The 53783-nt window shown below is 71.7% G+C and carries 58 protein-coding genes and 1 tRNA gene (2 of these 59 running past the window's edge); 23 read left to right on the top strand and 36 right to left on the bottom strand.

What is annotated here, in order from left to right:
* From J5Y10_RS04495 to J5Y10_RS04465, 7 genes are all read left to right on the top strand, one after another.
* Positions 1-1698 carry the 3' end of a choice-of-anchor I family protein gene (locus tag J5Y10_RS04495; RefSeq protein ID WP_209371117.1) on the top strand. Its footprint begins 2610 nt before the window's first position, so 1698 of the gene's 4308 nt are visible here — the last part of the coding sequence; the start codon falls outside the window, past its left edge; its stop codon occupies positions 1696-1698.
* 227 nt (positions 1699-1925) lie between these two features.
* Positions 1926-2219: an acyl carrier protein gene (locus tag J5Y10_RS04490; protein ID WP_209371115.1), complete on the top strand. Its 294-nt coding sequence runs from the start codon at positions 1926-1928 to the stop codon at positions 2217-2219.
* A 7-nt stretch (positions 2220-2226) separates the two neighbouring features.
* Positions 2227-2685, top strand: a complete 459-nt coding sequence (locus J5Y10_RS04485; protein ID WP_209371113.1) for a 3-hydroxyacyl-ACP dehydratase FabZ family protein — start codon at positions 2227-2229, stop codon at positions 2683-2685.
* A complete protein-coding gene (locus J5Y10_RS04480) occupies positions 2682-3863 on the top strand; it encodes a beta-ketoacyl-ACP synthase (protein WP_209371110.1) in 1182 nt (393 codons plus the stop codon). The genes J5Y10_RS04485 and J5Y10_RS04480 overlap by 4 nt, the downstream gene beginning before the upstream one ends.
* A complete protein-coding gene (locus J5Y10_RS04475; protein WP_209371109.1) occupies positions 3863-5110 on the top strand; it encodes a beta-ketoacyl-ACP synthase in 1248 nt (415 codons plus the stop codon). The genes J5Y10_RS04480 and J5Y10_RS04475 overlap by 1 nt, the downstream gene beginning before the upstream one ends.
* A complete protein-coding gene (locus J5Y10_RS04470) occupies positions 5110-6132 on the top strand; it encodes a zinc-binding dehydrogenase (protein ID WP_209371108.1) in 1023 nt (340 codons plus the stop codon). Before J5Y10_RS04475 ends, J5Y10_RS04470 begins: the two co-directional genes overlap by 1 nt.
* Positions 6133-6134: 2 nt before the next feature.
* On the top strand, positions 6135-7034 hold the full coding sequence (locus tag J5Y10_RS04465) for a lipid A biosynthesis lauroyl acyltransferase (RefSeq protein ID WP_209371107.1): 900 nt from the start codon (positions 6135-6137) through the stop codon (positions 7032-7034).
* 7 nt (positions 7035-7041) lie between these two features.
* On the opposite strand, the gene J5Y10_RS04460 is transcribed toward J5Y10_RS04465, so the two are convergent.
* From J5Y10_RS04460 to J5Y10_RS04450, 3 genes are all read right to left on the bottom strand, one after another.
* Positions 7042-8874 (bottom strand): SLC13 family permease, encoded by a 1833-nt coding sequence (locus tag J5Y10_RS04460; protein WP_209371106.1) that lies wholly within the window; start codon positions 8872-8874, stop codon positions 7042-7044.
* A gap of 178 nt (positions 8875-9052) precedes the next feature.
* The gene (gene mmsB / locus J5Y10_RS04455) at positions 9053-9952 is read right to left on the bottom strand and encodes a 3-hydroxyisobutyrate dehydrogenase (RefSeq protein WP_245214290.1); all 900 of its coding nucleotides are present in this window, start codon (positions 9950-9952) and stop codon (positions 9053-9055) included.
* 44 nt (positions 9953-9996) lie between these two features.
* Positions 9997-10605, bottom strand: coding sequence for an NAD(P)-dependent oxidoreductase (locus J5Y10_RS04450; protein WP_209371105.1), 609 nt, complete (start codon positions 10603-10605; stop codon positions 9997-9999).
* A 118-nt stretch (positions 10606-10723) separates the two neighbouring features.
* On the opposite strand from J5Y10_RS04450, the gene J5Y10_RS04445 reads away from it, so the two are divergent.
* Positions 10724-11095, top strand: a complete 372-nt coding sequence (locus tag J5Y10_RS04445; RefSeq protein WP_209371104.1) for a winged helix-turn-helix transcriptional regulator — start codon at positions 10724-10726, stop codon at positions 11093-11095.
* On the opposite strand, the gene J5Y10_RS04440 is transcribed toward J5Y10_RS04445, so the two are convergent.
* Positions 11092-11565, bottom strand: a complete 474-nt coding sequence (locus J5Y10_RS04440; protein WP_342452839.1) for an Lrp/AsnC family transcriptional regulator — start codon at positions 11563-11565, stop codon at positions 11092-11094. The genes J5Y10_RS04445 and J5Y10_RS04440 overlap by 4 nt on opposite strands.
* Positions 11566-11686: 121 nt before the next feature.
* On the opposite strand from J5Y10_RS04440, the gene phhA reads away from it, so the two are divergent.
* Positions 11687-12562 (top strand): phenylalanine 4-monooxygenase, encoded by an 876-nt coding sequence (phhA, locus tag J5Y10_RS04435; protein WP_209371101.1) that lies wholly within the window; start codon positions 11687-11689, stop codon positions 12560-12562.
* 67 nt (positions 12563-12629) lie between these two features.
* On the opposite strand, the gene J5Y10_RS04430 is transcribed toward phhA, so the two are convergent.
* Together J5Y10_RS04430 and J5Y10_RS04425 are read right to left on the bottom strand one after the other, a co-directional pair.
* Positions 12630-13034, bottom strand: coding sequence for a hypothetical protein (locus J5Y10_RS04430; protein ID WP_209371099.1), 405 nt, complete (start codon positions 13032-13034; stop codon positions 12630-12632).
* Positions 13031-14410 carry a FliI/YscN family ATPase gene (locus J5Y10_RS04425; protein ID WP_408901570.1) on the bottom strand — a complete coding sequence of 460 codons (1380 nt, stop codon included), beginning with the start codon at positions 14408-14410 and terminating at the stop codon, positions 13031-13033. Before J5Y10_RS04425 ends, J5Y10_RS04430 begins: the two co-directional genes overlap by 4 nt.
* 95 nt (positions 14411-14505) lie before the next feature.
* Between J5Y10_RS04425 and ctrA the strand changes: the two genes are divergently transcribed.
* Complete coding sequence (gene ctrA / locus J5Y10_RS04420; RefSeq protein WP_209371095.1) at positions 14506-15246, top strand: response regulator transcription factor CtrA; 741 nt, start codon at positions 14506-14508, stop codon at positions 15244-15246.
* Between the two features lie 94 nt (positions 15247-15340).
* On the opposite strand, the gene J5Y10_RS04415 is transcribed toward ctrA, so the two are convergent.
* From J5Y10_RS04415 to J5Y10_RS04390, 6 genes are all read right to left on the bottom strand, one after another.
* Complete coding sequence (locus J5Y10_RS04415; RefSeq protein ID WP_342452838.1) at positions 15341-16156, bottom strand: CheR family methyltransferase; 816 nt, start codon at positions 16154-16156, stop codon at positions 15341-15343.
* Positions 16153-17262, bottom strand: a complete 1110-nt coding sequence (gene cheB, locus J5Y10_RS04410) for a chemotaxis-specific protein-glutamate methyltransferase CheB (RefSeq protein ID WP_342452837.1) — start codon at positions 17260-17262, stop codon at positions 16153-16155. Before cheB ends, J5Y10_RS04415 begins: the two co-directional genes overlap by 4 nt.
* A complete protein-coding gene (locus J5Y10_RS04405) occupies positions 17259-17639 on the bottom strand; it encodes a response regulator (protein ID WP_209371094.1) in 381 nt (126 codons plus the stop codon). The genes cheB and J5Y10_RS04405 overlap by 4 nt, the downstream gene beginning before the upstream one ends.
* A gap of 11 nt (positions 17640-17650) precedes the next feature.
* The gene (locus J5Y10_RS04400; RefSeq protein WP_209371092.1) at positions 17651-18157 is read right to left on the bottom strand and encodes a chemotaxis protein CheW; all 507 of its coding nucleotides are present in this window, start codon (positions 18155-18157) and stop codon (positions 17651-17653) included.
* Positions 18158-18172: 15 nt separating this feature from the next.
* Entirely contained in the window at positions 18173-20845 is a 2673-nt protein-coding gene (locus tag J5Y10_RS04395) for a hybrid sensor histidine kinase/response regulator (protein ID WP_209371090.1), read from the bottom strand.
* 89 nt (positions 20846-20934) lie between these two features.
* Positions 20935-21543: a histidine phosphotransferase family protein gene (locus tag J5Y10_RS04390; RefSeq protein WP_209371088.1), complete on the bottom strand. Its 609-nt coding sequence runs from the start codon at positions 21541-21543 to the stop codon at positions 20935-20937.
* Between the two features lie 119 nt (positions 21544-21662).
* Here J5Y10_RS04390 and J5Y10_RS04385 point away from each other — a divergent pair, with 119 nt between their 5' ends.
* The 3 genes from J5Y10_RS04385 to J5Y10_RS04375 all read left to right on the top strand — a co-directional run bounded on the left by J5Y10_RS04385 (position 21663) and on the right by J5Y10_RS04375 (position 23392).
* Positions 21663-21839 (top strand): DUF3553 domain-containing protein, encoded by a 177-nt coding sequence (locus tag J5Y10_RS04385; protein ID WP_209371086.1) that lies wholly within the window; start codon positions 21663-21665, stop codon positions 21837-21839.
* Between the two features lie 95 nt (positions 21840-21934).
* The gene (gene moaA, locus J5Y10_RS04380; RefSeq protein WP_209371084.1) at positions 21935-22924 is read left to right on the top strand and encodes a GTP 3',8-cyclase MoaA; all 990 of its coding nucleotides are present in this window, start codon (positions 21935-21937) and stop codon (positions 22922-22924) included.
* A gap of 54 nt (positions 22925-22978) precedes the next feature.
* Positions 22979-23392 carry a hypothetical protein gene (locus J5Y10_RS04375; protein WP_209371082.1) on the top strand — a complete coding sequence of 138 codons (414 nt, stop codon included), beginning with the start codon at positions 22979-22981 and terminating at the stop codon, positions 23390-23392.
* Here the strand turns inward: J5Y10_RS04375 and J5Y10_RS04370 are convergent.
* Both J5Y10_RS04370 and J5Y10_RS04365 read right to left on the bottom strand, forming a co-directional pair.
* Positions 23389-23943 (bottom strand): P-loop NTPase family protein, encoded by a 555-nt coding sequence (locus J5Y10_RS04370; protein WP_209371079.1) that lies wholly within the window; start codon positions 23941-23943, stop codon positions 23389-23391. The two genes, J5Y10_RS04375 and J5Y10_RS04370, sit on opposite strands and share 4 nt — an antisense overlap.
* A gap of 4 nt (positions 23944-23947) precedes the next feature.
* Positions 23948-24295 (bottom strand): ArsC/Spx/MgsR family protein, encoded by a 348-nt coding sequence (locus J5Y10_RS04365; protein WP_209371078.1) that lies wholly within the window; start codon positions 24293-24295, stop codon positions 23948-23950.
* A 103-nt stretch (positions 24296-24398) separates the two neighbouring features.
* Between J5Y10_RS04365 and J5Y10_RS04360 the strand changes: the two genes are divergently transcribed.
* Positions 24399-25772 (top strand): replication-associated recombination protein A, encoded by a 1374-nt coding sequence (locus J5Y10_RS04360; RefSeq protein WP_209371075.1) that lies wholly within the window; start codon positions 24399-24401, stop codon positions 25770-25772.
* Between the two features lie 33 nt (positions 25773-25805).
* Here the strand turns inward: J5Y10_RS04360 and J5Y10_RS04355 are convergent, their stop codons facing one another.
* Positions 25806-26246: a GFA family protein gene (locus J5Y10_RS04355; protein WP_245214289.1), complete on the bottom strand. Its 441-nt coding sequence runs from the start codon at positions 26244-26246 to the stop codon at positions 25806-25808.
* Between the two features lie 80 nt (positions 26247-26326).
* On the opposite strand from J5Y10_RS04355, the gene J5Y10_RS04350 reads away from it, so the two are divergent.
* The gene (locus J5Y10_RS04350) at positions 26327-26506 is read left to right on the top strand and encodes a hypothetical protein (RefSeq protein WP_209371071.1); all 180 of its coding nucleotides are present in this window, start codon (positions 26327-26329) and stop codon (positions 26504-26506) included.
* Here J5Y10_RS04350 and J5Y10_RS04345 read toward each other — a convergent pair.
* The 3 genes from J5Y10_RS04345 to ppa all read right to left on the bottom strand — a co-directional run bounded on the left by J5Y10_RS04345 (position 26503) and on the right by ppa (position 27891).
* Positions 26503-26964, bottom strand: coding sequence for a cupin domain-containing protein (locus J5Y10_RS04345; RefSeq protein WP_209371068.1), 462 nt, complete (start codon positions 26962-26964; stop codon positions 26503-26505). The two genes, J5Y10_RS04350 and J5Y10_RS04345, sit on opposite strands and share 4 nt — an antisense overlap.
* Before the next feature lie 68 nt (positions 26965-27032).
* Positions 27033-27365 (bottom strand): hypothetical protein, encoded by a 333-nt coding sequence (locus tag J5Y10_RS04340; protein ID WP_209371067.1) that lies wholly within the window; start codon positions 27363-27365, stop codon positions 27033-27035.
* Position 27366: 1 nt separating this feature from the next.
* Positions 27367-27891: an inorganic diphosphatase gene (gene ppa, locus J5Y10_RS04335; protein ID WP_209371066.1), complete on the bottom strand. Its 525-nt coding sequence runs from the start codon at positions 27889-27891 to the stop codon at positions 27367-27369.
* A gap of 155 nt (positions 27892-28046) precedes the next feature.
* Here ppa and J5Y10_RS04330 point away from each other — a divergent pair, with 155 nt between their 5' ends.
* Both J5Y10_RS04330 and J5Y10_RS04325 read left to right on the top strand, forming a co-directional pair.
* A complete protein-coding gene (locus J5Y10_RS04330) occupies positions 28047-29315 on the top strand; it encodes an E22 family MetX-like putative esterase (RefSeq protein WP_245214288.1) in 1269 nt (422 codons plus the stop codon).
* Between the two features lie 25 nt (positions 29316-29340).
* Positions 29341-29413, top strand: a tRNA-Ile gene (locus tag J5Y10_RS04325).
* A 25-nt stretch (positions 29414-29438) separates the two neighbouring features.
* Here the strand turns inward: J5Y10_RS04325 and J5Y10_RS04320 are convergent.
* The 3 genes from J5Y10_RS04320 to J5Y10_RS04310 all read right to left on the bottom strand — a co-directional run bounded on the left by J5Y10_RS04320 (position 29439) and on the right by J5Y10_RS04310 (position 33772).
* Entirely contained in the window at positions 29439-32000 is a 2562-nt protein-coding gene (locus J5Y10_RS04320) for an AsmA family protein (protein WP_209371063.1), read from the bottom strand.
* A 19-nt stretch (positions 32001-32019) separates the two neighbouring features.
* On the bottom strand, positions 32020-32994 hold the full coding sequence (locus J5Y10_RS04315; protein ID WP_209371054.1) for an RluA family pseudouridine synthase: 975 nt from the start codon (positions 32992-32994) through the stop codon (positions 32020-32022).
* Positions 32995-33076: 82 nt separating this feature from the next.
* On the bottom strand, positions 33077-33772 hold the full coding sequence (locus tag J5Y10_RS04310) for a TIGR02466 family protein (protein WP_209371052.1): 696 nt from the start codon (positions 33770-33772) through the stop codon (positions 33077-33079).
* 121 nt (positions 33773-33893) lie between these two features.
* Here J5Y10_RS04310 and J5Y10_RS04305 point away from each other — a divergent pair, with 121 nt between their 5' ends.
* Entirely contained in the window at positions 33894-34361 is a 468-nt protein-coding gene (locus J5Y10_RS04305) for a YybH family protein (protein WP_209371051.1), read from the top strand.
* Here the strand turns inward: J5Y10_RS04305 and J5Y10_RS04300 are convergent.
* From J5Y10_RS04300 to J5Y10_RS04265, 8 genes are all read right to left on the bottom strand, one after another.
* Positions 34358-35692 (bottom strand): MATE family efflux transporter, encoded by a 1335-nt coding sequence (locus J5Y10_RS04300; protein ID WP_209371049.1) that lies wholly within the window; start codon positions 35690-35692, stop codon positions 34358-34360. The genes J5Y10_RS04305 and J5Y10_RS04300 overlap by 4 nt on opposite strands.
* Positions 35685-36167, bottom strand: coding sequence for a winged helix-turn-helix transcriptional regulator (locus tag J5Y10_RS04295; protein WP_209371047.1), 483 nt, complete (start codon positions 36165-36167; stop codon positions 35685-35687). Before J5Y10_RS04295 ends, J5Y10_RS04300 begins: the two co-directional genes overlap by 8 nt.
* 136 nt (positions 36168-36303) lie before the next feature.
* Positions 36304-37020 carry a calcium-binding protein gene (locus tag J5Y10_RS04290; protein WP_209371039.1) on the bottom strand — a complete coding sequence of 239 codons (717 nt, stop codon included), beginning with the start codon at positions 37018-37020 and terminating at the stop codon, positions 36304-36306.
* A 143-nt stretch (positions 37021-37163) separates the two neighbouring features.
* Positions 37164-37466, bottom strand: a complete 303-nt coding sequence (locus J5Y10_RS04285) for a PGPGW domain-containing protein (protein WP_209371038.1) — start codon at positions 37464-37466, stop codon at positions 37164-37166.
* Positions 37467-37532: 66 nt separating this feature from the next.
* Positions 37533-38924: a dihydrolipoyl dehydrogenase gene (gene lpdA, locus J5Y10_RS04280; protein WP_209371030.1), complete on the bottom strand. Its 1392-nt coding sequence runs from the start codon at positions 38922-38924 to the stop codon at positions 37533-37535.
* A gap of 232 nt (positions 38925-39156) precedes the next feature.
* Entirely contained in the window at positions 39157-39552 is a 396-nt protein-coding gene (locus tag J5Y10_RS04275; RefSeq protein WP_209371028.1) for a GFA family protein, read from the bottom strand.
* A gap of 108 nt (positions 39553-39660) precedes the next feature.
* A complete protein-coding gene (gene odhB / locus J5Y10_RS04270; RefSeq protein ID WP_209371026.1) occupies positions 39661-40911 on the bottom strand; it encodes a 2-oxoglutarate dehydrogenase complex dihydrolipoyllysine-residue succinyltransferase in 1251 nt (416 codons plus the stop codon).
* Positions 40912-40920: 9 nt separating this feature from the next.
* Positions 40921-43818 carry a 2-oxoglutarate dehydrogenase E1 component gene (locus J5Y10_RS04265; RefSeq protein WP_209371024.1) on the bottom strand — a complete coding sequence of 966 codons (2898 nt, stop codon included), beginning with the start codon at positions 43816-43818 and terminating at the stop codon, positions 40921-40923.
* A gap of 350 nt (positions 43819-44168) precedes the next feature.
* On the opposite strand from J5Y10_RS04265, the gene J5Y10_RS04260 reads away from it, so the two are divergent.
* The 5 genes from J5Y10_RS04260 (at position 44169) to J5Y10_RS04240 (ending at position 48144) form a co-directional block, all read left to right on the top strand.
* Positions 44169-44756, top strand: a complete 588-nt coding sequence (locus tag J5Y10_RS04260) for a MarR family winged helix-turn-helix transcriptional regulator (RefSeq protein WP_209371023.1) — start codon at positions 44169-44171, stop codon at positions 44754-44756.
* Positions 44753-45445 carry a response regulator gene (locus J5Y10_RS04255; protein ID WP_209371022.1) on the top strand — a complete coding sequence of 231 codons (693 nt, stop codon included), beginning with the start codon at positions 44753-44755 and terminating at the stop codon, positions 45443-45445. The genes J5Y10_RS04260 and J5Y10_RS04255 overlap by 4 nt, the downstream gene beginning before the upstream one ends.
* A 38-nt stretch (positions 45446-45483) precedes the next feature.
* Positions 45484-46923 carry an ATP-binding protein gene (locus tag J5Y10_RS04250; protein WP_209371021.1) on the top strand — a complete coding sequence of 480 codons (1440 nt, stop codon included), beginning with the start codon at positions 45484-45486 and terminating at the stop codon, positions 46921-46923.
* Between the two features lie 91 nt (positions 46924-47014).
* Positions 47015-47854 carry a serine O-acetyltransferase gene (gene cysE / locus J5Y10_RS04245; protein WP_209371020.1) on the top strand — a complete coding sequence of 280 codons (840 nt, stop codon included), beginning with the start codon at positions 47015-47017 and terminating at the stop codon, positions 47852-47854.
* 95 nt (positions 47855-47949) lie between these two features.
* Entirely contained in the window at positions 47950-48144 is a 195-nt protein-coding gene (locus tag J5Y10_RS04240; RefSeq protein WP_209371019.1) for a hypothetical protein, read from the top strand.
* 67 nt (positions 48145-48211) lie between these two features.
* Here the strand turns inward: J5Y10_RS04240 and ychF are convergent, their stop codons facing one another.
* The 7 genes from ychF to J5Y10_RS04205 form a co-directional block, all read right to left on the bottom strand.
* A complete protein-coding gene (gene ychF, locus J5Y10_RS04235; RefSeq protein ID WP_209371018.1) occupies positions 48212-49306 on the bottom strand; it encodes a redox-regulated ATPase YchF in 1095 nt (364 codons plus the stop codon).
* A 53-nt stretch (positions 49307-49359) separates the two neighbouring features.
* Entirely contained in the window at positions 49360-49935 is a 576-nt protein-coding gene (gene pth, locus J5Y10_RS04230; RefSeq protein ID WP_209371016.1) for an aminoacyl-tRNA hydrolase, read from the bottom strand.
* 100 nt (positions 49936-50035) lie between these two features.
* A complete protein-coding gene (locus tag J5Y10_RS04225; RefSeq protein WP_209371014.1) occupies positions 50036-50710 on the bottom strand; it encodes a 50S ribosomal protein L25/general stress protein Ctc in 675 nt (224 codons plus the stop codon).
* Positions 50711-50857: 147 nt separating this feature from the next.
* Positions 50858-51271 carry a hypothetical protein gene (locus J5Y10_RS04220; RefSeq protein WP_209371013.1) on the bottom strand — a complete coding sequence of 138 codons (414 nt, stop codon included), beginning with the start codon at positions 51269-51271 and terminating at the stop codon, positions 50858-50860.
* The gene (locus J5Y10_RS04215; RefSeq protein ID WP_245214287.1) at positions 51268-52407 is read right to left on the bottom strand and encodes an MFS transporter; all 1140 of its coding nucleotides are present in this window, start codon (positions 52405-52407) and stop codon (positions 51268-51270) included. The genes J5Y10_RS04220 and J5Y10_RS04215 overlap by 4 nt, the downstream gene beginning before the upstream one ends.
* A 61-nt stretch (positions 52408-52468) precedes the next feature.
* A complete protein-coding gene (locus J5Y10_RS04210; protein WP_209371009.1) occupies positions 52469-53029 on the bottom strand; it encodes a PRC-barrel domain-containing protein in 561 nt (186 codons plus the stop codon).
* Positions 53030-53148: 119 nt separating this feature from the next.
* On the bottom strand, positions 53149-53783 hold the 3' portion of the coding sequence (locus J5Y10_RS04205; RefSeq protein WP_209371007.1) for a branched-chain amino acid aminotransferase. 454 nt of this gene lie beyond the right edge of the window; 635 of the gene's 1089 nt are visible here — the last part of the coding sequence; its start codon lies beyond the right edge, outside the window; the stop codon is at positions 53149-53151.

Raw genomic sequence — 53783 nt, 5'->3', positions numbered from 1 at the left:
GGCGGCGAGGTGAAGGCCGTCACCGACGCCATCGCCGACGTGATCGCGGCCAAGGACGGCAACGTCCTCGGCTACACGGACGTGTACCTGGAGGGCCGCCGCGGCGAGGTCCGCACCGAGGAGACGAACCTCGGCAACCTCTCCGCCGACGCCAACCTCTTCGTCGCCAAGCAGGTGGATGCGGGCGTGACCGTCTCCATCAAGAACGGCGGTGGCATCCGGGCGGAGATCGGCTCCTACGGCCTCGGCGCCGACGCCCCCGAGCTGCCCCCGCAGGGCAACCCGGATGCCGGCAAGCCGGTGGGCGGCGTCAGCCAGCTCGATATCGAGAACTCGCTGCGCTTCAACAACGCCCTCTCCATCGTCACCCTGACAGCGGCGGAGCTGGAGCGGGTCTTCGAGCACGCGGTGGCCGCGACGGGCCCGAACGCCACACCCGGCCAGTTCGGCCAGTTCGGCGGCGTCTCCTTCAGCTTCGACGCCTCGCTCCAGGCCCAGCGCCTGGATGCGACCGGCGCGGTGCTGCAGGAAGGCGAGCGCGTCCGCAACCTCGTCATCCTCGATGATGCCGGGCACGTGCTGGACACGATCGTGCGGAACGGCGAGCTGGTGGGCGATGCCGGCCGGGCCATCAAGGTTGTGACGCTGAGCTTCCTGGCGGACGTCCCGGGCGGCGACAGCTATCCCATCGGCCTCTATGCCGACAGCCGGGTGGACCTGCTGAACAATGCCGCCCTGACGGACGGCGCGGCCACCTTCGCCGCCAAGGGCAGTGAGCAGGACGCCTTCGCCGAGTACCTGAAGGCGGTGCACGGCACGACCGCAACGGCCTTCGACGAGGCCGATACCACCCCCGCGGGCGACGAGCGCATCCAAAACCTCGCGGCCCGCGCGGACACCGTCCTCGGCACCCTGGTGGACGGCACGGGGGTTGACCGGGTGTTCGGCGGCGACGGCCGGGACAACATCCAGGGCGGCAACGGCAACAACACCCTGATCGGCAACGCGGGCGACGACCAGATCTTCGGCGGCGCCGGCGACAACCGCCTCATCGGCGGCCTCGGCGACGACTACATGGCCGGCGGCGCGGGCGATGACGGCTACGAGGTGTTCAGCGCGGGCGACCGGATCTTCGAGAAGGCCGATGAGGGCTCCGACCGCGTCACCGCCTGGATCGACTACACGCTGGGCAACAACGTCGAGAAGCTCATCATGGCCGGCGACGCGGTCTCCGGCACGGGCAACGCCCTGGCCAACCGCATACTCGGCACGGACGGGGACAACATCCTCTCCGGCCTGGGCGGGGACGACACGCTGATCGCCAATGGCGGCAACGATACGCTGATGGGCGGCGCCGGCTCCAACCGCCTCACCGGCGGCGAGGGGGCGGACACCTTCCGCTTCGACGCCCCGGCCGGCCCCGGCAACCTGACCCGCCTGATGGATTTCGCTTCCGGCGAGGACCGGATCGAGCTGGACGGGGATGCCTTCGCGGCCCTGACGGCCAGGGGCGCGATCGACCTCGCCGCCTTCGGGACGGGCCGGGTCGCCGCCACGGCGGAGCAGCACGTCCTCTTCGACGCCGCGACCAGCGCCCTCTACTACGACGCGGACGGCGCCGGCGGTGCGGACGCCATTCGCTTCGGCACGGTCCAGGCCGGGGCGGCCGTCACCGCCGCCGATATCTGGGTGGTCTGAGCCGACCCGGGAAACACCGGCCGGGGTCCGCCCCGGCCGGCACGGAACGCCCGCCCCACCCCGGGGCGGGCGTTCGCTTTTTCAGCCCTTTCAAGGGATAAGGGCACAGGCCCCCGCGGCCCCTGGACTTTCCACCCCATTCCGGTCCATGACCCGCGCCGATCATCCAGACCCCGCCCCTGCCCGGCCCCGCGGCCGCGCCCGGCGCGTGACGCAGGAACCGCCAGATGGCTGCCGAGACTTCTCCCACCTTCGACAAGGTGGCCGACATCATCGCCGAGAACAGCGAGGTCTCCCGCGACAGCATCACGCCGGAGAGCCACGTGACCGAGGACCTGGGCATCGATAGCCTGGACTTCCTCGACATCGTCTTCGCGATCGACAAGGCCTTCGGCATCAAGGTGCCGGTGGAGAAGTGGACGCAGGAGGTGAACGCCGGGGAGAAGCCCGCCGAGCACTACTTCGTCATGAAGAACCTCGCGGCCCGCATCGACGAGCTGGTCGCCGCCAAGAGCGCCTGAGGCGCCGATGCGCCTCGAATACTTCCAGATGATCGACCGCGTGGTGTCGCTGGAAGGCGACGCCATCGTGGTGGAGAGCCGCGTTCCGGAAGCCAGCCCCGTCTTCGAGGGCCATTTCCCCGGCCATCCCCTGGTGCCCGGCGTGCTGCTGGTGGAGACGATGGCCCAGGCCAGCGGCTGGCTCATCCTCGGCCGCAACGGCTTCGCCCAGATGCCCTTCCTGATGTCGGTGAAGGAGGCGAAGTTCCGCAACTTCGTCGGGCCGGACGCCCCGCTGGATGTCACCGCCAAGGTCACCCATGACGGCTCCGGCTACACGGTAACGGAGGCGCGCGTGACCAGCGCGGGCAAGCGCATCGCGGACGCGGAGATCCTGCTGCGCTCCATGCCCTTCCCCCACCCGGACCTGGAGGCCGCCATGCGCGCCAACGCCGTGCGGATCGGCCTGCCCGGGCACGCCGCATGACCCGGCACGAGGTGGTGATCACCGGCATCGGCCTGGTGACGGCGCTCGGCGAGGGGCCGGACGCCCACTGGAACGCCCTCTCCGCCGGCACCGCCCCGGTGGTGGACGAGGCGACCTACGCCCCCTGGCCGGTTCACCCCCTGCCCGCCCTGAACCTCGACGCCCAGATCCCCAAGAAGGGCGACCAGCGCCAGATGGAGCCCTGGCAGCGCCTGGGCACCTACGCCGCTGGTCTCGCCATCGACGACGCGGGCGCGCGCGGGCTGGTGGAGGACATGCACCTCATCGTCGCTGCCGGCGGTGGCGAGCGCGACCTAGCGCTGGACGAGCAGGTGAACACGGAACTCGCGGACCACAGCGACGGCGGCGGCGACCGGCTGAACGAGCTGCTGGCCACCGGCCTGCGCCCCACCCTCTTCCTTGCCCAGCTCTCAAACCTGCTGGCGGGCAACATCTCCATCGTCCACGGCGTCACCGGCTCCTCCCGCACCTTCATGGGCGAGGAGAGCGCGGCGGCCGACGCGGTGCGCATCGCCCATGCCCGGCTGGCGGAAGGCCGTGGCGGCATCGCCCTCGTCGGCGGCGCCATGACGGCCCAGCGCTGGGACCTGCTGCTGCTCTACCGGGGTGGCGAGGGCATGTACCAGGGCGCCTTCAAGCCGCTCTCGGCGCGCCAGGGCATGGTCCTCGGCAGCACCGCCGGCTTCCTCGTGCTGGAGACGGCGGAGCACGCCGCCGCCCGCGGCGCCCGCGTGCTGGCACGGCTGGATGCGGTGGCCAGCGACACCAGCCGCCGCGTCACCCCCGGCGAGTCCGCTGCTGCGGCCCGCGCCCTGCTGCCCCGCGTGGCGCCGGATGGCGTGGATGCCGTGATCTCCGGCAACTCGGGTTCCCCCGCCGCCTCGGCGGAGGAGGACGCCTTCCTCCGCGAGCTGAACCTTCCGGTCCGCCGCCCCGCCAGCCTCATCGGCCACGGGGTGGAGGGCGCCTTCCCCGCCCATGTCGCCCTGGCCGCCCTCGCCCTCTCCCGCGGCGGCTTCTACGCCCCCATGGACCCGGCCGACGCTGGCGAGGCCGCCTCCCCCAACCGCGTCCTCGTCACCGCCTTCGGCCAGTGGCGCGGCGAGGCCCTGGCCACCCTGTCTCGCCCCTCTGCAACCAAGGCGGGGAACACCTGATGCGCGACCATCTCGGCCGCCCCCTCGTTGCCGTCACGGGGATCGGCGCCGTCACCGCCCTCGGCTTCGGGGTAAAGGACAATTGGTCCCGGCTGCTCGCCGGCCAGTCCGGCATCCGCCGGATCACGCGCTTCCCGACCGAGCACCTGAAGACCACCATCGCCGGCACCGTGGACCTGCCCGGCGACGAGGGCTTCACCAGTCCCGTGCGCGTGGAGCGGATGGCCGCGATGGCGATCGAGGAAGCGGTCGCCGAGTCCGCGATCGGCACGAAGGGCGCCTTCCCCGGCCCCCTCTTCCTCGGCATGCCGCCGGTTGAGGTGGAGTGGCCCCACCGCTTCTCCCTCGCCCGCGCCGGCGACCCTACCTATCCCGGGATGACCGCGGCCGCAGCCGGCCGCGCGGACATCTACGAGACCTGCCTCTACGGCGGCGTGGGCGAGCGCCTGGCGGCCCGCTTCGGCACCCGCGGCGCGCCGATCACCACCACCACGGCCTGCGCCACGGGCGCCACCGCCATCCAGCTGGGGGTGGAGGCGATCCAGCGGGGCGAGACGGATGCCTGCATCGCCCTCGGCGCGGACGGCACGGTGCAGCCGGAGGCGCTGATCCGCTTCTCCCTCCTCTCCGCTCTCTCCCAGCGGAACGACGACCCCACCAAGGCTTCCCGCCCCTTCGAGAAGAACCGCGCAGGCTTCGTGATGAGCGAGGGCGCGGCCGCCCTGGTGCTGGAGAGCTACGAGGCGGCGAAGGCGCGCGGCGCCACCATCATCGGCCTCGTCGCCGGCGCGGGGGAGCGGGCGGACAATTTCCACCGCACACGCTCCAACCCCGATGGCCGCGCCATCGTCGGCGCCATGCGGAACGCCCTGGCCGATGCGGGTCTGGAGCCGGGCGACATCTCCTACGTGAACGGCCATGGCACCGGCACGCCGGAGAACGACAAGATGGAGAATTTCGGCATGCGCGCCGTGTTCGGCGAGAGCGCGCCGCCGATCTCCTCTAACAAGAGCATGATCGGCCACACCCTCTCCGCCGCCGGCGCGCTGGAGGCGGTGTTCTCCCTGCTGACCATCCGCGACGGCCGCCTGCCCCCGACCATCAACCACGACGAGCCCGACCCGAGCATCACGCTGGACGTGGTGCCCAACGTGGCGCGGGACGCGACGGTGAAGCACGTGCTCTCCAACTCCTTCGGCTTCGGCGGGCAGAATGTCTGCCTCGTCCTCTCGGGGGAGCCGCGCTGATGCGTGCCCTTCGCCTACATGGCGACCGCGACCTGCGGCTTGAGGACATCCCCGAGCCCCCGCCCCCCGCCCCCGGCGAGGTCCGGCTGCGGATGCGCGGCATCGCCCTGAATCACATCGATGTCTGGGGCTGGCGCGGCATGGCCTTCGCCCAACGCAAGCTGCCGATCTGCGTCGGCGCGGAGGCGGTGGGCGAGATCGACGCGCTCGGCGAGGGCGTGGAGGGCTGGAAGGTCGGCGACCGCGTGGCCCCCTACGGCGCCCAGACCTGCGGCCACTGCCACGCCTGCCTGGAAGGCCGCGACAACCTCTGCGAGAACGTCGCGGGGGTGAAGGGCTTCCACCTCGACGGCTTCGCGGCGGAATACGTGAACCAGCAGGCCCGCCTGCTGGTGCGCGTGCCGGATGCGGTGGAGACGAACGACGCCGCCTGCGCCGCCATCACCTTCTCCACCGTCGAGCACATGCTGTTCGACAACGCCCGCCTGCAGCCCGGCGAGACGATCCTGGTCCACGCCGCCGGCTCCGGCATCGGCACCGTGGCGATCAAGGAAGCCAAGGCGCTCGGCTGCACCATCATCGCCACCGCCGGCGACGACGAGAAGTGCCAGAAGGCGCTGGCGCTCGGCGCCGACCACGTCGTGAACTACAGCGAGAAGAACTTCTCCTCCGTCGCCCGCCGGGTCACCAACAAGCGCGGCGTGGACGTGGTGTTCGAGCATGTGGGTGCCAGCACCTGGGCCGCCTCCCTCCTCTCGCTCAAGATGGGCGGCCGCCTCGTCACCTGCGGCTCCACCTCCGGCGTCTCGGCCGAGACGAACCTGATGATGATTTTCCAGCGCCAGCTGAGGATCTTCGGCAGCTTCGGCGCCTCCATGCGCAACGTCGCGGACGGGCTGGGCAAGATGGCCGGCGGCATGTCCCCCGTGCTGGACCGCGTGATCCCGCTGGAGAACTTCGCGGAAGGCCTGGACCGGCTGGAGAGCCGCCGGGTCTTCGGCAAGATCGTGGTGACGATCTAACCATGGCGAAGAAGGGCGGAGGGGCCGCGGACGCCGCGCTGTCCGCCCTGACGAGTCTGGGCTTTGCCGTGCCGCGCGCGCTGGGCCCCGTTCTCGGCCCGCGCGTCGGCTCCGCGCTGGCCCGCCGCCTGGGGCCGCTGACCAAGGCCCACCGCATCGCCATGGAGAACATCGCCGCCGCCTTCCCGGAGAAGGACGCGGCCTGGCACCGGCGGATCGCGGACGAGGCCTGGGACAATCTCGGCCGCGTCTCCGCCGAGTACGTCCACATCAACACGATCTGGGATCTGACCGAGGCGCGCGACCCGGAGGCCCGCATCCAGATCGACGACGCCACCTTTGCCCGCTTCGGCGAAATCCGGGCGAATGGCGGCCCCTGTCTCGTCTTCGCCGCCCATCTGGCGAACTGGGAACTTCCGGCAGTGGCCGCCGCCAAGCACGGGCTGGACGCCGCCGTCCTCTACCGCACCCCCAACAGCAAGCCCGTGGCGGACGCCATCCTGAAGCTCCGCAAGGGGATGATGGGCGAGTTGATCCCAGCCGGCCTCACCGCCCCGACCAAGCTCGCCAAAGCCCTGCAGCGCGGCGCCGTGGTCGGCATGGTGGTGGACCAGCGCTTCGGCCGCGGCCCGGTGGTGGATTTCCTCGGCCGCCCCGCCCATGCCAACCCGCTGTTGGCCAACCTGGCTCGCCGCTTCGACTGCCCCGTGCGCGGCGCCCGGGCCATCCGGCTGGAAGGCAGCCGCTTCCGCCTGGAGCTGACCGACCCCATCCCCATGCCCCGCGACGCCGAGGGCCTGATCGACGTCGCCGCCGCCACCCAGGCGGTGAACGACGTGATCGCCGGCTGGGTGCGCGAGCACCCGGGCCAGTGGCTCTGGATGCACCGCCGCTGGCGGTGATCCCGCCTCAGTGCGGGACCAGCGGCCAGAAGAAGGCGATCAGCGGCACCCCGGCCAGCACCACCATCACCGAGAGCGGCAGCCCCAGCCGCGCGTAGTCACCGAAGCGATACCCGCCCGGCCCCATCACCAACGTGTTGCACTGGTGCCCAATGGGGGTGAGGAAGTCGCTCGCCGCCCCCAGCGCCACGGCCATCAGGAAGGGATCGGGGTTCAACCCCAGTTGCTTCGCCAGCGTCGCCGCGATCGGCCCCATCACCAGCACTGTCGCCGCGTTGTTCAGGAAGGGGGTAACGGCCATGGCCAGCACCATGGTCACGCCGAGCGCCACCATCCCCGGCAGCCCCTGCACCGCCGTTGTCAGCCATCCCGCCAGCAGCCCCGTCCCGCCGGTGTGCTGGATGGCGCCGCTCACCGGGATCAGCGCGGCCAGAAGCACCACCACCGGCCAGTCCACCGCCTCATAGGCCTCGCGCGTCGTCATCACGCGGCAGACCAGCAGCGCCACCACCGCCCCGAAGAAGGCCACGCCCACGGGCAGGGCTCCAACGGCCACCAGCACCATTGCCGCCGCTAGAACCCCCAACGGGATCCAGGACCGCCGCCCACGCCCCAGCGCCATGCCGCGCTCCGCGAGCGGCAGCACGCGCAACTCGCCAAGGTTGTCCGGCATCGTCGCGGCCAGGCCGCGCAGCAGCACCACATCGCCGGCCCGCAGCCGCAGCTGGGACAGGCTCTCCCGGATCTGCCCCCGTCCCCGCCGGCTGACCGCCAGCAGCGAGACACCGTGGCGGCTCCGCAGCGTCAGCGCCGCCGGGGTGCGCCCCACCAGCGGGCTCTCCGCCGTCACCACGCCTTCCACGACCTTCTGGTCGTCCGCATCGGATTCCGGGGCGTCCGGCACCGCGCGGTCCTCGTCCAGCTCCAGCCCGGCGCGGGCCACCAGCCGCTCTAGCTCCTCCGGCTCGCCCCGCAGCAGCAAGCCCTCGCCCGCCTCCAGCCGCCGGCCCGGCGAGGGCACCGCGGTGATCGGCGCCACCCCCGATCCCAGTTCCCCCGTGGCAGGCCCTGTCCCCTTCGGCGGAAGAATGGCGGAGATCCGCACGTCGCCCTCGGCCAGCGCCTCCAGCTCGGCCACGCTCATGCCCACCGCCTCGCCCTCGCGCGGCAGGCGGGCCTCGATCGTGTACTCTCCGATCTGGAACGCGGCCTCCAGGGAGGATGCGCCCTTGCGCCCGCCGGGCAGCAGCCGCCAGCCGATGGCCAGGAAGGCCAGCGTCACCGCGCAGATGCCCAGCCCCACCGGCGCGTAGTCGAACATGCGGAAGGGCTCGCCCGTCAGCTCCCCCCGCACGCGGGCCATGATGATGTTCGGTGCCGTGCCCACCAGCGTCACCACGCCGCCCACCATGGCGGCGAAGGACATGGGCATCAGCATCGCTGCCGCAGGCGTGCCCGTGCGGCGCGCCAGCTGCAGCGCCACCGGCATCATGATCGCCAGGGCCCCGACATTCTTCGTGACCATCGCCAGCAGCATGGTGCAGGCCGCCAGCACGGGCACCTGCAGCGCGGCGCCGCGAAGATGCGGGACCAGCGGCCGCATGATCACCTCGACCGCGCCCGACTTCGCCACGGCGTGGCTGATGACGAGCGCGGCGGCCACGATCACCACCACATCGTCCGCGAAGCCCTCGAAGACCTTGTTCGCGGGGACCACGCCGATCAGCACCCCCGCCAGCAAGGCGCCCAGCGCCACCGCGTCGTAGGCGAAGCGCCCCCAAAGAAACAGGCCGATGGTTACGGCCATCAGCCCGAACGCCAGCCCCTGATCGAGTGTCATGAACCCCTTGCCGCAACGCCCGGCCCGCGGGCGTCCCCAATCGTCGGCCGCGATCGGCCGCGTAGGGGCCAGAACCGGGCGGCACGCCGGGGGTTGCGGGGCTTAATGCATGCTGGGCAAGCGCCCTCGACCATCTCCCGAGGACCGTCGCTGCACGATCGGCGCCCCGACCAGGTCCTTAAGCGCCCACCCCGCCTTCACCTCGCAGCATGCGAATGATGCCGGAGAAGTCCGTCTCCCCACCGCCCGCCTCCACGAAGCGCCGGTACAGGTCCAGCGCCTTCGCCCCCATCGGCGTCTCCAGGCCGGCCTCGGAGGCTGCCTGCTGCGAGAGCCCCACATCCTTCACCATCAGCGCGGCGGCGAAGCCCGGCCGGTAGTCGCGGTTCGCCGGGCTGCTCGGCACCGGCCCGGGCACGGGGCAGTAGGTGGTGAGCGACCAGCACTGGCCGGAGGATTTCGACGCCACCTCGAAGAGTGCCTCGTGCGAGAGGCCGAGTTTCTCGGCCAGCACGAAGGCCTCGCAGGTGCCGATCATCGAGATCGCGAGCAGCATGTTGTTGCAGGCCTTGGCGGCCTGCCCCGCTCCCGCATCCCCGCAATGCACCACCGTGCGGCCCATGGCGCCGAGCACCGGCTCGGCCCGGCGGAAGGCCTCCTGCGGCCCGCCGACCATGAAGGTCAGCGTCCCCGCCTCCGCGCCCATCACGCCGCCGGAGACCGGCGCATCGAGGAAGGATTGCGCGCAGGCCTCCGCCACGCCGCGCGCGGTGCCGACATCGATGGTGGAGCAGTCCAGCAGCACCGCGTCCCGCTCCGCCGCGGCCGCCATCCCGCCCTCGCCGAGCCAAGCCTCCCGCACGTGCCTGCCGGCCGGCAGCATGGTGATGACGAAGCCCGCCCCCCGCGCCGCATCGGCGGCGGAGCTGGCGCGCCGCGCCTCCTCCACCCGCCCCATGGCCTCGACCGAAAGGTCGAAGACCGCCACCTCGTGCCCGGCCTTCGCCAGGTTCCGCGCCATCGGCGCGCCCATGTTGCCGAGTCCCACGAAGCCGATCCGGGCCACTGCTTCCTCCATCCATCGTTGCGGGGAAGGCTAGGCCGCGGCCCGGCCGGGGTAAATCAGTAGCCCACGGTGAAGCGGCGGCGGCTGTGCGCCGGCGTCTCCAGCTCGTCCGACAGGGCGATCGCGAAATCCTCGAAGGAGATCCGGCTCTCGCCCGCCACATCCACCAGCAGGCTGTCGCCGCCCAGGCGGAACCGACCCGTCCGCTCCCCCGGAACGAAGAAGGCGGAGGGCGAGAGGAAGGTCCAGTCCAGCGCCTCCTCCCGCCGCAGCCGGTCGAGGAAGGCGGCACCGGCCGTCGCCTCGGCCTTGTAGGCCGCCGGGAAGTCCGGCGTGTCGACCAGCCGCAGGCCCGGCGCCACCTCAAGGCTGCCCGCACCGCCGACGACAAGATAGCGCGGCACGCCCGCCGCCTTCACGGCGCCGATCAGCGTCTCCGCGTCGCTGGCCAGGAAGTGGACGCTGCTGACCACCGCGTCATGCCCGCGGAGGAGGGCCGCCAGCGCATCGCGGTCGTTGGCATCCCCGGCCCGGAAGGTCGCGCCGGGCGGCAGCGCGCCAGGCGCCTTGCGGGCGATAGCGGTCACGGCGTGTCCGCGCCGTGCCAGTTCCGCGAGGATGCGGGAGCCCGCATTCCCGGTGGCGCCGATAAGGGCGATGTTCATGGAAGCTGTCCTGTTCCGGTTTCCGACGGAAACCAGCTATCCTTCTCCCATCCAGGTGTGAAGAAGGCACTTACCGGTGCCCAGGTCACCCCGCGGTAACCATCCGGAAGACCCGACCATGCAACCCGACGCCTACGACCCGGCCTGCCCCACGCGCCTCGTGCTGGACCGGATCGCCGACAAATGGGCGGTGCTGGTCCTCGGCCTCCTCGCGGGCCGGCCCACGCGCTTCAACGCCATCCGCCGCGCCGTGCCGGGGCTTTCGCAAAAGGTCCTGGCCGAGACGCTGCGGCGTCTGGAGCGGGATGGGCTTCTCACGCGCACCGCCTTCGCCACCGTGCCGGTGACGGTGGAGTACGCCCTGACCCCCTTGGGCGAGACCCTTGCCGAGACCGTGGACGCGCTGCGCGTCTGGGCCGAGACCCACATCGGCGCCGTGCAATCGGCCCAGCGGGCCTATGATTCGCGCCTGGTGGAGGGGGCCGCCTAGACCGGAACCTCCCCTGGCGGCTTCAGCGCCGTCAGCACGAAGGAGGACCGGGTCTCCTTCACCCCGGGCATCCGCAGCAGCGCCCGCATCGAGAAATCCGCGTAGGCCTCGAAATCCGCGGCCAGGACGTGCAGCAGGTAATCCATCTCGCCGCTCATCGCGTAGGCGGCCAGCACCTCCGGCCGGGCGGAGAGCGCCCGCTGGAATCCCTCCACCACCTCCTCGGCGTGGCTGGAGAGCGCGACCATGACGAAGGCCTGCAGCGGCAGCCCCACCCGCCCGGGATCCAGGACGGCGGCGTAGCGGGCGATCACCCCTTCCTCCTCCAGCCGTCGCACCCGCCGTTGGCAGGGCGTGGGCGAGAGCCCGACCCGCTCGGCGAGCGCGACAACGGGCAGCCGCCCGTCCTGCTGGAGCGCCCGGAGGATGCGCCGGTCCGTCCCGTCCAGCAAAGGAGTGTCTTTCGCCACTGTGAGGCCGCCCTGAGGTGAATTCCGCCCATAATAGGCTCCGTCGGTAAGGAATTCGCCCATTTCCTCTCCCGGCTCACCGCTAGGCTCGTCCGCAACGACGAAAGCGGGAGACGACACCATGGAAGGCACCATCCAGCCGGCCGGGACCAGCGCGGACGGCATCATCGGCACCGCCACCCTGCCCACGGGCCTGCGGGGCGACTACCACCGCGCCGCCGCGGACGGCACGCTGCCGGAAGAGGACATCCAGCGCTCCGAGGCCGACCACGGGACCTGGCGCACCCTCGTCGCCCGCCAGCGCGCGATCTATCCGGGCCGCGCGGCCACTGCTTGGCTGCAGGGGCTGGACCGCCTGCACTGCGACACGGCTGTTCCCACCCTGCGCGACGCCTCCGCCATCCTGCGCGAGGCGACGGGCTGGTCCCTCGTTCCCTGCCCCGGCCTGTTGCCGGATGCCCAGTTCTTCGCGCTGCTGGCGTCTCGCCGCTTCCCGGTGACGGAGTGGATCCGCCGGCCGGAGGAGCTGGACTACATCGTGGAGCCCGACATCTTCCACGACTTCCTCGGCCACGTGCCGCTGCTGACGCAGCCCGACTACGCCGGCTTCCTGGAAGCTTACGGCCATCTCGGCCTGGAGGCAGAGCGCCGTGGCGCGCTCGCCCCACTGGCCCGCTTCTACTGGTTCATGGTCGAATTCGGCCTCATCGCGGAACCCGAGGGGCTGCGCGCCTATGGCGCCGGCATCCTCTCCTCCCGCACGGAAACCCTGCACGCCCTTTCCGGCACGCCCCGCCGCCTGCGCTTCGACATGGCGCGCGTGCTCCGCAGCACCTACCGGATCGACGACGTCCAGCCCGTCTACTTCGTCATCGAGAGCTACGCCGAACTGTTCGAGGCGGTCGCCAAGGCCCCCGCCCTGCTGGACGCGGCCCTGAAGGCCGAACCCATCCCGCCGGGCGGCGCCACCGCCGCGGATGAGCCTTGGCGCGGCTGAGCCGGGCGCCGGAACCGCACGGGCCGCATCGCCAGCCGGCGATGGGGGTGGCGGAGCCGCGTCCTGCCTAGCCCGGCACGGGGCGAGCGCGAGACGCGCCCGCCTCATCCAGCAGGCGACCTTCCGCCCGCAACGCCTTGCGCCGCGCCTCCGCGTCCCGCAGCGCGGCCAGTTCCTCCACGGCCCGTTCCGCCGCACGGGCCGCGCCCAGCCCGACAGCCGCCTCCTCCGCTCGCGCGGCCGCGCTTCGGACTCCCGCCTCGGCCGAGTCCCGCGCCGCCAGCCCGCGCGGAAGCCAGACGGCGTGATCCGGCCCGCCGATATCCGCCTCCCGCCGCAGCGCCGCCCCGGCCTCCGCGACGCCGGCCTCCGCCAGGGCTCGCGCCAGGGCCGCCTCCGAGACGCGCCGGCGCGCCTCCATCACCGCCGCCCCACGCAGGCGCGCCAGAACGGCCAGCGGGTCGCGCCTCATGCGGCCGGCCCCATGGCCAGGGACAGCGCCGCAAAGGCCCCGGCCACGCTCCCGCCCTCCTCCTTGCCCTGGCGCAGCACGTCCTCGATCAGCGGCGCCAGCCGCACCGCCTCGTCCACCGCCGGGTCGCTGCCCGCGCGATAGGCACCCAGGCGCACCATGTCCGCCATGTCCCGGTGCAGGGAGAGGATCCTCCGCGCCCGCGCCAGGATCGCCCGCTCCGGCGGCTCGAGGCAGCCTGGCACGGTGCGGGAGAGGCTGCGGAGCACGTCAACGGCCGGGTAGCGCCCGCCTTCCCCGATCCGCCGGTCCAGCACGACATGGCCGTCGAGAATGCCGCGCACGGCGTCGGCGATCGGCTCGTCGTGGTCGTCCCCCTCAACCAGCACGGTGAAAAGCCCGGTGATGGAGCCGACGCCGCCCTCAGCACCCGGCCGCTCGGCGCCGGGCCCCGCCCGCTCCAACAGGCGCGGCAGCTCCGCGAAGACGCTCGGCGGGAAGCCCCGCGTCGCCGGCGGCTCCCCGGCCGAGAGCCCGATCTCCCGCAGCGCCAGCGCGAAGCGCGTCACGCTGTCCATCATCAGCAGCACGCGCTTGCCGAGGTCCCGGAAGTGCTCCGCCACCGCCATGGCCGCCAGCGCCGCGTTCCGCCGCATGAGCGGCGCCGAGTCGGAGGTGGCGCAGACCACGACGCTCCGGGCCAGCCCCTGCGGCCCGAGATCGTCCTCGATGAACTCGCGCAGCTCCCGCCCGCGCTCGCCCACAAGACCGATCACCGCAACGTCGTAATCCGCATGGCGCGCCAGCATGGACATCAGGCTGGACTTGCCGACGCCGGATGCCGCAAAGAGCCCCAGCCGCTGTCCCTGGCGGCAGGTCGCGAAAGCGTCCAGCGCGCGGACGCCGAGATCGATTCGTGGCCCGAGCCGGGCGCGCGTTCCGGCTTCGGGCGGTGGCGCCCGAAGGGGACGCGCCACGCCGCCCCGCGGTAGGGGCCCGCGCCCGTCCACCGGCCGCCCCGTCGGGTCCACCACCCGCCCCAGCCAGGCCGCGCAGGGATGCAGCATCACCGGACCCGCGTCCTCCACCCGCGCACCAACGCACACGCCTTCCAAGCCATGCCGGGCAACCGCCGCCGCCGTCCCCGGACGAACCGACACAACCTCCGCTTGTATCGTATTACGAGACTGATTGATGATATTTATACAACCTCCAACGGGCGGAAGTGGGTGAAGACCCCGAACCTCCAGAGTAAGCCCTTGCACGGTCCGAACTCGGCCATGCCCGTGAATTGCATTTACAAACAGTAACTTGTTTCCGCCCAGGGCAGCGTGGGCAATCGACTGACTTCGCCGATATCTCATTTTATGATCCATTGTCTCGTATCTTAGTACGGCAAACTGATGAAAATCCCCTTCACTACTCGCGCAGAAGTTGTCCTAATGCTCTCAGAACGAGAGGAGAACACGGGATGCGTATCCTGCTTGTTGAGGATGATCTCACCACTGCCCGCGGCGTGACCCTGATGCTGAAGACCCAGGGCATGATCGTGGATGCCGCCGACACCGGGGAGGAGGCGCTGGAGCTCGCCCGCCTCTACGACTACGACATCATCGTCTTGGACCTGATGCTGCCGGACATGGAGGGCTACGAGGTGGTCCGCCGCCTCCGCGCCGCCCGCCGCGCGACCCCGGTCCTTATCCTCTCCGGGCTTTCCCGCCCGGCCGCGAAGGTAAAGGGCTTCGGCCTCGGCGCCGACGACTTCATCGTGAAGCCCTTCGACAGCCAGGAGTTGATCGCCCGCATCCAGGCCATCGTCCGCCGGACCAAGGGCTTCAGCCAGCCGAGCGTCGCAGTCGGCAACCTCACCCTGGACCTCGGCGCGCGGGAGGCACAGGTGGAGGGCCGCTCCGTCCACCTCACCGGGAAGGAGTACGCGATCCTGGAGTTGCTCACCCTCCGCAAGGGCATGGTGATGACGAAGGAAGCCTTCCTGAACCACCTCTACGGCGGCATGGACGAGCCCGAGGTGAAGATCATCGACGTCTTCATCTGCAAGCTCCGCAAGAAGCTGGCCCAGGCCGGGTGCGACGAGCTGATCGGCACTGTCTGGGGCCGTGGCTATGTCCTGCGCGATCCCTCCGCCGCGCCGATCCGCAGCGCCGCGGCCCTGCGCGCCCCGGAGACCCCGGCCACCCAAGCCGCTGCCTGATGCCGGTCCGGGATGGCCCAGGCCGCTCCCCTGGCGCGGGGCGCGGCCTGGGTCCGTCCCGTGTCGGGTCATCTTCCCGGCTGGGCCCGCCCCGCTACCCCGCGAGGGCCATCCGGGGCGCAAGCGCGTAAACGCCGCGCTCTCCCTCCACAGTCGCGAAGCGGTCCGTCAGCCCCAGCACTGTCTCCGCCCCGCCGAGATAGAGCACCCCGTCCGGCGCCAGCCGGGTCGCCAGGGCGGAAAGCACGCGCCCTTTGGTCGGCGCATCGAAGTAGATCAGCACGTTGCGGCAGAAGATCACGTCGAAGCCGCCCAACGGACGCAGGTCGCCCAGCAGGTTGCCCGTCTCGAACCGGACCGCCGCCCGCAGACTTTGGGATATCCGCCATCCCCCGGCTTCCTGCCGGAAGTGCTTCACCAGCATCTGCACGGGGAGCCCGCGTTGCACCTCGAACTGGGAGTAGGTCCCCTCCCGCGCGCGCCGGACCACCTCGCCGCTGAGATCCGTGCCGATCACCTCCAGCCGTGGCAGCAGCCCCAGCGAGTCGGCCACCATCGCCACCGAATAGGCCTCCTGCCCCGTGGAGCAGGCGGCGGAGAGAACGCGCAGCCGCTGCCCTGCGCCCCGTGCCGCCGCGATTTGCGGCAGCGCCCGCTTCAGGTGCTCGAAGGGCTTTCCGTCCCGGAAGAAGAAGGACTCGTTGGTGGTCAGCGCCTCCGTCACGGCGGCCGCCAAACGCTCGCTGCCCGGTGCGCGCAGCCTCGCCGCCAGCACATCGAGGCTCGCGATCCCCTCCGCCCGCATCAGCCCGCCCAGGCGCGTGTCCAGCATGTAGGCCTTGTCCGCCCCCAGGACGATTCCCGACCGCGCACGCACCAGGGCGGCGACCGTCTCGAACGCTGCGCTCACGAAGCCATCCTCCCTGTCTCCCCGGCCATGGCCGCCACCCGGGCCGCCAGCCGCTCCGGCGGCCCCAGCTCCCGCGCGATCCCCGCCCGCGCCACGGCGCCCGGCATCCCCCACACCACGGATGAGGCCTCATCCTGCGCCAGCACCACCGCGCGTCCGGCGGCCAGCGCCCGGCACCCGGCCAGCCCGTCCTGCCCCATGCCCGTCAGGATCACCGCCAGCACCCGCCCGTCGCAGGCCCGCTGCGCGCTGCGCAGCAACGGGTCCACGGCGGGCCGGCAGAAATGCTCCGGCGGGTCATCGCGCAGCCGCGCCAGCAACCCCGATGCGCCCCGCTCCACCAGCAGGTGCCGGTCTCCCGGCGCCAGGTAGGCCCGGCCGGGCCGCAGCGCCTCACCGTCCCGCGCCTCCGCCACGCGCAGCGGCCCCACCCGGTCCAGGTGGTCCGCCAGCATGGCCGTGAAGCCCGCCGGCATGTGCTGCACGATCACCACGGGCACGATCGGCACGGGACTCAGCGCCCGCAGGAAGGCGGCCAGCGCCTGAGGCCCTCCGGTGGAAGACCCCACCGCCACCAGTGCCGGCGCCGCTGCGGGCCGCACCGCCCGCGCCGGCGCACGGGGCGGCGCTGCAGCCAGTCGGCCAGGCGCGCGCCCCATCCGCGCCCAGCCCTTCACCTTCTCCAGCAGTTCCGCGCGGAACACGGGATCCATCGCCCCGCCCCCGCCCGCCCCGGGCTTGGGGATGTAGTCGGATGCCCCGGCCCGCAGCGCCGCCATGGCCGCCGCGGCGCCGCGCTGCGTCAGCGCGCTCGCCACGATGACGCTCGGCCGGGGCTCCGCCCGCAGCAGCAGCGGCAGGGCCGTCATCCCGTCCATGACCGGCATCTCGAGATCCAGCAGCACCACATCCGGCCGGGCCGTGGCCAGGGCGTCCAGCGCCTGCCGCCCGTCACCCACCCGCGCAACGACCTCGACCGCGGGATCCGCCCCCAGCAGCCGTGCCAGGATGCCGCGCACCGTCGCGCTGTCGTCGCAGATCATCACGCGCACCGGCCGCGCGCCCGGCTCCTCTCCCGGCGGCGCGCCGGGATGCGGGCCGCTCACGCGGCCTCGTCGGGCAGCAGCCCCAGCACCTCGAGCTTTCCCGCGAGAATCGCGTCGTCGAAGGGCTTCATGATGTACTCCTGCGCCCCGCCCTCCAGCGCAGCCAGGATGCGGGAGACGTCGCTCTCCGTCGTGCAGAGCATGATCTGCGGCTCGTCCGGCCCGAACTCCGCCCGCGCATGGTGCAGGAAGGTGATGCCGTCCATGACGGGCATGTTCCAGTCCAGCAGCACCAGCGTCGGCATCGCCGCGCGGCAGGCCTCCAGCGCCTGCCTGCCGTCCTCGGCCTCGCGCACGGCGAAGCCGCGCGCCTCCAGCATTCGCCGGGCGGCGCGGCGCACCGTCCGGCTGTCATCCACCACAAGGCATTCCGGCATGGCGCGTCCCCTCAGCCGATGTCCAGGACGCGCTCGACGTCCAGCATGATGAGGAGCCGCGTGCCGCCGGGCTCCGCGGCGGCCGCGTGCTGGTGCACGCCCGCGCAGACCTCCCGCCACAGCGGATCGAGCGTCGGCGGGTTCGGCGCCAGGCCGGCGTCCGGCAGAGCCAGCACCTCGCCCACGGAATCCGCCAGCAGCGCGTAGAGCTCACCGCCCCCCTCCACCACCACGCTCATCGGGAAAGGCGCGCCCGGCTCGCGCGGCGCCAGACCCAGGCGGCGGCGCAGGTCCACGGCCGTCACGATGCGGCCGCGCAGGTTCAGCCCGCCCGCCACCTCGGGCGGCGCCAGCGGGATGGGCGTGATCGTCTGCGGCCCGAGGATGTCGCGCACCCCGAGCACCGGCACGCCGCAGAGCTGCCCCGCGACGGTGAGGGTGAGAACGGCCGTATCCGTCGGGGCGGGCACGGCGGCCCGGCGCGCGGGCGCCGTACCTGTTGCGATGGCAGCTTCCATGTCCTGTCTCCCGTCTCAGCCCTGCGTGCCCGCCATGCAGCCGCGCAGCGCGTCCAGCAGCGCGTCGCGGTCGAACTTCGGCACGTGCCGGTCGAAGCCGGCCTCCCGGCTGCGGCGCACCGCCGCCTCGTCCGTGAGGGAGGTGAGCGCGACGAGCGGCGTCTCCTGCCAGACCCCGCCGTCGCGGGCGGCGCGTGCGAGGCCCAGCCCGTCCAGCTCCGGCATCTCGATGTCCGAGACGACGGCGTCGAAGCGCTCCCCGGCCTCGCGAAGCCTCAGCGCCTGCGTGCCCGTCCCGGCCGTCACCACCTCGAACCCTGCGGCGCCGAGGGCGGGGACGAGCATGTTGCGGAAGAAGGCGCTGTCCTCCACCACCAGCAGCCGCGGGCGGCGCGCATCGGCGGGGCGCTGCGGCCCAAACCAGTCCTCGCCCGCCTGGCGCAGCCACCAGGCGCAGTCGATCACCTCTGTCGCGCGGCCCGCGATCACGGCGGTGCCGAGATAGCCCGGCCGCTCCTGCCCGTTCTCGATCTTCAGCGTTTCCTCAACCACGTCGAGGATCTCGTCCACCGCCAGGCCCATGGCGCGTCCGCCGTCGTTGAACACCAGCACCGCCTGCCGCCCTCCCGCAACGGGGGCCACCCAGCCTTCAGCCATGGGGATCAGCGGCATCAGCGCGCCGCGGTACTGCACCACGGGCTGACCGTGCGACATCTCGATCCGCTCCGCCGGCAGGTCCTCCAGCCGCGCCACCAGCCCCAGCGGGACCGCGCGCGGCCCGCCAGTCCCTGCCCGGAACAGCAGCAGCGACATCCGCTCGGAGGAGGCGGCGCTGACCACCGCGGCCCCGCGCCGGTCCTCCTGCACGCCCTCCGCCCCCACGCCCGTCGCACGGGCGATGCCGTTCGGGTCCAGGATCATGATCACCGAGCCGTCGCCGAGGATCGTGTTGCCGCTGAACATCGTCACGTGGCGCAGGATCGGTGCCACCGGCTTCACCACGATCTCCTCCGTGTCGAAGACCCGGTCCACGATGATGCCGAACAGGTTCTGCCCGACCTGGGTGACGACGACGAAGCCGCCATCCTGCGCCCCGCCCTTCTCCTCCAGCCGCAGCAGGCGCGAGAGGGAGACGAGCGGAAGCAGGCGGTCCCGCAGGCGCAGCACCGGCGCGTCCTTGATATGCGTCACGCCGTCGCCCGCCCGCACCAGCTCCACCACGCCGATCTGCGGGATGGCGAAGCGCTCACCTCCAGCCTCCACGATGAGGGCGGAGACGATGGCCAGCGTCAGCGGTATCTTGATGAGGAAGGTCGTTCCCTTCCCCGCGCGCGACCGCAGGTCGATCGTGCCACCAATTTTCTCGATGTTCGTCTTCACCACATCCATCCCGACGCCGCGGCCGGAGACGGAGGTGACGGCGGCGGCGGTAGAGAAGCCGGCGCGGAAGATGAAGCGCTGGATGTCGCGCTCCCCCATCGCCGCGAGTTCCTGCTCCGTCGCCAGCCCCTGGGACAGCACCTTGGCGCGGATCTTCTCCACCGCCAGGCCGCGCCCGTCGTCCCCCACCTCGATGATGATGTGCCCGCCCTCGTGATAGGCATCGAGGATGATGCGCCCGGCCTCGGGCTTGCCCGCCTCGCGCCGCTCCGCCGGGCTTTCCAGCCCGTGGTCGCCGGAATTGCGGACCATGTGCGTCAGCGGGTCGCGGATCATCTCCAGCACCTGCCGGTCCAGTTCCGTCTCCGCGCCGCGCATGTCGAGATCGATCCGCTTGCCCAGCTCGCGCGAGAGGTCGCGTACCAGCCGCGGCAGCCCCTTCCACGCATTTCCGATGGGCTGCATCCGCGTTTTCATCACGCCCTCCTGCAGCTCGGAGGTGATGTGGGACAGGCGCTGCAGCGGGCCGCTCAGCGCGCCGTCATTCCGGGCGCGCGAGAGCTGGAGCAGCTGGTTCCGCGTCAGCACCAGCTCGCTGACGAGGGTCATCAGGCTCTCCAGCACGTCCACGTTCACGCGCAGCGTCTGCGCCACCGCTACCGCCTCGGTCGCCGCCCCCGCCTCGGCTACCGGCACGGGAGATTGCAAGGCGGGCGCCGTCGCGATGGCCGGCGCGGGCGCGATCTCATCCGGCACCGCCGGCGCGGCGCGCGGGCGGGCGGGCGCGCGGCGCCGCCTCGGCCCCGGCATGCCGGGGGCAACAGTCTCTCCCGCAGCCTCGGGGACCGCCGTCTTCCTGGCCCGCCGCGTGGGGGGCTTCTGCTCAGGTTGAGGCTGGGGCGCGGCCGGCGCCGCATCCTCCGGCGCCACTTCTCCGGTGAACACCGCGTCCAGCTCGGCGATGATCGCGGAGTCGTCGCCCGCCGGCTCAGCGCCCGTGGCCTCCAACCCCGCCATGATCTCCCGCACGCGGTCCACCACCCGCAGGATCAGCGAGACACCGCCCGAGGTGACGGTCAGCGATCCGTCCCGGTAGCGCCCCAGCACGTTCTCCCCGGCATGGGCCACCTTCTCCAGCCGCGAGAGGCCGAGGAAGCCGCAGGTGCCCTTGATCGTGTGGATCAGGCGGAAGATCTCGCCGATCGTCTGCGGATCGTTCGGGTGCCGCTCCAGGCGCAGCAGGGCGGCGTCCAGCCCTGCCAGCCCCTCGCCCGTTTCGGTCAGGAAGTCGGCGATCAAGTCGTCCATCGGATCCCCGCAAGGCTTCAGCGGGGATCAGGATCGGATCGTCGGGCGAAGATTCGGTAAAGTCGCGCCTGGAAAACGTGCGGCGGGCCTCAGCCTCTCGCAGGTGTCCCGATCGGCAGCAGCGTCAACGGCGCGATGGTTCCGCCCCCGCCCATGGCCAGGGAGAGGTCCATCCCCGCAGCCGATGCCAGTTGCCGGAGCAGCGGCGCCAGCACGTCGCGCGGGCCCGGCACCGCGTCGCCCGCCAGCACGGCTGTCAGCCCCGGCGGCCAGGCGGCGTTGCGCCCTTCCGGCCACACGGCCACCCCGCCCTCCTGCCCGGCCAGGTGCACGGTGCCGCCGCGCGGCAGCGCCTCGCTCCCCAGCATGGCGGCCGCCAGCACGGCCTGGGAAAGCGGTGCGGGCAGCGGCGTTTCGGGCAGGCCGGAGAGTTCCACGGTCACCCGCCCGTTGGGCAGCGCGCCCTCCAGCAGCTCGGTCAGCCCGTCGCGCCCCAGCGGGCCCGTGCCCGCCCCGGCCGCCGCCCGCCAGAGGCGAAGACGCCGCCCCATGGTGTCGGCCCCCTCCCGCGCGACGGAGAGCGCCTCTTCCGGCGCCGCCTCTGCGAGGTCCAGCGCGCCGGAGAGGGCCGCCAGCGGGCCGCCGAAATCGTGGCAGATGCGCGCACAGAGGTCCTGCGCCAGCGAAAGGGAATCCATTCAGACGTTCCTGCCCGGGAAGGCCGCTTTTGCCACGCGCCTCATTGATCCCTAGTAAAGTCGCGCGGCACGGGGAAGCGCCGCCACGCTACCTCGCTTCGAAAAGAGAATGACTGCCGATGGCTGATTCCGTTTTCGAGCCAGGTCAAATCGTTCGTCATCCCACCCGTCCGGACTGGGGGTTGGGACAGGTGCAGTCGGTCGATGGCGATCGCGTCACCGTCAACTTTGAGCACGCGGGCAAGTTGCTGATCAACACGCTTCATACAACCCTGGATATAGTGGATCACGACTGAGACGGCGATTTCACGCCTTCCGTTCAAGTCCCGCCCTTGCGCCGTCCCGGCCCCGGCCCCCACATCCCCATCAGTTCCCAGGAGCACCCCTGCCCATGCTTGATCCGTTCGCCCGGCGGATCTCCTACCTCCGCGTCTCGGTGACGGATCGCTGCGACCTCCGCTGCGTCTATTGCATGGCGGAGGACATGACCTTCCTCCCGAAGAAGGACCTCCTCACGCTGGAGGAGTTGGACCGGCTCTGCGGCGCCTTCGTCGATCTGGGCGTGGACAAGATCCGCCTCACGGGCGGGGAGCCGCTGGTGCGCCGGGGCGTGATGCAGCTCTTCCAGAGCCTGGGCAGCCGGATCAGTGAGGGCGGGCTGAAGGAGCTGACGGTCACCACCAACGGCACCCAGCTGCCGAAGATGGCCGACGACCTGTTCAAGGCCGGCGTCCGCCGCATCAACGTCTCGATGGACACGCTGGACCCCACCACCTTCGCCAACGTCACCCGCTGGGGGAAGCTGGACCAGACCCTGGACGGCATCTTCGCCGCCAAGGCGGCCGGGCTGGCCGTGAAGATCAATGCCGTGGCGCTGAAAGGCGTGAACGAGCACGAGTACGACCGCATGATCGCCTGGTGCGGCGAGCACGGCTTCGACCTGACGCTCATCGAGACCATGCCCCTGGGCGACATTAACGAGGACCGGACGGACCAGTACCTTCCCCTCTCGGAGGTGCGCCGCCGGATTGCCCGCAACTGGACCCTGCTGCCGAGCAGCCATGCCACCGGCGGCCCCGCCCGCTACGAGACGGTGCAGGAAACCGGCCGGCGCATCGGCTTCATCACGCCGATGACCCACAACTTTTGCGAATCCTGCAACCGCGTGCGCCTGACCTGCACCGGCACCCTCTATATGTGCCTGGGCCAGGAGGACGCGGCCGACCTGCGCGCCCCGCTGCGCGATCCCAGCGTGGACGATGCGGGCTTGCGGGATACGATCCTCTCGGCCATTGCGCGGAAGCCGAAGGGCCATGATTTCGTCATCGGGCGGGCGCAGGCTCCCTCCGTCGGCCGCCACATGAGCGTGACGGGCGGCTGAGGCGGGCCCGACCGGGGGCGATCCGCGTGGCCCGCATGATCTTGAGGTAGGCGCGTGCTGAATTCCGAACTCGTCGCCAGGCTGGCGATCCCGGGGCTTCCCGAGTGGAGCGGCCTCGTCATCCTTCTGCTGGGCCTGCTCTTCGTCATCGCCTTCGTCATGATGCCCTTCAGCGTCTTCGGCCTGAAGTCGCGCCTGGACGCCATTGAGGCCCAGCTGGACGACGTGCAGCAGGAGATCCGCAGTCTCGCGCTGCGCCTGCCGGAGCCCATCGCCCTGCGCCGCCGCGCGGCCGGTACGGAGGAGATCTACGAGGAGCCCGCGATGCCCCCGCGCCCGGAGCCGGGCTTCCGCGACGACCGGGCGCCGCGCATGACGCCCCCGATTCCCCCGCCCCCCACCTGGCCCGAGGACCGGAGCGGCCCCGGCCGGCGCACCGAGCCCCGGCTAGGCGGCCCGCGGCGCTAGGCGGTTCGGCCTTCCTCAGGGAGGCGGGCGACGACCGCGGAGAGCAGTTCCGCGACCGGGGCCGACGAATCGAGCCGCAACACCGGCACGGCCTGGGCGGCGAGCCACCTCTCCTGCCCCACACGGCTCCGCTGCTCCGAACCGGCCGTGTCGTAGGCGGCGGCCCAGGCCAGGAAGGCGGCACTTCCCTCCGCCATGTCGCCCCCCTGGGCGATGCGGCCGGCGTAGCGGGCCTCCTCCCGCCGGCGCAGCCGCTCCATCCGCAGCGCCGGGTCCAGGGTGAGGAAGACGATCAGGTCATAGAGGGGCACCAGCGGATCGCCCCATCCCGTCGCCGAGCCGGACAGGATCCATCCCGGCAACGCGGACAGCCGCCCCTTCAGCATTCCCAGACGCTCCGCCACCGGCCGCTGCGTGGTGAATGGCGGATCAGTCGGAACCCAGAAGAAGGCGTCTGTGTCGAAATGCGGCACGCCGAGGCTCCCGGCCAGCGCCGCCCCGAGCGTCGTCGTCCCCGAGCCGGAGGCGCCGAGGATGTGGATGCGGGCCATCCGCTCACTCGCCCGGCAGGACCTCCCGCACCCGCTCCGCCGGCCGGCAAAGGCGCACCCCGGCGGGGGTGAAAACGAAGGGCCGCTCGATCAGCGCCGGATCCGCCGCCATCGCGTCCAGCAGCGCCGCATCGTCCAGCCCCGGATCGGCCAGCAGTGCCGCCCCTTCCTTCGTCCGCATTGCCTGGCGTGGCATCAGCCCGGCGGCCTCGATGGCCGCGGCCAGGGCCTCCCGCCCCGGTGGGTCGCGCTTGTACTCCACGACAACCGGATCGATCCCTGCCGCCCGGATCGTCTCCAGCACGGTGCGGGAGGTGCCGCAGGCCGGGTTGTGCCAGATCGTCGTCGTCATCCTGCCTCCAAGGGTGCTGCTCACCCCCTCATAAGCCGGGTTACCGGAAGCGGCGAAGCGCCTCCCCATCGAAGCGCGGGCCGCCCTGCCCTATCCTGCCCCCATGCCGCCCCGCCGCCCCGCCGCCGACCAGGATCTTTTCGGCGCCCCCGAGCCCCCGCCCATCTCCGCGCAGGAGGCGCCCGCCGGAGGGCCGCGCACCCGGGGCCCGCTGGCCGACCGCCTCCGACCGCGCACCCTTTCGGAGGTCGTGGGCCAGAATCACCTGCTGGGCCCGCAGGGCGCACTGCGCCGGATGCTGGACCGGGGCGCACTCGCCTCCCTGATCCTCTGGGGCCCGCCGGGGGTCGGGAAGACCACCATCGCCCGGCTGCTGGCGGAGGAGGCGGGGCTGCGCTTCTCCGCCCTCTCGGCGGTCTTCTCCGGCGTGGCTGACCTCAAGCGCGCCTTCGACGAATCGCGGATGCGCCGGCAGAACGGGCAAGGCACCCTCCTCTTCGTGGACGAGATCCACCGCTTCAACCGCGCCCAGCAGGACGGCTTTCTGCCCGTGGTGGAGGACGGGACCGTGGTCCTTGTCGGCGCCACGACGGAGAACCCCTCCTTCGCCCTCAACGGCGCCCTTCTCTCCCGCTGCCAGGTGATGGTCCTGAAGCGCCTGGACGATGCCGCGCTGGAACTTCTGCTGACCCGTGCGGAAGGAGAGTCCGGCCACCCTCTTCCGGTGGACGTGCCCGCCCGCGCAACGCTGCGCGCCATGGCGGACGGCGATGGCCGCTACCTGCTGAACCTGGCCGAGCAGCTCCAGTCCCTGCCAGAGGGCACGCGCCCGCTGGACGTGGCGGGCCTCTCATCCCTTCTGGCGAAGCGCGCCGCGCTCTACGACAAGGACCGGGAGGAGCACTACAACCTCATCTCCGCCCTTCATAAGTCCCTGCGCGGATCGGACCCGGACGCCGCCCTCTACTGGTTCGCCCGCATGATCAAGGGCGGGGAGGACCCCCGCTATATCGCCCGCCGCCTCGCCCGCTTCGCGTCCGAGGATGTCGGCGCGGCCGATCCCGCCTCCCTTACCCTCGCCCTGGCGGCCTGGGAATCCTATGAGCGCCTGGGCAGCCCGGAAGGGGAGCTGGCGCTGGCCCAGCTCGTCCTCCACCTCGCTTCTGCGCCGAAGTCCAACGCCGCCTACACGGCCTGGAAGGCCGCCCAGGTGCTGGCGACGGAGACGGGGAGCCTCATGCCCCCGCCGAACATCCTCAACGCGCCCACGAAGCTGATGAAGTCGCTCGGCTACGGCCGCGACTACGCCTACGACCACGACACGGAGGAGGGGTTTTCCGGCGCCAACTACTTTCCCGAGGGCATGGAGCGCACCCGCCTCTACCGCCCGACGGAGCGGGGCGCGGAAGCCCGGGTGGCGCGGCACCTGGAGCGGCTGGAAGCGCTGCGGGAGGAAATCCGGGCGGAGAAGCCGTGAACCGAAGCGTCGCCCGCCCGGGGCGGGGCCGCTTCAAGGCGATCCGGCCTCATCAGCCGGCGTAAAGTGCAGGACCCCGGCCAGCCGCGACACGCCGCCATTGTCGGAAGGGTGGCGGACGCCGTCCAGCACCGGCACCTCCTCCAGGTCGAAGGGGCTCATCCCCTCCAGGCAGGCCAGGTTCACGCCGAACTGACCGGGGGTCGAGCGGCGCTGGTGGTGCGTGTAGATGCCACAGTGCGTGCAGAAGTGGTGCTTCGCCGTGCCCGTGTTGAAGCTGTAGGTGCCGAGCGACTCCTCCCCCGAGACGACCCGCACCCCGTCCGTTGCCGCCGAGACCACCACCGCGCCCCGCATCCGGCAGATCGAGCAGTTGCAGCGGCGGGCCGTCTTGATGCCGTCCGCGAGAGTCACCTCGAAGCGCACCGTGCCGCAGTGGCAGGCGCCGTTCATCTGCCGGGGTGTCTCGCTCATCCGCATCTCCTCTTCGCCGCCCGGGACAACCACCCGGCATTCCCGCCCGTTCCAGGGAGGCAGGGATGGAGGAGACCAGCATGAGCGACCGGCCACCGGAAGGCCCCAAGGCCGATTACGGGCCCGATGAGGCCACCCCGGTCCCCATCCCGCGCCCGCCCTCGAAGGAGGAGGTGGACCGGATCAGCGAGGACCAGGGCCTTATCACCGACGAGTGGACGGGCGAGCCGGACGGGAAGGACCGCCCCTCCAAGTCCTAGGGCACGGGATGCGTGTCGTTCGGCTGCTGCGGCGGCAGCTTGATCGCGATGGCGCGGAACCGCCCCGTGCTGGCGCGCGATCCGGCGTGGTGCGTGCCGCGGGGGATGACGATGAAGTCGCCCGGCTTCACCTGCACCTCCCGGTCGCCCAGCCAGAAGCTGCCGCTACCGTCCAGGATGTACTGGATCTCGTCGGCATTCGCGTGGAAGTGCTTCAGCACGTTCCCGCTCTGCACGGCCACCGTGCCCTCCGGCGCGGAGACGAGGAGGCGGGAGCGAAGGTCGGTGTTGTTGATCAGCGGCCCGATCTCGTCATCCGTCAGCGCCATGAGGTTGACGATGCGCGGCGCCATCGCCGTGGCCGCCGGCTGCGCCTCGGCCTGGGGAAGGATTCGGTCCGCGTAAAGACCCGCGGCAAAGGCGAGCGCGAGGCCGCCGAGAATCATGGGAAGGCGCATGTCTGTATCACCCGGATCGTTCCGGCCGGGATCATCCGCCCGCCTCGCGCGCGCCGCAACTGGGGGGCTCAGCCCCGGAAGCGGCGGCAGATCCGGACGATCAGCAGCACCGGCCAGATCACGCCCGTGGCGAGCATGAAGGGGCCGGTCACCAGCATGAGCCAGCCCATCACGCCCGTAGTGTAGAGAAGCTCCCCCAGGTCGCCGAACCGGCTGGGGCAAGGGGTGGGGAAGCCCTCGTGCACGCGGCAGCCCAGCGCATCGGCCACCGCGGCGGTGAAGAGGACGGAGAGCAGGGGCGCCCAGGCGACGAGCGTCACCAGGGTGAGGAGGACGATTCCCGTCCTCCCCAGTCGGTTGGGGCGGCCCGGCCCGATGCCGGGTGGCAGCCCCTGCGTCACGCTACTTGGCGGCGGCCTTGACGCCGGTCTCGATCAGCTCGGCAGCCTTCTCGGCGCTGCCCCAGCCCGTGATCTTCACCCACTTGCCCGGCTCCAGGTCCTTGTAGCGGGAGAAGAAGTGCTCAATCTGCTGCTTGGTGATCTTCGGCAGATCGTCGCACGACTTGATGTCGGAGTAGTAGGGATGGATCTTGTCGTGCGGCACGCAGACAAGCTTCTCGTCCTGCCCTGCCTCGTCCTCCATCAGCAGCACGCCGATCGGGCGGCAGCGGATCACGCAGCCCGGCACCACGGGGGCGGGGATCAGCACCAGCGCGTCGGTCGGGTCGCCATCATCGGCGATGGTGCCGGGGATGAAGCCATAGGCCGCGGGATAGGCCATGGGGGTGAAGAGGAAGCGGTCCACCACGACCGCCCCGGTGTCCTTGTCCAGCTCATACTTCACCGCGGAGCCCTCGGGGATTTCGATCACGACGTTGATGTCGTAGGGCGGGGCCTTGCCGGTCGGGATCAGGCTGGGATTCATGCGACGATCCTGGGTTTGCTGTAGCGCATCGGCGCGGAATGCGACGAAATGTCCTGGCGCCTTAGCAGTGCCCGCTTTCTCCCGCAATTCACGCGCTGGACGGGCGCCGCAGCCCCCGCCAGCATGCCCGCAAACACCCGATGGGAGGGAAAGCCTTGACCGCACCGGTCCTCCGACGCGCCCTGATGGCCGCCGCCGCGCTCGTCGCCGCGGCCGCACCGAGCGCCCGACGCGCCTCCGCCCAAGGGGCAGCGGCACAGGGGGCGCCGCAAGGGGCCCGGCCCGCAGCACCGGCGGCAGAGCCGCTGATCGTCCGCAAGCAGGTCTTCGAGGCCGGGGAATACCGCACCCGCGGCGGCGGCACCGTGCCGAATGCCCGTATCGGCTACCAGACCGCCGGCACGCTGAACGCGGCGGGCGACAACGCCGTGCTCATCACCCACTTCTTCTCCGCCAATAGCCACGCCTTCGGGCGCTACGCCCCGGGCGGCCCGGCGGGCTACTGGGACGACATCGTCGGCCCGGGCAAGGCGATCGACACGAACCGCTTCTTCGTCGTCTCCTCCGACACGCTGGTGAACCTCAACATCAACGACGGGAACAACAACACCCCCGGCACCACCAGCACCGGCCCCGCCACCATCGACCCCAAGACCGGCCGGCCCTTCGGGATGAACTACCCGGTGGTCTCCATGCGGGACTTCATCGAAGTGCAGAAGCTGTTGCTGGGCAGCCTTGGTGTGAAGCGCCTGGCGCTGGTCGCCGGCCCCTCCATGGGCGCGCTGCAGGCGATCGAATGGGCCCTCGCCTATCCTGACATGGTGGAGCGCGTGATGCCCGCGGTGGGAACCGGCGAGTTCGACGCCTTCCTGCTGGGCTGGATGGAGATCTGGGAGGTTCCCATCCGCAACGACCCGAACTGGCGGGGCGGCGACTACTACGGCCAGGGCCGGGACCAGCCGACGCGCGGCCTGGCGGAGGCGCTGAAGATCGTCACCCTCCAGGCGCGGGACCGCGGCTCCCTGACAGGGTTCGGCCGCAAGCCGATCGAGGGCCAGGATCCCGCGCGCCGCATCGGCGACGGCTTCGCCGTGGAGAAGTTCCTGGACGATGCCGCCACGGCCCGCGCCAGGACGGCGGATGCCAACGCCTTCCTCTATCTCACCCGGGCCAACCAGCTCTTCCTGAACGAGGTCCCGGACATCGACGCCGCCCTTGCCCGCAGCAAGGCGAGCTGGCTGGTGCTGCCATCGTCCGGGGACCGGATCTTCCCCGTGACCTACGGGCGCGAACTGGCCGAGGCGGTCCGCAAGGCCGGGCGCCCGGTGACGCTGGTGGAGTTGCAGGGCGGGCTGGGCCATCTGGAGGGCGTGGCCGGCATGGCGCAGGCCGAGGGTGCGATCCGCACCTTCCTCGGGACCTGACCCTGTTCTAAGGAGCCACCTGGATGGGCCGGTAGCTCAACGGTTAGAGCTGGCCGCTCATAACGGCTTGGTTGCGGGTTCGATTCCTGCCCGGCCCATCCGGAACTTCTTTCCGCCGCGCGCCTAGCGCCCCAGCAGGCCCCGCAGCAGGTCCTGCATCTGCGGGCGCCGTTCCCGGTGATCCTCCGCCGGGGCGGCGGGCGGGGTGCCCACGGCCGGGGCCGCGCCGCGGGCCAGGGCCAGCTGCCCCGCACAGTCGGCCGCGGGCGGCGCGGCGTTGCGGCCGCCCAGCAGCCCCTCCACCAGCGCGCCGACGGCCGCCGTGTCTCCATCGCGGGACCGCTGCGCCAGCCCGCCCAGCACGCCCACCGCCGCCGCGGTCGCCGCGTTCGGGTCCACCGAGAAGCGCGGATTGCCGAAGCGGCCGGTGATGCCGAGCGGAGTGGTGAGCGAAACATCCCCCACCCGGATCACCGGGCGCAGGCGGAAGGCCAGGGTCTCGTCCCCGAGATTCGCGGCGCCGGCGCCGCCGATATTCGCCACGCCGGTCTGCACCAGCAGGGCGCGGGACTGGGCGACGCCTTTCTCAAGGTCGAAGCGCAGGGCGAGGCAGCGGATCTCCGCCGCGCCGCCCACCGCATTCTCCGGCACGATGCCGCGCAGGGCCTGGGTGGCGCCGGTGAGCAGGCGCGGCTCAATCCGCCCCCCCGTCATCGCCAGGCCGAGATGGCCGGCGAGGCTTCCGGCCAGGGCACGGGTCCCCGCCCCCTCCCCGCGCAGGGAGATATCCAGCGCACCCTTGCCCGTAACGGGCGAGGCGATGCCGAAAGCCGCGAGGAGCGGCGCCGGGTCCACCCCGCCCTCCCCGCTGCGGAGATCGAGGGAGAGGCGCGGCGCGGCGCCCCCGGCCTCGGCGGTAAGCGCACCGCTGACGGGACCGCCCGGGGTGGCGGCGGCGAAGCGCTCCACCCTCAGCGCCTTGCCGTCCAGCACGGCGCGTAGGGAGACGTTCCGCCAGTCCGCGCCATGCAGGCGCAGCACGGCGACGTCGCCATCCGCGTCCAGGGCAAAAGGCACGTCCCGGATGGCGGCGAGGTCGATCGGCTGGTCGGGGATGACCCGCGTGTCCGCCCGGGCAGCCGGGGCGGGCGCGGCCGGGGCTGGTGATGCGGGGGCTGGTGGCGCAGGGACCGGTGCGGCGGGGGCCGGAGTGGCGGGCGCGGCGGCAGGGGCTGGCGCGGCGCGGATCGCGTCCAGGTCGAGGCGGCTCAGGGACACGCGCAGGTTCAGCCGCGGCAGAGGATCGGCCCGGCGCCAGGCCAGCGCGCCGCGCCCGGCCACCTCCCGCGCGGTGATGGCGAGGTCCGGCACATCGGCCCCCTCGGCGGAAAGGTTCAGGCGGAAGGTGGCGCTCGCCGCGTGCAGCGGCGGCAGGTTCGGGGTGCCGGCCCGGGTGCCGAGCGCGCGAAGGTCCTCGGCGCGGAGGGAGACGGCCCAGCCCGTGCCCGCCATCTGCCGGCCCGGGGCGAGCGCGCCCTCGGCGGAGGCGGCCAGCCCCTCGGCCTCCAGGCGGACGGCCAGCGGCAGGGCGCCCTCGCCCCGCGCGGCGGCCAGGGTCGGGCCCGTGGCGTTCAGCGTGACCGGCAGCTCGCCCAGGCGCAGCGTGCCGGTGAGGGTGATTGGCGCCTCCGGCGCGCCCGCGTCCAGCTGGACAGGCCCGAGGGCGAGGGCGCGGCCACCGGCCGCGGCCTGCGCCTCCGCCACCGAGGCGTGAAGGCTGGAAAGGCCCCGGGCGCCATCCGCCTCCGCGACGAGGGAGAGGTTGCGCGCCTCCGGCAAGGCGGTGCCCGGCAGGAGGGGGGCGAGGCGGGCCGTGCTGTCGGCGGTGGCGGCCAGCCGGGCGCGCCATCCCGCGGGCTGGAACGGCAGCGTCAGGGCGCCATTCGCCTCCGCGTTCATGCCCGGCACGGAAAGGCCCAGGCGGAAGGGCCATTCCCCAGGCTGGTCGGCCAGCAGGGCGGCGAGTGGGCCGGTGCCGCCGTTGATCGTCGCGGTCAGCCCGCGCGCGATCGCCTGGCCTTCCGCGAGGATCGCCTTGTCGGAGGCGCGGAGCACCAGGCGGGGAAGCTCCACCACCTCCTCCTGGCCGGGCGCCCGCCAGGTGATGCGGCCGCGCTCGATCGTCACGGCGTCCACGGCGATGCCGAAGGGGCGGGATGGCTCGGCGGGGATGGGGTTCGCGGGGGCAGGCGCGTCCGGGCGGGCGCGGTTGAACTGCCAGTTCCCGCGCCCCTGGGCGTCGATCTCCAGCAGCAGGTCGGGCTCCACCAGCGCGATGCGGCGGATCTTCACCTCCCGCGAGAGGAGGGGAATGAGGGCGACCTCGGCCTCGATCCGGCGAGCGCGCAGCATTTCCGGGCGGGAGCCGCCGGGGACATTGGCGAAAACCGGGCCCTCCAGCGCGATCGTCGGCACCAGCGCCGGGCGCAGGGTGACGGGCCCGGACAGGGTCAGGCGGCGACCGGTCGCGGCTTCTATCGCCGCCTCCAGCCGGGGGCGCGCGGCATCGGATCGGACCAAGGCCCAGAGGGCGGCATAGCCGGCGACGGGAAGGCCCACCACGACCACCCCGAGGCCGATGAGCCAGGGGCGCAAGCGGCGCCGGGATCGCGCGGATTCGCTCATGGGTGCCTTCCCGGGACTGTCAGCGCGTCCGGCGCGCGGGCGGGGTGCGCGGCCGGTCGAAGCCGAGGAACTCGAAGCTCTCGTTCATATGGGGCGGCAGCGGCGCGGAGACGGAGAGGGTGCCGCCCTCCGGGTGCGGCAGCTCGATGGAGCGGGCGTGGAGGTGGAGGAGATCCGACATCCCCTCCAGATGGGCTGCGGCGCCACCGTATTTACCGTCCCCCAGGATCGGGGTCTTCAGCGCCGAGGCGGCGTGGACGCGGAGCTGGTGGGTGCGGCCGGTATGCGGCTGCATCTCCAGCCAGGAGACGTGCTTGCGGGCATTGTCCACCACGCGGAAGTCGGTGATGGCGTGGGCACCGTCCTCCCCTTCCTCGGCCGGTCCCATGCGCTCCCCGCGCGGGCCGCCCTGTTTCGCCAGGGGCATGTTGATGCGCCCGGCCAGCGGGTGCGGGCGGCCGACCACCAGGGCCCAGTATGTCTTCTGCGCGTCCCGGCCCCGGAAGGCGGCGGCCAGCTTCGCCGCCGCACCGGGGCTGCGGGCGAGGAGAAGGACGCCGGAGGTGTCCCGGTCCAGCCGGTGGACGAGGCGGGGGCGATCCTCAGCCCCGAAGCGCAGCGCATCCAGCATGCCGTCCAGGTGGCGCGCGATGTTCGGCCCGCCCTGCACGGGCAGGCCATGGGGCTTGTCCAGCGCGATCACGGAATCGTCGCGGTAGATCACCATCCGCTCCAGCATCGCCGCGTCGCGCTCGGACACGGCGGGGCGGTCCGGCATCGGGGCCGGGGTGTCCGGCATCGGCGGCACGCGGATCTCCTGGCCAGGCAGGAGGCGGGTGTTCGTCTCCGCCCGCTTGCCATCCACCTTGATCTGCCCGGTGCGCAGCATCTTCTGCAGCGCCCCCTGGGTGAGTTGGGGATGGTGGCGGCGGAACCAGCGGTCGAGGCGGAGATCCGCCTCATCGGACGCGACGGTGGCAAGGGTGGCTGGCATGATGCGGTGCAGGTAGCGACGGCGGCGGCGCGCGTCGAGGCCGGAGTGGTCCCTTTCGCCCGGGCCACCGCCTCGGCCAGGCTCACGCCGAGAGGTTGAAGGCCACCGAGATGCGTGGGCGGATGCCGGAATAGCGCCGCACGCCGTGGACCAGCCAGGACGGGAAGAGCAGCACCGTGCCGGTCCGCGGCGTGACGTAATCCGTGAGCCCCGCGCTGAGGCAGCCGGGGATGGCCATGCGGAGCTGCGGGGCGGAGAAGCCGGGGAGGATGCCGCGGGGGTCGTGCATCTCGAACTCGCCGCCAGGGCCCGGGCCGTCCTGCGCCACCTCATCGCCGGCATCCACCCAGTAGACGCCGGACCAGTAGGCGCCGGGGTGGTGGTGGGGGTGGTTGGCGTGGCCCTCCCCGTTCACGTTCGCCCAGGCGTTACTGCGCCAGGTCATCACGCCCTTCCGCGCCGCCCCGTCCGGCGTGCGGATGGCGGTGAACCGGTTCGCCAAGCGCGTCACGCCATCCAGCAGGGCAGCGCCGGCGGGACCGGACCAGGACCAGAAGTCATCGGCCGACTGCCAGCCGCCATCGTTGCTGCGGGTCACGCCACCCTCCCGCGCGGCGCGGGCGAGGATCGCGGCGCGCAGCCCGGCGTTCAACGCCGCCGCGCCGTTCACCGGGGCGACCAGCAGGGGCGTGGGAAAGACATTCCTCAACCGGAAGCCCGTGGCGCTGAAGCTGAGGGGTTCCAGCGGGGAAAGGCCGGCCGGCGATCCGTGATCCATGGTGCTGCATCCTGCGGCGAGGGCGGCAGGATGACCCGCGAAGGCTTTCGAAGGGTTAAGGGGCTTGCGCCGCGCGACTGGCAGGCTTCAATCCCGCGTGACACCGGATGAAGACCGACCGATGACCGTGAAGGCCACCGCCCCCGTGCACCCGGACGACCTGGCCGCGGTGCGGGACTGGTTCCGCATCCTGTCCGAGCATGTGCGGGCCGTGGATTTCGTGCCGGCCCGCGCGATCTTCGCCGAGGACTTCATCGCCTTCGGCACCTACAGCGATTTCCTGGTCGGCCGCGACAACACGGAAGGTAACCAGTGGCGCAAGGTCTGGCCGACCATCGACGGCTTCACCTACCGGCTGGACAACGTGCAGGCGGTTGTCTCCCCGGACCGGCTGCACGCCACCGGCATGGCGGTCTGGGATTCCACCGGCTACCGCGAGGATGGCACGCCCTTCGACCGGCCCGGCCGCACCACCGTGTCCCTGGCACGGGAGAAGGTGGGCGATCCCTGGGTGGCGACGCACACGCACATGTCCCTGTTCCGCGGCACGCCGGATGTGAGCCACGGGAAGAAGGCGCCGAGGAGCTAGGGCCGGGACCAAACCCCCGGCCGCACCCCGGCGGCGGTGAGAAGGCCATAGGCGGTGATGCCGAGGGCCACGGCCAGGAATTGGCCGTCCAGCCCCATCCCCAGCACATCGCCGAGCAGCCATCCCCCACCCACCGCGACGCCGATCCGCGACAGCCCCGCCAGCAGCGGCCAGCGCATCCGCCCGGCGCCCTGGGAGGCGAAGTAGAGGGCCATGCCCAGGCCGAAGCCGCCGAAGGCGAAGCCGGTGTAGGACAGGGCACGGGCGGCGAGGTCCACGACGGCCGGGTCCGCGGTGAAGAAGCCGGCAAAGATGCGCGGCGAGGCCGCCACCAGCAGGCCGATAAGGCCGGTGATGGCGAAGGCCATGCCCCCGCCCGTCCAGGCGATGCGCCGCGCGCCCGGCCAGTCCCCGGCGCCGACGGTGCGGCCCACCAGAGCCGTAAGGGCGGAGCCGACGCCGAAGGCGATGGGGATCATCAGGAATTCCAGCCGGGCGGAGATTCCATAGGCCGCCACCGCGACGGGGCCGTGGGAGGCGATGCGCGCGGTGACGAGGATGGTGGTGAGGTTCGCCACCCCCGCCAGGATCGAGGCGATGAGCCCCACGGAGAGGATGCGCCAGAACATCGCGCCGGAGGGCCGCACCCGCAGCCCCGGCCGGAACCCCGCCCCGCCCCGCAGCACCACCCAGCCCATGGCAAGGGTTGAGCCGGCAAAAGCGGCGGCCAGCCCCGCACCGATCCCCGGCAGGCCCATGCCCACCGGCTCCGCAAGGAGCCAGGCAAGCACCGGGTAGGCCGCCCAGGTGATCACCAGCACCCGCGCGGCCAGGGCGTGCCGCCCGCCCCCGCGCAGGACGGAGGCGAGGGTATTGGCGAGCCATACGGGCACGGCGCCGAGGCCGAAGAGGAGGATGGCGTAGGGCGCCGCGGCCTCCGCCGCCGCGGTGCCGCCGATGGCGCCGAGGAGCGCGCGCGGGAAACCGGCGAGCAGCACCGCGAAAGCAGCCCCGGCCAGCACGGCAATGAGGACGGCGTGCAGGACGAGGGCCGAGGCCTCGTCCCGCCGCCCGGCGCCGAGGGCGCGGGCGATGGCGGAGGAGACGCCGCCCCCCATGGCGCCCGAGGACATCATCTGCATCAGCAGCGAGAAGGGCAGCACCACGGACCAGCCGGCGAGCGCCGCGGTGCCCTGGCGTGCCGCCAGCCAGGTCTCGGCGATCTGGGCGACGGCCTGGAGCACGGCGCTGAGGGCGGTGGGGGCGGCCAGCGCCAGAATCTGCCGCGCGGCGGAGGGGCGCGGCGGGGCGACAAGGAGGGTTTCAGCCACGGGCCGCCTCCGGAAAGCGGCGGCGCATCGCCTCGCTGGCGGCGGGGCCGGGCACGAGGCGGATGGTCTCCGGGGTCACGGGCCGGCCGGCGGAGTCCAGCGGCGGCGGGCAGGCGATCTCCTCGCCCGTCACCGGGTCCAGCAGACACATGGCCTGGCCGTCCGGGCCCGCCATCCAGCGGTCCGCCCAGCCTTTCAGCGAGAGGAAGACGGGGAAGAAGGCCCTGCCCTTCTCCGTCAGGCGATAGGAATGGCGTGCCCCCTCCGGCACGCGCTCCAGCAGGTCGTGCTCCACCAAGTCCTTCAGCCGGGTGCTGAGGATGTTGGTGGCGATGCCGAGGTGGCGGGCGAAGTCGTCGAAGCGGGTGGTGCCGTAGAAGGCCTCCCGCATCACCAGGATGGCCCAGCGCTCCCCCAGCACGTCCATCGCCCGGGCGATGGGGCAGCGCATCGTCGCGAAGTCGGTTCGGGGCATCGGGGCATCCATTCGGCTTGCATCATGCAAGCTGATTCGTTTGCAACATGCAAGCCTTCTGCCCCTGCCCTAAGGACGGGTGTGGCGGGAGGCGCGGCCGCGACGCCGCGGCGTGCCTCCCGGACCCCGTGCAGGCTTAGTAGAGGCGGATCCCCTCCACGTTGTCGAAGCGCAGCACCTCGCCGCCGATGGAGAGCTGGCCGCTGAAGGTCGCGGGCTGGCCGGCGGCGTTCGTGAAGCTGATCGAGTTGTCGCTGCCCGTGTGCATCTGCAGGCCGGGCTCGTAGACCTGAAGGCCGCTGCGGAGCTGGTCCATGTTCATGCCGGTGACGGCCACGCTGTCGCGCCCCTGGCCGCCATCGAAGTAGTCGTTCCCGCTGCCCGGCGACCAGGCATAGAGGTCGTTCCCAGCACCGCCAAAGGCGGAGTCGGCGGCGTGGTCGGCAACCGAGCTGCCCATCAGCGTGTCGTTGCCCTCGCCGCCATCGACGAAGTCCACTCCGGCCCCGCCATTGATGTTGTCGTTGCCCGCGCCGCCGACCAGCGCGTCCTGGCCATCGCCGCCGTACAGCACGTCGTTGCCGGCGTTGCCCTCCACGTAGTCGTTGCCCGCATCGGCGTTGACGTAGTCGTTGCCGTCGCCGGCCACCACGGCGTCATTGCCCGCGCCCGCCTGGACGTTGTCGTCCCCCGCGCCGCCCTGCACGTAGTCGTTGCCGCCATAGGTCGTGATCAGGTCCGCCTCGGCGGTGCCCTGCGTGCTGTCGGCACCCTCGGTGCCCCGGATGTAGGCGCCGCCCACCACAGTCTCGAGAGTCTTGGGGTCGATGGGGGTCTTGGCGTGCTGGCTCATCATGGTCCTCCTGATCGTTTCGTGATCGATGAAGGAACCATGCCGGGCAGCAGGCGATCAGGGAATGCCCGTCCTCTCTATTATGGCGATCGGTCCCATCAATCGGGACGAAACGGGCGGTCGGCAGGCTGGTGCGGGCGGAATCAGCCGCGCCCGATCGCCCGCCGGAGGCGCAGGCCCCATCCCGACGCGCGTTCGCTCACCGAGCTTTCCAGCGACTCGATCCTGGAGACGACGCCGGGCCAGCGCCCGGCCACCCAGGCCCAACGGTTGGCGGCCCAGAGATGCTGGTCGCGCAGCACGAAAACGCCGAGCGCGAGGAACAGGAAGCCCTGCAGGAAGGGCAGGACGCAGCCCAGCACGCCGAGGACAATGAAGAACCAGCCCAGCGCCTTCCGGCCCGGCCGGGGGTTCAGCGTGACGAAGGTGGAGGTTTTGTCATCCATCCACCGCCAGATGGCCCGCGCGCCCGCCCGATCAAGCCGGGATCAGATCGGGCACGCAGCGCCGTCTCAGATGTGAAGCGCGCGGCCGTCCACGGCCAGGGCGGCTTCCTTCACCGCCTCGCTCAGCGTCGGGTGGGCATGGCAGATGCGGGCCACGTCCTCGGCGCTGGCGCCGAACTCCACCGCCGTCACCATCTCCGCGATCAGCGCCCCGGCATCCGGGCCCAGGATATGGGCGCCGAGCACGCGGTCCGTCGCCTTGTCGGCCAGGATCTTGGCGAAGCCGTCCGTGTCGCCCATGGCGCGGGCGCGGCCATTGGCGGTGAAGGGGAACTTGCCGACCTTGTAGGCGGTGCCCGCGGCCTTCAGCTCCTCCTCCGTGGCGCCCACGGAGGCGACCTCGGGCCAAGTGTAGACGACGCCGGGGATGGCCGCGTAGTTCACGTGGCCATGCTGGCCGGCCAGGATCTCGGCGATCGCCACGCCCTCGTCCTCGGCCTTGTGGGCGAGCATCGGGCCGGCGATCACGTCGCCGATCGCGTAGATGCCGGGAACGTTGGTGGCGAAGTGGTGGTCGGTCTTCACCCGGCCCCGCTCGTCCAGCGCCACGCCGGCCGTGTCCAGCCCCAGGCCCTCGACATAGGGGCGGCGCCCGATGGCCACCAGCACCACGTCGGCCTGGATGCTCTGCGCCTCGCCGCCCTTGGCAGGCTCGACGGTCAGCGTCACGCCGGTCTCGGACTTGGTCGCTCCGGTCACCTTGTGGCCGAGCTGGAACTTGAAGCCCTGCTTGGACAGCACGCGCTCGAACTGCTTGGCAACCTCGTTGTCCATGCCCGGCAGGATGCGGTCGAGGAACTCGATCACCGTTACCTCGGCGCCCAGGCGGCGCCACACGCTGCCCAGCTCCAGCCCGATCACGCCGGCGCCGATCACCACCAGGTGCTTCGGCACCGCCGGCAGCTCAAGCGCGCCGGTGGAGGTGACGACCTGCTTCTCATCCACCTCGACGCCGCGCAGCGGCACGCTCTCGCTGCCCGTAGCGATGACGATGTTTTTCGTCTCGTAGGTCGTGCCGGCTACCTCGACCTTGCCGGCCGAGACGATCTTGCCCGCGCCCTTGAGCCAGGTGACCTTGTTCTTGCGGAAGAGGAACTCGACCCCCTTCACATTGGCCGAGACCACCTCGCCCTTGCGCGCCTGCATCCGGGCGAGATCGAGCTTGATGCCCTCCACCGTGATGCCGTGGTCGGCGAACTTGTGGGCGATCTCGTCGAAGTTCTCGGACGACTGGAGCAGCGCCTTGGAGGGAATGCAGCCGATGTTGAGGCACGTGCCGCCCAGCGTCTCCCGCTTCTCCACGCAGGCCACCTTCAGCCCGAGCTGCGCGGCGCGGATGGCACAGACATAGCCGCCGGGGCCGGCGCCGATCACGATGAGGTCGAAGGAGTCGGCCATGGCTGGGGGTCCTGCAATGATCTTCGCAGGGGCAGGTAGCAGGCCGGGGCCCGGGATTGAAGGGTGGGGCCCCGGGCAAATGCGGCTGGCCAGCCCTGCCGGGCCCGCATCGCCCGCTATCCCACCCCCCGCCAGAGGGAGCCGGTGGCGGCAATGGGAACGAGAAGGATGGGTGGATCGACCCGCAGCGGCCCGATCCCGGGAAGCGGGAGGGTGAACGTCCCTCCCCCGCTCACCCCGGCGGATACCGCTCGAACCCCGGCAGGACGTCCAGCCGCGCCATCCAGCGCAGGCGCTCGGCCAACTGGATCTGCGCGCCGGGTGGCAGGGCCTCGGGATCGTCCAGCGTGCCGGTCTGGATATCGACCAGGCCCGGCAGCATCGCCTCGTTCACGTAGAGGATGCCCGTCCCGCACCGGCCGCAGAAGTGCCGCCGGCCGTGCTCGGAGGAGGCGTAGACGACGGGCTCGCCCGTCACCTCCAGCTCCTCGGCGGGCAACATGGCCCAGCCCACCATCGGGGCACCGGCGTGACGCCGGCAGTCCCGGCAATGGCAGAGGGCGTGGTGCAGCACCTCGCCCATGATCCTGTAGCGGATCGCCCCGCAATGGCAGCCGCCGGTCAGCATCGCGCTCCTCCCCTCAGGGACGGGAGGGAGCCTAGCACGGGGCCGGAACGGAAACGGGCCGGAAGGGTCTCCCCCTCCGGCCCGCAGCGTTCCGACCCGTGAAAGGGATCAGAGGCCGAGCAGCAGGCGCCGCGCGTCCTCCACGCTCTCCTTCACGCGCACGAGGAAGGACACCGCCTCCTTCCCGTCCACGATCCGGTGGTCGTAGGACAGGGCGATGTACATCATCGGGCGGATCTCGATCTTGCCGCCCACCACCATCGCCCGCTCCTTGATCGCGTGCATCCCGAGGATGCCGGACTGGGGCGGGTTCAGGATCGGGGTGGACATCAGGCTGCCGTAGATGCCGCCATTGGTGATGGTGAAGCTGCCGCCCGCCATCTCCTCAAGCTTCAGCTGGCCGGCGCGCACGCGCTTGCCGAAGTCACCGATCGTCTTCTCGATATCCGCGAAGGACATGTCCTGCACGTTGCGCAGCACGGGCACGACGAGGCCGGAGGGGCCGCCGACCGCGATGCCCATGTTCACGAACTGCTTGTAGACGATCTCGTCCCCGGCGATCTCGGCGTTGACGGCCGGGAACTCCTGCAGTGCCGCGACGCAGGCCTTCACGAAGAAGGACATGAAGCCGAGCTTCACGCCGTGCTTCTTCTCGAAGGCATCCTTGTACTCGGCGCGCAGCGCCATCGCGTTGCCCATGTCCACCTCGTTGAAGGTGGTGAGCATGGCGGCGGTGTTCTGCGCCTCCTTCAGGCGCCGCGCGATAGTCAGGCGCAGGCGGGTCATCTTCACCCGCTCTTCGCCGGCCTCGGCCGCGCGCGGGGCGGCCTTGGCGGCGGGGGCCGCGCTCGGTGCGGCCGGGCGGGCGAGGAAGTCCAGCACGTCGCCCTTGGCGATCCGGCCATCCTTGGCGGAGCCGGCACCGATCTGATCCGCGGAGACACCCTTCTCCGCCATCATTTTGGCGGCGGCGGGCAGCGGGGCATGGGCCGAGGTGGCGGCCGTGGGCTCGGCGCCGCCGGGGCGGGAGACGGGGCCGGCCACCGGGCGCGGCTCCTCGACCTTCGGGGCGCTCGCCGGGGCGGCGGCGGCCGGGGCCGCGGGCTTGGCAGCGCCAGCCCCCGTGCCGGCGCCGAGCGTGCCGAGCAGGCCGCCGACCTCGACTTCCGCGCCCTCATCGGCGGAAATGCTCTCGATCGTGCCGGCGGAGGGGGCGTTCACCTCCACCGTCACCTTGTCCGTCTCCAGCTCGACCAGCGGCTCGTCGGCCGCAACGGACTCGCCCACCTTCTTCAGCCAGCGGGCCACGGTCGCCGTGGAAACGCTCTCGCCCAGGGTGGGCACCAGGATCTCGGTCATGTGTTTTCCTCAGCCCAGGCCGAGCGCCTGGCGAACGAGCGCTTCCTGCTGCTGCGCGTGCACCTTGGCAAGCCCCGTCGCGGGGCTGGCCGCGGCCGGGCGGCCGACATAGTCCGGCCGCGTGGCCTTTCCGCCGACCTGCTTCAGCACGCCCTCGATCCGCCGGTCGATGTAGTTCCAGGCGCCCATGTTCTCCGGCTCCTCCTGGCACCACACGACCTCGGCGTTCTTATAGGGCGCCAGGATCTTGGGCAGGGTGACGGCGGGGAAGGGATAGAGCTGCTCCACCCGGATGATCGCCACATCCTTCACGCCCTTGTCCCGGCGCTCCTGCAGCAGGTCGTAGTAGACCTTGCCGGTGCAGAGGACGACCCGCCTCACCTTCTCCGGCGCCTCGATCGTGTCGACCTCGTCCAGCACGGTCTGGAAGCGGCTGCCCGGGCCGAACTCGGCCAGCGGGGAGACGGCCAGCTTGTGCCGCAGCAGCGACTTCGGCGTCATCAGGATCAGCGGCTTGCGGTAGTTCGCCTTCATCTGGCGCCGCAGGGCGTGGAAGTAGTTAGCGGGAGTGGTGATGTTCGCCACCCGCATGTTCCGCTCCGCGCAGAGCTGGAGGTAGCGCTCAAGCCGGGCGGAGGAGTGCTCCGGACCCTGCCCCTCATAGCCGTGCGGCAGCAGCATCACGAGGCCGGACATTCGCAGCCACTTCGTCTCGGCGGAGGCGATGAACTGGTCGATGATGACCTGCGCCCCGTTCGCGAAGTCGCCGAACTGGCCTTCCCACAGGACCAGCGTCTGCGGGTCCGCCAGGGAGTAGCCGTAGTCGAAGCCCAGCACCCCGAACTCCGAGAGGAGGGAGTTGAAGGCCTCAAGCCGGGCCTGGCCCTCGCGGATGTTGTTCAGCGGCACGTACTCGGCCTGGGTGGCCTGGTCGATCAGGTAGGCGTGGCGCTGGGAGAAGGTGCCGCGCTGCACGTCCTCGCCGGAGAGGCGCACGCGGTGGCCGTCCACCAGCAGGGTGCCGAAGGCCAGCGCCTCGCCGGTCGCCCAGTCGATGCCCTCGCCCGTCTCGATGGCCTGCTTCTTCGCTTCCAGCTGGCGCAGGATCTTCGGGTTGGCCCCGAAGCCCTCCGGCACGCGGGAGAGGGCGGCGCCCACCTCGCGCAGCACATCGGTCTCCACCGCCGTGTCCGTGTCCGTCTCCGGCTGGTCGTTGCCCGGCGCCTTCAGGCCGGACCAGTGGCCCTCCAGCCAGTCGGCCTTGTTCGGCTTGAAGGTCTGGCTGGCCTGGAAGGCTTCGTCCATCTTCGCGAAGAAGGCGTCCTGGATGGCCTTGGCCTCGGCCTCAGGCACGCTGCCCTCCGCCGCCAGCTTCCCTGCGTACTTCGTGCGGGTGGTCGGCGTCTCCTTGATGCGGGCGTACATCAGGGGCTGGGTGAAGGCCGGCTCGTCGCTCTCGTTGTGGCCGTGCCGGCGGTAGCAGACAATGTCCAGCACCACGTCGGAGGCGAACTTCAGCCGGAACTCGGTGACGAGGCGCGCGGCGAAGACCACCGCCTCCGGATCGTCCCCGTTCACGTGCAGGATCGGCGCCTGCACGGACTTGGCGATGTCCGTGCAGTAGAGGCCGGAATAGGCATGGGCCGGGGTGGTGGTGAAGCCGATCTGGTTGTTCGTCACCACGTGGATCGTGCCGCCGGTGCGGTAGCCGATGAGCTGGCTCATCGCCATCGTCTCATAGACCACGCCCTGGCCGGCGAAGGCCGCATCGCCGTGCAGCAGGATGCCCATGACGGATTGGCGGGTCTTGGTGTCGCCCGCCATGTCCTGGCGCGCGCGCACCTTGCCGGCGACCACCGGGTCCACCGCCTCGAGGTGGGAGGGGTTGGGCTGCAAGGAGAGGTGGACCTGGCGCCCGTCGATCTCCACGTCCGTGGAGGTGCCGAGGTGATACTTCACGTCGCCGGAGCCCTGCACGTCCTCCGCATGGCCCGCGCCCTTGAACTCGGCGAAGACCTGCGTGAACGGCTTCTTCACCACGTTCACGAGCGTGGAGAGGCGGCCGCGATGCGCCATGCCGATCGCGATCTCGGTCACGCCGTTCTTCGCGCCCTCGGCGATCACGGCCTGCACGGCGGGGATGGTGGACTCGCCGCCCTCAAGCCCGAAGCGCTTGGTGCCCACGAACTTCTTGGCGCAATAGGCCTCGAAGCCCTCGGCGGCCGTCAGCTGCTCCAGGATGGTGCGCTTGTCATCGGCCTTGAAGGCGTTCTTCCAGGGCGCGCCCTCGATGCGCTGCTGGATGAAGGCCTTCTGCTCGGGGTCCTGGATGTGCATGAACTCGACACCGATGGTGCCGCAGTAGCTCGCCTTCAAAATCGCGAGGATCTCGCGCAGCGTCGCCGTCTCGCGGCCCAGCACCTTGTCGATGAAGATCGGGCGGTCCAGGTCGGCGTCCGAGAAGCCGTAGGTCTTCGGGTCCAGCTCCGGGTGGGGCTTCTTCTTCTGCAGGCCCAGCGGGTCCAGGTCGGCCTCAAGGTGGCCGCGCACGCGGTAGGCACGGATGAGCATCAGCGCGCGGAGGGAATCCACCACCTGCTGCCGGTTCGCGGCCGGGTCGGCGGAAACGGCGGCGGCGGGTGCCGCGGCCGGCTTATCGCCCTTCGCGCCCTTAGTGGGGGCGGGTGCCTCCGGCTCCGGCGCGAAGCCGCCGCGGGGGCGCGGGGCCCAGGAGGCGCCGGTCGCGTCCTCCAGCACGGCGCGCGCGTCGTCGTTCAGCGCGGCGAAGAGTTCCGCGAAGGAAGGGTCGACGCTGTCCGGGGCCTGCACCCAGCGGGCATAGAGGTCCGCGAGGAAGGTGGCATTCGCCCCCGTCATCGCGCTGGCTAGGATATCCACTCCGGGCATGGTCTTCCGCTTCTCGGCTTCGGGCTGGGGGGATTTAGGCGGGGATCGGGGCAGGTCTGTGGCAGGGGGCGACGGCCGGGGCCATCAACCGGCAAAGCCGCCACGCAATTTCTGGACCTGCTTCCGTTGTCATTCCGTTTCTCCCGGGGGTCTGCACCCGGGCTCCCACGCACCAATTGGGCTTCGGCGCGCTGCTTGTCACCCGTCTTACCGGCATGTCTGGGCGGCGCAAGGCGGGGAATGGGCGGAAGTTCCGCCGAAGATGCGTCGGGGCGCTCCGGGACGGAAAGGTCCGGATGGCCCGCCCGCCCCGAAGGCTGGCATAAGGCGCCGGGGAGCACGGAACAGCCATGCCGGAAACAACGGAGACGCGGAGTGGTCCAGGGGCCGGCACAGGCGCGGCCGGGCGGAACCTCCTCTTCCTGCGGGAGGAGGAGCTGCGCCTGGCGCAGGACCTCTTCTTCTTCGGCTATCGCGATTTCACGGCGGGGCCGGATGCCATCCTGGCTGAGATGGGCATGGGCCGCGCGCATCACCGGGTGCTGCATTTCCTGGGACGCCGCCCCGGACTGACGGTGGGGGAGCTGCTCTCCATCCTCGCGATCACCAAGCAGTCCCTGTCCCGCGTGCTCACGCCGCTGGTGGAGGGGGGCTACGTGGCGCAGGTGCCCGGGCGGGCGGACCGGCGTCAGCGGCACCTCTCCCTCACCCCGTCCGGGGAGGCGTTGGAGCGGCGCCTCTTCGAGCGGCAGCGGGAGACGGTGACGCGCGCCTACCGGGAGGCGGGGCCGGTGGCGGTGGAGGGGTTCCGCCACGTCATGCGCGGGCTGATGGGGCCGGAGGCGCGGCGGGCGCTGGAGCGGCTGGGGGCCCCGGACCGGCCCTCGGTCCGCGCGGTTCCACCGGCCAAGCCGGGGAGCGGGGGCAAGGCGCCGTGAGCGAGGCCGCGCACCTGCTGGTGGTGGACGACGATTCCCGCCTCCGTGCCCTTCTCCAGCGCTTCCTCGCGGAGCAGGGCTTCCGCGTCTCCGTCGCCGCCGATGCCGCCGCTGCGCGGCAGGCCCTGGCGGGGATGGAATATGACCTGATGGTGCTCGACGTGATGATGCCCGGGGAGACGGGGCTGGAGCTGACGGAGAGCCTGCGCCGGGACGGCCAGGACGTGCCCATCCTCATGCTCACCGCCGCCGGCGCGCCGGACGACCGGATCGCCGGCTTCGAGCACGGGGCGGACGACTACCTGGCCAAGCCCTTCGATCCGCGGGAACTGGCGCTGCGCATCCGCACCATCCTGAAGCGCGCCGCCCCGCCCGCCTCCGCCCCGCTGCCCCCGGTGCAGCTCGGCCTGCGCTGGTTCGATGCGGAGCGCGGGGAGCTGCGCGGGCCGGAAGGGGTGACTCGCCTGACGGGCGGCGAGGCGGCGCTGCTGGTCGCGCTCGCCCGCCGCGGAGGCGAGGTGCTGTCGCGGGAGGAGATCGCCGCCGCCATGGGCAGCCCGGAGGCCGGGGAGCGCGCGGTGGACGTGACCGTGACCCGCCTGCGCCGAAAGATCGAGCCCGACCCGCGCGAGCCGCGCTTCCTGCACACCGTCCGCCACAAGGGCTATGTGTTGCGCCCCGGCTCCTGAAGCCGGGGAGAGGCGAGATCGACGCCGGGAGGGTTGCCATGGCACCGGATATCGGCGCGCCCGCGATCGGGCGGGACGGGGCGGGCCTGCCGGAGGTGGCGCCGCGGGGCGCCCCGCCGCGCTGGACGCGCCGCCGCGGGCTGCGCGGCCTGCTGCACAGCCTGCTGCGCCCCCTGGTGCCGCGCGGCCTGCTGGCCCGCGCGCTGCTGATCGTGCTGATCCCCCTGGTGGTCACCCAGGGCATCGCGCTGCAGATCTTTTACGGCACCCATCTGGACGTGATCTCCCGCCGCCTTGCCGCTGGGGTGGCGGGCGACGTCGGCATGGTGGTGGAGCTGCTCACCCGCTACCCGCGCGGCGCGGACGGGGAGGATGAGCGCGGCTGGATCTTCCGCGAGGCCGCCTGGCGGATGGACCTGTCCCTGGCCTTCGAGCCCGGCGCGGAGCTGGGCCCGCCGGCGCAGCGCCCGGCCAGCCTGCCCCTGCTACCGCTGGAGGAGGACCTGGACCGCGCGCTGAAGGAGCGCGTGCGCCTGCCCTTCGACACGGACTGGCAGACGGACCCGCGCAGCGTGATCATCCGCGTCGGCCTGCCGGACGGGGTGCTGCACGTCGAGGCGTCCCGCAAGCGCCTGTTCTGGGGCACCATCTATCTCTTCTTCATCTGGCTCGTCGGCGCCTCCCTCCTGCTCTTCGCGGCGGCGGCGTTGTTCATGAAGAACCAGGTGCGGGCCATCCGCCGCCTCGCCGGCGCGTCGGAGGCCTTCGGCAAGGGGCGCGACACCGGCCCGATCAAGCCGGAGGGAGCGAGCGAGGTGCGGCAGGCCGCCGCCGCCTTCAACGGCATGCGCGCCAATATCCGCCGCTTCGTCGCACAGCGGACGGAGATGCTGGCGGGCATCAGCCACGACCTCCGCACCCCCCTCACCCGGCTCCGCCTCGGCCTGGCCATGCTGCCCGCGGACGCGCAGGCGGACGGCGTGGAGATGACCCAGGACGTGGAGGAGATGGAGCGCATGATCGCCTCCTACCTCGCCTTCGCGCGGGGGGAGGTGCTGGAGGCGCCGGAGCCGATCGACCTCGTCGCCCTGGTGCGGGAGGTGGCGGAGCGCGCCCCGGCCGAGGGCGGGGAGGTGGCGGTGGAGGCCCCCCCTTCCCTCACCTTGCCGCTTCGGGCGGACGCGCTGCGGCGCTGCCTCGGCAACCTGCTGGACAATGCCCGCCGCCACGCCGCCCATGTGGCGATGACGGTGCGTCCCACCCCCGGATGGGCCGAGGTGCATGTGGACGATGACGGCCCGGGCATCCCCGCCGAGACGCGGGAGGGCGCCTTCAAGCCCTTCGCGAGCTTCTCGGCCGGCGGCACCGGGCTGGGGCTGGCGATCGCCCGCGACATCGCCCGCGCCCATGGCGGCGAGATCGCGTTGGGCGAGAGCCCGATGGGCGGCTTGCGCGCCACCATCCGCCTCCCGATGTAGCGCGAGGCCCCTCGGGGCTGCCCCGCAAAACCGTACGGGGACAGGCGCGGCAGAGGCCCTTATGCAGGCGCTGTCACCGGAGGGCGGCAGGATGGACCGGTTCGAGATCGACACGGGGGCCGAGGCGGGCTTCGGCCCTCCGGCCGACCCGGAGGCGCTCTGGGTCGCGCTGCGGGCCGAGGCCGCCCGCGCCGCCGAGGCGGAACCCGCGCTGCGTGGCCTGCTGGAATTGGCGGTGCTGCGCCACGACACGCTGCATACCGCCCTCGCCGCCCTGCTGGCCCGCAAGCTGGCCGAAGCCCTGATGCCGGCCGAGCGGCTGGAAGACATGGTGCGGGAAGCAGGGCCAGCACTGGCCGAGTTCGCCGCCGCCGACCTGTCCGCCAATCGCCGACGCGACCCGGCCGCGCGGGGCTGGCTGGCCCCCTTCCTCTACTACAAGGGCTTCCACGCCCTGACCTGGCACCGCGTGGCGCACGGGCTCTGGCTGGATGGTCGGCACCACCTCGCCCTCTACCTGCAGAGCCGCTGCGCGCTGGTCTTCGGCGTGGATATCCACCCCGCCGTGCCGGTGGGACGCGGCGTCTTCATCGACCACGCGACGGGCGTGGTGGTGGGAGAGACGGCGATGATCGGAAACGACGTCTCCATCCTCCAGGGCGTGACGCTGGGCGGCACGGGGAAGGAACGGGGTGACCGGCACCCCAAGGTGCGGGACGGCGTGCTGCTCTCGGCCGGCGCCACGGTTCTCGGCAACATCGAGGTGGGGCGCGGCGCAAAGGTCGGCGCGGGCAGCGTGGTGCTGGCCAGCGTGCCGCCCTGCGCCACCGTGGCGGGCGTGCCCGCGCGGGTGGTGGGCTGGTGCCGGGATGCCGTGCCGGCCCTGGCCATGGACCAGAGCCTGCCCTCGGAATCCTCCCGTTCCGCCTGACCCATTCGCATCGGCGGATGGACGGGATTTTAGGGGACGACAGCTACATACCCTGCCATGCTCATCTTCTAATATTCGTGAAAGATGAGGCCCCAATGCGTTGGATTTTCGGTGCGTTTTTTGTCGCCGCCTTTGCCAGCCTGGCCAGCACGGGCCATGCCGTGACCCCGGGTGCAGCGACGGCCTCCGTGGAGTCCGCGCGTGAGGCGGTCTCCGCCACGCAGGATGTGGCCTATCGGCGCAACCACCACCGCCGTCCCCGGCACCACCGCCACGTGATGCCGCGCTGAACCCCTTCCAAACGGGGTATCCGGGAGGGCCTGGCGGGAGACCGCCAGGCCTTTTCCGTTTCCGCGATCAGACGTTGAAGCGGAACAGCAGGATGTCGCCGTCCTTCACGACGTACTCCTTCCCCTCCACCCGCATCTTCCCGGCCTCCTTCGCCCCCTGCTCCCCGCCGAGCGCGACGAAGTCGTCATAGGCGATGGTCTCGCAGGCGATGAAGCCGCGCTCGAAGTCGTTGTGGATCACGGCGGCGGCCTGCGGAGCCTTGGTGCCCTTGGTGATCGTCCAGGCGCGGGCCTCCTTCGGGCCCACGGTGAAGTAGGTGATCAGCCCCAGCAGGTCGTGGCCGGCGCGGATGATGCGGTCCAGGCCGGAATCCTTCAGGCCGAGGCTGTCCAGGAACTCCAACCGGTCGTCCTCGGCCATCTGGCTGATCTCGGCCTCGATGGCGGCGGAGACGATGACGGCCTTCGCGCCCTGGGCGCGCGCCATCTCCTCCACCCGCGCGGAGAAGGCGTTGCCGGTGCCGGCCGAACCTTCCTCCACGTTGCAGACATAGAGCACGGGCTTCGTCGTCATCAGCTGCAGGCGGGCAGCCGCGGCCTCCTCGCCCTTGGGCACGGCAGTGCGGGCGGGCTTGCCATCCGCTAGGGCAGCGACGATCGGCTCGGCCAGGGCGACGAAGGCCGCGCTCTCCTTGTCGCCGTTCTTCGCCTTCTTCTGCGCGGAGACCAGGCGCTTCTCCAGGCTTTCCAGGTCGGCCAGCATCAGCTCGGTCTCGACCGTCTCCGCGTCCCGCACGGGATCCACGCTGCCCTCGACATGGGTGATGTCCCCGTCCTCGAAGCAGCGCAGCACGTGGACGATGGCGTCCACCTCCCGGATATTCGCCAGGAACTGGTTGCCCAGCCCCTCCCCGCGGGAGGCACCGCGGACGAGGCCGGCGATGTCCACGAACTCGAGCGAGGTCGGAACCTTCTTCGCCGACTTGCCGATGCGCGCCAGCGCGTCCAGCCGCGGGTCGGGCACGCCGACGCGGCCGACATTCGGCTCGATGGTGCAGAAGGGATAGTTGGCGGCCTGGGCGGCGGCCGTCTGCGTCAGCGCGTTAAAGAGGGTGGACTTGCCCACGTTGGGCAGGCCCACGATGCCGCAATTGAAGCCCATGGCGGGGATCGGTTCCGTGTCTCGGGGTTAGGCGTCTCGGGATTGGGGCGGAGTTACGCCGGCTGCGTCACCAGCGCCACCTTCGTCATGAATTCTTCGGGCCGGTCCTTCACCAGCAACGGGCAGGCATCGGCTACGGCGTCCAGCAGCCGGTCCAGCCACTCCGCATCCACCTTGGCGAAGTTGCCGAGGACATGGCCGTGCACCCGGTCCTTGTGACCGGGATGGCCGATGCCCAGCCGCACCCGCCAGAAATCGGGGGAGGAAAAGGCACGCTGCATGTCGCGCAGCCCGTTATGCCCGGCGGCGCCCCCGCCCTTCTTCACGCGCACCTTGCCGGGCGCGAGGTCCAGCTCGTCGTGGAAGGCGGTGATGCTGTCGAGCGGGATCTTCAGGAAGGCGGCGGCGGGCTGCACGGAGTTGCCGCTGTCGTTCATGTAGGTCTGCGGCTTCAGCAGCACGATCCGCTCCCCGGCGATGCTGCCCTCGCAGGTCTCGCCTTTGAAGCGGCCGCGCCAGGGGCCGAAGCGGTGGCGGGACGCGATGCGCTCCAGCGCCATGAATCCGATGTTGTGGCGCTGCCGCGCATGCTCCGCGCCCGGATTGCCCAGGCCCACCCACAGCCGCATCGAAGGCGTCCTCTAAAAGCATGGGGCGCGCCGCTTCCGCGTGCGCGCCCCAGACCTGCGTTCGGCAAGGGCCGGGCGGATCTCCGCCCGGCCCCTCGCCTCACTTCTTCTTGGCGGGCGCCGGGGCCGCGGCCTTGGCCGGGGCACCCTTGCCGCCCTTGCCCTTGGGGGCCTCGGCGACGGGGGCGGCCACGATGACCTCCTCCACCACCACCGGCGGGGCCACGGTCAGCACCACGAAGTCGCGCGGGATCGTCGGGCTGGTGCCCTGCTGATCCTTCACGTTCGACCAGCGCAGCGTGTCGCCGATATTGGCCTCGGAGACGTCCAGCTCGAAGCGCTCCGGCACGCTGTCCGGGTCGGAGAGGACCTCCAGGTCGCGGCGGACGAGGTTCGCCACGCCGCCGGCCTTGATGCCGGGGGAGACATCTTCGCCCAGCAGCACGACCGGCACGCGCACGCGGATCTTCTGGCCGGCCGCGAGCCGCTGGAAGTCCACATGGATCGGCTGGTCGGAAACCGGGTGGAACTGCACGTCGCGCATCAGGCAGCGCACGGGTGCCGCACCGGCCACCGCCACCTCGTACAGGTGGGACTGCCAGCCGCCCTTGTGGAGCTCCTTCATCACGTCACGGGGGTCGAGGGCGAGAAGGGTCGCCTCCTGCTTCGCCCCATAGATCACTGCGGGGACAGAGCCCCCACGCCGGGTCGCGCGCGCCGCCCCCTTACCGGCCCGCTCGCGCGCCGCGGCCTCGATCCGGATGGTCTGGACCATTGCCGTCATTCCTTCGCACGTTGGGTTGTGTCATTCCGCGCTGCCGTGCAGGCACGCGAAAGCTCGCCGGCCTCCAGGGGTGCCGGCGCGGGCGGGGTTTAGCGGCGAGGGACGAATGGGGCAAGGCCCGAGGGGGGGGCGCCCGGATCAGCGCGCCGGCCCCTCCCGATCCATCAGGCTGCCGTGAAGGAGGAGCAGGCTGGCCGCGGCAGCCGCCAGGGTGATGCCGAGCACGATCGCCGGGACCATCCAGTCGCGCCCCTGGTAGAGGTGAACGAGGAGGCTTCCCGCCGAGACGAGGCCGCAGACCGCCATGGCTGGCCGCCACAGCCGCACCGGGCGCGCCTCGAAATCCTTCAGGCCAAGGACCCACCAGGCCATCGGCAGCATCAGCGGCAGGTAGAGGAGGTTCGCCCGCGCCTCGTAATGGGTGCCCGGGAAGGCCGCCGCGAGCAGGGCGGTGTTGGCGGCGACGGCCGCCACCGTGGCAAGGATCGCCGCCGCGTTGGAGCGGCGGTCCTTCCGGAGCCGCTGCCAGTAGGCTTGGTCCCGCCGCCTCACCGGGCCGCCGCCTCCCGCGTCTCCGGCATGGCGGCCCAGACCGTGAGGACGGAGAGAAGGCCGATCCCGGCCAGCATCGCGAAGGCCGTTCCCGGCCCGAACCACTCCGCCGCCAGCCCCGCGATGGTGGTGCTGAGCGTGCCGCCGATGCCCACCGCCAGCCCGAACAGGCCGGTGCAGAGGTTGAAGCGGTTGGTGCCGCGCGTCAGGTCGGCGGCCAGCAAGGGCAGCATCACGCCGAGCCCGGCGGCGCTGATCCCGTCCAGTGCCTGGACCAGGATCAACCAGGCCGGCCCTTCCACCAGCATCAGCAGCAGCCCGCGCGCCGGCAGGGCGGCGAAGCCGATGAGGAGGACGATGCGCCGCCCGCTGCTCTCGGCCAGCCGGCCCATGCCCGGCGCGATGGCGGCCATGATGAGCTGGGGGGCGATGATGCAGGCGGCGATGATGAGGTTGGCCTCGTCGCCCGCGTTGCGCGTGACCTGCGTCCCCGCCAGCGGCAGCATGGCGGCGTTGGACAGGGTGAACAGGCCGCAGCAAAGGGCGAAGACAAGCACGGCCCGGTTCCGCAACAGGTCCCGCAGACCCCGCAGGGCGCCCCCCTCCCCTTTCTCCGGCGCCGGCGGGCGCAGGTCGGCGGGGCGGATGGCGGCCAGCGCCATCAGGGCGGGGATGCAGAGCGCGGCGGTGAGCCAGAAGACCGAGGCGCCGGAGATCCAGGTGCCCGCCGCGCCGAGGAGTCCCGCCGCGACGCCGCTGCCGATGGCCGCAAAGCGCGCGTTGCGTCCCAGCCGCTCCCCCAGGCGCTCCCGCCCCACGAGGGCAAGGCTGATGGCCGCGATGGAGGGGCCGAGCACGCAGGAGGCGAAGCCGTGCAGCACCTCCGAGCCCATGACCGGCAGCGTCTCCGGCCAGGCGACGAGAAGGATGGCGGAGGCGGCAATGGCGAGGAGCGCGGCGGCGGCCGCGAAGCGCTTATTCGGCGTGGCGTCCACCAGGGCGCCCGCCGGCACCTGCATCGCCATGCTGACGAAGGCGCCGACGGAAAGGGCCAGGCCGATCTCCAGCTCCGTCCAGGCCTGGGCCGTCAGGAACACGGCGATGAAGGGTCCGAATCCCGTCTGAACGTTCGACATGAAGAAGTTCAGCCAGTCGAGCCCTTGCCCGCTGCGGCCTGCCACCTGCCTGTCGCCCCGGTCAGTTGCTCCCGGGTTGAGCGCCGGGGCCGGGGGCCGGTTGCGGGGCGGCCGGGGGCGCCGCATCGGGCGGTGCGGGCACCGCTCCGGCGGGCGGGGCAGCCACCACCACCGGCTCGCCCTCCCTGTAGTCGGGGAAGGCGCGCATCTGGTCCCGGGTCAGCTCAAGCCGCACGATCTCCGGCGAGAAGCGCAGCGTGCGCCAGGCCACCGCCACCCGGCGCCGCCCGACGCCGAGGAAGCCGCCATAATCCAGCACGGCCGCCCGGGGCTGGCCGGCATCATCCAGCAGCACGTTCACGATCCGCCCGACCACGTCGCCGGAGGGCCCGATCACCTCCCGCCCGACGATCCGCTGGGAGGCCCCGCGCGGCAGCTCCTCCCGTGCGGCGGGGCTGGCGGAGGGAGCGACCGGCGGGGTTGCGGGCAGGGCGTGATCCGGCGCGGGCGTCTCCCCCGCGGCCGGGGCAGCGGCCGGAACCTGCGCCATCGCCGCCGGCGCCCCGGCAAAGGCGAGCAGGAGGACGAACCGCGGGGCTTGGCGGTGGGGCGTGAGGCGCATCGCCCGAGTCTAGCCGAATCCTCGGGACAGGCCGAAGGGGCGGCAAGCCGGCCCCGCGAAAAGAAAGGCCCCGCCCCTGCCGCACGGGATGCGGCGGGGGCGGGGCCGTGCCGCGGGGATCAGGCCTCCGCGGGGATCTTCACCTCGGTCGTCCAGCCATGCGGGTCGTTGGACTTGCCGTACTGGATGGCCACGATGGCGTCGTACAGCTTCTGCGTCAGCGGGCCGGTCTTGCCGCCGCCGATGGTGATCGTCTCGCCCTTATAGGCCAGTTCGCCCACCGGGGAGACGACGGCGGCGGTGCCGGTGCCCCACATCTCCTGCAACGTGCCGTCGCGCCCGGCCGCCATCACCTCGTCGATGGAGACCTTCCGCTCGCTGACGTTCAGCCCCCAGTCGCGCATGAGCTGCAGGGTGGAGTTGCGGGTCACGCCGTCCAGGATGGTGCCGGCCAGCGGCGGGGTGATCACCTCGTCGCCGATCTTCATCATGATGTTCATGGTGCCGACCTCGTCGATCCACTTCCGCTCGACGCCGTCCAGCCACAGCACCTGGGTATAGCCCAGCCGCTCTGCCTCCTGCTGGGCGGAGAGGGAGGCGGCGTAGTTCGCCGCCGTCTTCGCCTCGCCCAGCCCGCCCTGCACGGCGCGCACATGCGTGTCCGTCGCCAGGATGCGGACGGGCTTCACCCCCTCCTTGTAGTAGGAGCCGACGGGGGAGCAGATGACGAAGTAGGTGTAGCGGCGCGCGGGAT

Source organism: Roseomonas indoligenes (assembly GCF_017813365.1).
Taxonomy (GTDB): domain Bacteria; phylum Pseudomonadota; class Alphaproteobacteria; order Acetobacterales; family Acetobacteraceae; genus Roseomonas; species Roseomonas indoligenes.
Note: the sequence above shows the minus strand (reverse complement) of the source record. Positions and strands in the feature narration are given on the sequence as shown.

Excerpts from the sequence above, each read along its gene's own strand:
- J5Y10_RS04490 (WP_209371115.1), top strand. The coding sequence starts at position 1,926 with ATGGCTGCCGAGACTTCTCCCACCTTCGACAAGGTGGCCGACATCATC.
- J5Y10_RS04485 (WP_209371113.1), top strand. The coding sequence starts at position 2,227 with ATGCGCCTCGAATACTTCCAGATGATCGACCGCGTGGTGTCGCTGGAA.
- J5Y10_RS04480 (WP_209371110.1), top strand. The coding sequence starts at position 2,682 with ATGACCCGGCACGAGGTGGTGATCACCGGCATCGGCCTGGTGACGGCG.
- J5Y10_RS04475 (WP_209371109.1), top strand. The coding sequence starts at position 3,863 with ATGCGCGACCATCTCGGCCGCCCCCTCGTTGCCGTCACGGGGATCGGC.
- J5Y10_RS04470 (WP_209371108.1), top strand. The coding sequence starts at position 5,110 with ATGCGTGCCCTTCGCCTACATGGCGACCGCGACCTGCGGCTTGAGGAC.
- J5Y10_RS04465 (WP_209371107.1), top strand. The coding sequence starts at position 6,135 with ATGGCGAAGAAGGGCGGAGGGGCCGCGGACGCCGCGCTGTCCGCCCTG.
- J5Y10_RS04460 (WP_209371106.1), bottom strand. The coding sequence starts at position 8,874 with ATGACACTCGATCAGGGGCTGGCGTTCGGGCTGATGGCCGTAACCATC.
- mmsB (WP_245214290.1), bottom strand. The coding sequence starts at position 9,952 with ATGGAGGAAGCAGTGGCCCGGATCGGCTTCGTGGGACTCGGCAACATG.
- J5Y10_RS04450 (WP_209371105.1), bottom strand. The coding sequence starts at position 10,605 with ATGAACATCGCCCTTATCGGCGCCACCGGGAATGCGGGCTCCCGCATC.
- J5Y10_RS04445 (WP_209371104.1), top strand. The coding sequence starts at position 10,724 with ATGCAACCCGACGCCTACGACCCGGCCTGCCCCACGCGCCTCGTGCTG.
- phhA (WP_209371101.1), top strand. The coding sequence starts at position 11,687 with ATGGAAGGCACCATCCAGCCGGCCGGGACCAGCGCGGACGGCATCATC.
- J5Y10_RS04430 (WP_209371099.1), bottom strand. The coding sequence starts at position 13,034 with ATGAGGCGCGACCCGCTGGCCGTTCTGGCGCGCCTGCGTGGGGCGGCG.
- J5Y10_RS04425 (WP_408901570.1), bottom strand. The coding sequence starts at position 14,410 with ATGGATCATAAAATGAGATATCGGCGAAGTCAGTCGATTGCCCACGCT.
- ctrA (WP_209371095.1), top strand. The coding sequence starts at position 14,506 with ATGCGTATCCTGCTTGTTGAGGATGATCTCACCACTGCCCGCGGCGTG.
- J5Y10_RS04405 (WP_209371094.1), bottom strand. The coding sequence starts at position 17,639 with ATGCCGGAATGCCTTGTGGTGGATGACAGCCGGACGGTGCGCCGCGCC.
- J5Y10_RS04400 (WP_209371092.1), bottom strand. The coding sequence starts at position 18,157 with ATGGAAGCTGCCATCGCAACAGGTACGGCGCCCGCGCGCCGGGCCGCC.
- J5Y10_RS04395 (WP_209371090.1), bottom strand. The coding sequence starts at position 20,845 with ATGGACGACTTGATCGCCGACTTCCTGACCGAAACGGGCGAGGGGCTG.
- J5Y10_RS04390 (WP_209371088.1), bottom strand. The coding sequence starts at position 21,543 with ATGGATTCCCTTTCGCTGGCGCAGGACCTCTGTGCGCGCATCTGCCAC.
- J5Y10_RS04385 (WP_209371086.1), top strand. The coding sequence starts at position 21,663 with ATGGCTGATTCCGTTTTCGAGCCAGGTCAAATCGTTCGTCATCCCACC.
- moaA (WP_209371084.1), top strand. The coding sequence starts at position 21,935 with ATGCTTGATCCGTTCGCCCGGCGGATCTCCTACCTCCGCGTCTCGGTG.
- J5Y10_RS04370 (WP_209371079.1), bottom strand. The coding sequence starts at position 23,943 with ATGGCCCGCATCCACATCCTCGGCGCCTCCGGCTCGGGGACGACGACG.
- J5Y10_RS04365 (WP_209371078.1), bottom strand. The coding sequence starts at position 24,295 with ATGACGACGACGATCTGGCACAACCCGGCCTGCGGCACCTCCCGCACC.
- J5Y10_RS04360 (WP_209371075.1), top strand. The coding sequence starts at position 24,399 with ATGCCGCCCCGCCGCCCCGCCGCCGACCAGGATCTTTTCGGCGCCCCC.
- J5Y10_RS04355 (WP_245214289.1), bottom strand. The coding sequence starts at position 26,246 with ATGAGCGAGACACCCCGGCAGATGAACGGCGCCTGCCACTGCGGCACG.
- J5Y10_RS04350 (WP_209371071.1), top strand. The coding sequence starts at position 26,327 with ATGAGCGACCGGCCACCGGAAGGCCCCAAGGCCGATTACGGGCCCGAT.
- J5Y10_RS04345 (WP_209371068.1), bottom strand. The coding sequence starts at position 26,964 with ATGCGCCTTCCCATGATTCTCGGCGGCCTCGCGCTCGCCTTTGCCGCG.
- ppa (WP_209371066.1), bottom strand. The coding sequence starts at position 27,891 with ATGAATCCCAGCCTGATCCCGACCGGCAAGGCCCCGCCCTACGACATC.
- J5Y10_RS04320 (WP_209371063.1), bottom strand. The coding sequence starts at position 32,000 with ATGAGCGAATCCGCGCGATCCCGGCGCCGCTTGCGCCCCTGGCTCATC.
- J5Y10_RS04315 (WP_209371054.1), bottom strand. The coding sequence starts at position 32,994 with ATGCCAGCCACCCTTGCCACCGTCGCGTCCGATGAGGCGGATCTCCGC.
- J5Y10_RS04310 (WP_209371052.1), bottom strand. The coding sequence starts at position 33,772 with ATGGATCACGGATCGCCGGCCGGCCTTTCCCCGCTGGAACCCCTCAGC.
- J5Y10_RS04305 (WP_209371051.1), top strand. The coding sequence starts at position 33,894 with ATGACCGTGAAGGCCACCGCCCCCGTGCACCCGGACGACCTGGCCGCG.
- J5Y10_RS04295 (WP_209371047.1), bottom strand. The coding sequence starts at position 36,167 with ATGCCCCGAACCGACTTCGCGACGATGCGCTGCCCCATCGCCCGGGCG.
- J5Y10_RS04290 (WP_209371039.1), bottom strand. The coding sequence starts at position 37,020 with ATGAGCCAGCACGCCAAGACCCCCATCGACCCCAAGACTCTCGAGACT.
- J5Y10_RS04285 (WP_209371038.1), bottom strand. The coding sequence starts at position 37,466 with ATGGATGACAAAACCTCCACCTTCGTCACGCTGAACCCCCGGCCGGGC.
- lpdA (WP_209371030.1), bottom strand. The coding sequence starts at position 38,924 with ATGGCCGACTCCTTCGACCTCATCGTGATCGGCGCCGGCCCCGGCGGC.
- J5Y10_RS04275 (WP_209371028.1), bottom strand. The coding sequence starts at position 39,552 with ATGCTGACCGGCGGCTGCCATTGCGGGGCGATCCGCTACAGGATCATG.
- odhB (WP_209371026.1), bottom strand. The coding sequence starts at position 40,911 with ATGACCGAGATCCTGGTGCCCACCCTGGGCGAGAGCGTTTCCACGGCG.
- J5Y10_RS04265 (WP_209371024.1), bottom strand. The coding sequence starts at position 43,818 with ATGCCCGGAGTGGATATCCTAGCCAGCGCGATGACGGGGGCGAATGCC.
- J5Y10_RS04260 (WP_209371023.1), top strand. The coding sequence starts at position 44,169 with ATGCCGGAAACAACGGAGACGCGGAGTGGTCCAGGGGCCGGCACAGGC.
- J5Y10_RS04250 (WP_209371021.1), top strand. The coding sequence starts at position 45,484 with ATGGCACCGGATATCGGCGCGCCCGCGATCGGGCGGGACGGGGCGGGC.
- cysE (WP_209371020.1), top strand. The coding sequence starts at position 47,015 with ATGGACCGGTTCGAGATCGACACGGGGGCCGAGGCGGGCTTCGGCCCT.
- J5Y10_RS04240 (WP_209371019.1), top strand. The coding sequence starts at position 47,950 with ATGCGTTGGATTTTCGGTGCGTTTTTTGTCGCCGCCTTTGCCAGCCTG.
- ychF (WP_209371018.1), bottom strand. The coding sequence starts at position 49,306 with ATGGGCTTCAATTGCGGCATCGTGGGCCTGCCCAACGTGGGCAAGTCC.
- pth (WP_209371016.1), bottom strand. The coding sequence starts at position 49,935 with ATGCGGCTGTGGGTGGGCCTGGGCAATCCGGGCGCGGAGCATGCGCGG.
- J5Y10_RS04225 (WP_209371014.1), bottom strand. The coding sequence starts at position 50,710 with ATGGTCCAGACCATCCGGATCGAGGCCGCGGCGCGCGAGCGGGCCGGT.
- J5Y10_RS04215 (WP_245214287.1), bottom strand. The coding sequence starts at position 52,407 with ATGTCGAACGTTCAGACGGGATTCGGACCCTTCATCGCCGTGTTCCTG.
- J5Y10_RS04210 (WP_209371009.1), bottom strand. The coding sequence starts at position 53,029 with ATGCGCCTCACGCCCCACCGCCAAGCCCCGCGGTTCGTCCTCCTGCTC.